This is a genomic window from Petrocella sp., assembly GCF_059865615.1.
The window spans coordinates 1-41,314 of sequence record NZ_JCBCDA010000069.1 but is presented as its reverse complement, the minus strand read 5'-3'; the positions used below and the strand labels follow the sequence as shown (position 1 = coordinate 41,314).

Annotated in this window: 69 protein-coding genes, 15 tRNA genes and 1 other RNA gene; all 85 read left to right on the top strand. The window is 33.5% G+C overall.

The features are described from left to right. The first annotated feature begins 585 nt into the window (after positions 1–585). The 85 genes from AC6F8J_RS08325 (at position 586) to AC6F8J_RS07905 (ending at position 41,189) form a co-directional block, all read left to right on the top strand. Positions 586–810, top strand: a complete 225-nt coding sequence (locus AC6F8J_RS08325; protein WP_500722468.1) for a hypothetical protein — start codon at positions 586–588, stop codon at positions 808–810. Between the two features lie 7 nt (positions 811–817). Beyond that, a complete protein-coding gene (locus AC6F8J_RS08320; RefSeq protein WP_500722466.1) occupies positions 818–985 on the top strand; it encodes a hypothetical protein in 168 nt (55 codons plus the stop codon). A 14-nt stretch (positions 986–999) separates the two neighbouring features. Then, positions 1,000–2,232 carry a PcfJ domain-containing protein gene (locus tag AC6F8J_RS08315; protein ID WP_500722464.1) on the top strand — a complete coding sequence of 411 codons (1,233 nt, stop codon included), beginning with the start codon at positions 1,000–1,002 and terminating at the stop codon, positions 2,230–2,232. Positions 2,233–2,363: 131 nt separating this feature from the next. After that, positions 2,364–2,594, top strand: coding sequence for a hypothetical protein (locus AC6F8J_RS08310; RefSeq protein WP_500722462.1), 231 nt, complete (start codon positions 2,364–2,366; stop codon positions 2,592–2,594). Between the two features lie 82 nt (positions 2,595–2,676). Further along, positions 2,677–2,868 carry a hypothetical protein gene (locus AC6F8J_RS08305; protein ID WP_500722460.1) on the top strand — a complete coding sequence of 64 codons (192 nt, stop codon included), beginning with the start codon at positions 2,677–2,679 and terminating at the stop codon, positions 2,866–2,868. A gap of 68 nt (positions 2,869–2,936) precedes the next feature. Beyond that, a complete protein-coding gene (locus AC6F8J_RS08300) occupies positions 2,937–3,344 on the top strand; it encodes a hypothetical protein (RefSeq protein WP_500722458.1) in 408 nt (135 codons plus the stop codon). Positions 3,345–3,360: 16 nt separating this feature from the next. Further along, positions 3,361–3,519, top strand: coding sequence for a hypothetical protein (locus AC6F8J_RS08295; protein ID WP_500722456.1), 159 nt, complete (start codon positions 3,361–3,363; stop codon positions 3,517–3,519). A gap of 24 nt (positions 3,520–3,543) precedes the next feature. Beyond that, entirely contained in the window at positions 3,544–3,756 is a 213-nt protein-coding gene (locus AC6F8J_RS08290) for a hypothetical protein (protein ID WP_500722454.1), read from the top strand. Further along, positions 3,749–3,967 carry a hypothetical protein gene (locus AC6F8J_RS08285; RefSeq protein WP_500722452.1) on the top strand — a complete coding sequence of 73 codons (219 nt, stop codon included), beginning with the start codon at positions 3,749–3,751 and terminating at the stop codon, positions 3,965–3,967. The genes AC6F8J_RS08290 and AC6F8J_RS08285 overlap by 8 nt, the downstream gene beginning before the upstream one ends. 32 nt (positions 3,968–3,999) lie before the next feature. Then, positions 4,000–4,209 carry a hypothetical protein gene (locus tag AC6F8J_RS08280; protein ID WP_500722450.1) on the top strand — a complete coding sequence of 70 codons (210 nt, stop codon included), beginning with the start codon at positions 4,000–4,002 and terminating at the stop codon, positions 4,207–4,209. Positions 4,210–4,334: 125 nt separating this feature from the next. Continuing rightward, entirely contained in the window at positions 4,335–5,345 is a 1,011-nt protein-coding gene (locus AC6F8J_RS08275; RefSeq protein ID WP_500722448.1) for an SLOG family protein, read from the top strand. 151 nt (positions 5,346–5,496) lie between these two features. Further along, on the top strand, positions 5,497–8,745 hold the full coding sequence (locus AC6F8J_RS08270) for a hypothetical protein (RefSeq protein WP_500722446.1): 3,249 nt from the start codon (positions 5,497–5,499) through the stop codon (positions 8,743–8,745). A gap of 396 nt (positions 8,746–9,141) precedes the next feature. Then, on the top strand, positions 9,142–9,579 hold the full coding sequence (locus AC6F8J_RS08265; protein WP_500722444.1) for a hypothetical protein: 438 nt from the start codon (positions 9,142–9,144) through the stop codon (positions 9,577–9,579). A 151-nt stretch (positions 9,580–9,730) separates the two neighbouring features. After that, complete coding sequence (locus AC6F8J_RS08260; RefSeq protein WP_500722442.1) at positions 9,731–10,051, top strand: hypothetical protein; 321 nt, start codon at positions 9,731–9,733, stop codon at positions 10,049–10,051. A 21-nt stretch (positions 10,052–10,072) separates the two neighbouring features. Further along, positions 10,073–10,384 (top strand): hypothetical protein, encoded by a 312-nt coding sequence (locus AC6F8J_RS08255; protein WP_500722440.1) that lies wholly within the window; start codon positions 10,073–10,075, stop codon positions 10,382–10,384. A gap of 186 nt (positions 10,385–10,570) precedes the next feature. Beyond that, a complete protein-coding gene (locus AC6F8J_RS08250; RefSeq protein WP_500722438.1) occupies positions 10,571–11,002 on the top strand; it encodes a hypothetical protein in 432 nt (143 codons plus the stop codon). Positions 11,003–11,084: 82 nt separating this feature from the next. Continuing rightward, positions 11,085–11,420, top strand: coding sequence for a hypothetical protein (locus AC6F8J_RS08245; protein ID WP_500722436.1), 336 nt, complete (start codon positions 11,085–11,087; stop codon positions 11,418–11,420). A 2-nt stretch (positions 11,421–11,422) separates the two neighbouring features. Further along, positions 11,423–11,629 carry a hypothetical protein gene (locus AC6F8J_RS08240; RefSeq protein WP_500722434.1) on the top strand — a complete coding sequence of 69 codons (207 nt, stop codon included), beginning with the start codon at positions 11,423–11,425 and terminating at the stop codon, positions 11,627–11,629. Between the two features lie 23 nt (positions 11,630–11,652). Then, positions 11,653–12,009, top strand: coding sequence for a hypothetical protein (locus tag AC6F8J_RS08235; protein ID WP_500722433.1), 357 nt, complete (start codon positions 11,653–11,655; stop codon positions 12,007–12,009). A gap of 60 nt (positions 12,010–12,069) precedes the next feature. Next, positions 12,070–12,462 carry a hypothetical protein gene (locus tag AC6F8J_RS08230; RefSeq protein ID WP_500722431.1) on the top strand — a complete coding sequence of 131 codons (393 nt, stop codon included), beginning with the start codon at positions 12,070–12,072 and terminating at the stop codon, positions 12,460–12,462. 138 nt (positions 12,463–12,600) lie between these two features. After that, the gene (locus tag AC6F8J_RS08225) at positions 12,601–12,780 is read left to right on the top strand and encodes a hypothetical protein (protein WP_500722429.1); all 180 of its coding nucleotides are present in this window, start codon (positions 12,601–12,603) and stop codon (positions 12,778–12,780) included. Positions 12,781–12,809: 29 nt separating this feature from the next. Further along, positions 12,810–13,055 (top strand): hypothetical protein, encoded by a 246-nt coding sequence (locus AC6F8J_RS08220; RefSeq protein ID WP_500722428.1) that lies wholly within the window; start codon positions 12,810–12,812, stop codon positions 13,053–13,055. A 319-nt stretch (positions 13,056–13,374) separates the two neighbouring features. Continuing rightward, positions 13,375–14,910: a hypothetical protein gene (locus AC6F8J_RS08215; protein ID WP_500722426.1), complete on the top strand. Its 1,536-nt coding sequence runs from the start codon at positions 13,375–13,377 to the stop codon at positions 14,908–14,910. Positions 14,911–14,914: 4 nt separating this feature from the next. Beyond that, the gene (locus AC6F8J_RS08210; protein WP_500722425.1) at positions 14,915–15,244 is read left to right on the top strand and encodes a hypothetical protein; all 330 of its coding nucleotides are present in this window, start codon (positions 14,915–14,917) and stop codon (positions 15,242–15,244) included. Positions 15,245–15,253: 9 nt separating this feature from the next. Then, positions 15,254–15,484: a hypothetical protein gene (locus AC6F8J_RS08205; RefSeq protein ID WP_500722423.1), complete on the top strand. Its 231-nt coding sequence runs from the start codon at positions 15,254–15,256 to the stop codon at positions 15,482–15,484. A 108-nt stretch (positions 15,485–15,592) separates the two neighbouring features. Continuing rightward, on the top strand, positions 15,593–15,808 hold the full coding sequence (locus tag AC6F8J_RS08200) for a hypothetical protein (RefSeq protein ID WP_500722421.1): 216 nt from the start codon (positions 15,593–15,595) through the stop codon (positions 15,806–15,808). A 15-nt stretch (positions 15,809–15,823) separates the two neighbouring features. Then, a complete protein-coding gene (locus tag AC6F8J_RS08195; RefSeq protein ID WP_500722419.1) occupies positions 15,824–16,282 on the top strand; it encodes a macro domain-containing protein in 459 nt (152 codons plus the stop codon). A 278-nt stretch (positions 16,283–16,560) separates the two neighbouring features. Beyond that, entirely contained in the window at positions 16,561–16,770 is a 210-nt protein-coding gene (locus AC6F8J_RS08190; protein ID WP_500722417.1) for a hypothetical protein, read from the top strand. Positions 16,771–17,060: 290 nt separating this feature from the next. Continuing rightward, positions 17,061–17,417 (top strand): hypothetical protein, encoded by a 357-nt coding sequence (locus AC6F8J_RS08185; protein WP_500722415.1) that lies wholly within the window; start codon positions 17,061–17,063, stop codon positions 17,415–17,417. Then, complete coding sequence (locus AC6F8J_RS08180) at positions 17,414–17,608, top strand: hypothetical protein (protein ID WP_500722413.1); 195 nt, start codon at positions 17,414–17,416, stop codon at positions 17,606–17,608. The genes AC6F8J_RS08185 and AC6F8J_RS08180 overlap by 4 nt, the downstream gene beginning before the upstream one ends. Beyond that, positions 17,605–18,081 carry a hypothetical protein gene (locus AC6F8J_RS08175; RefSeq protein WP_500722411.1) on the top strand — a complete coding sequence of 159 codons (477 nt, stop codon included), beginning with the start codon at positions 17,605–17,607 and terminating at the stop codon, positions 18,079–18,081. Before AC6F8J_RS08180 ends, AC6F8J_RS08175 begins: the two co-directional genes overlap by 4 nt. Beyond that, positions 18,078–18,773, top strand: coding sequence for a metallophosphoesterase (locus tag AC6F8J_RS08170; RefSeq protein ID WP_500722409.1), 696 nt, complete (start codon positions 18,078–18,080; stop codon positions 18,771–18,773). The genes AC6F8J_RS08175 and AC6F8J_RS08170 overlap by 4 nt, the downstream gene beginning before the upstream one ends. Before the next feature lie 106 nt (positions 18,774–18,879). Further along, entirely contained in the window at positions 18,880–19,176 is a 297-nt protein-coding gene (locus tag AC6F8J_RS08165; protein ID WP_500722407.1) for a hypothetical protein, read from the top strand. Then, on the top strand, positions 19,176–19,730 hold the full coding sequence (locus AC6F8J_RS08160; protein ID WP_500722405.1) for a metallophosphoesterase: 555 nt from the start codon (positions 19,176–19,178) through the stop codon (positions 19,728–19,730). Before AC6F8J_RS08165 ends, AC6F8J_RS08160 begins: the two co-directional genes overlap by 1 nt. Before the next feature lie 11 nt (positions 19,731–19,741). Beyond that, a tRNA-Ile gene (locus AC6F8J_RS08155) sits at positions 19,742–19,818 on the top strand. Positions 19,819–19,843: 25 nt separating this feature from the next. Beyond that, on the top strand, positions 19,844–20,056 hold the full coding sequence (locus tag AC6F8J_RS08150; protein ID WP_500722403.1) for a hypothetical protein: 213 nt from the start codon (positions 19,844–19,846) through the stop codon (positions 20,054–20,056). 392 nt (positions 20,057–20,448) lie between these two features. Continuing rightward, positions 20,449–20,861, top strand: a transfer-messenger RNA (tmRNA) gene (ssrA, locus tag AC6F8J_RS08145). A gap of 24 nt (positions 20,862–20,885) precedes the next feature. After that, the gene (locus tag AC6F8J_RS08140; RefSeq protein ID WP_500722401.1) at positions 20,886–21,203 is read left to right on the top strand and encodes a hypothetical protein; all 318 of its coding nucleotides are present in this window, start codon (positions 20,886–20,888) and stop codon (positions 21,201–21,203) included. A 213-nt stretch (positions 21,204–21,416) separates the two neighbouring features. Continuing rightward, a tRNA-Leu gene (locus AC6F8J_RS08135) sits at positions 21,417–21,494 on the top strand. 108 nt (positions 21,495–21,602) lie between these two features. Next, positions 21,603–22,721, top strand: a complete 1,119-nt coding sequence (locus AC6F8J_RS08130; protein ID WP_500722399.1) for an SPASM domain-containing protein — start codon at positions 21,603–21,605, stop codon at positions 22,719–22,721. 57 nt (positions 22,722–22,778) lie between these two features. Continuing rightward, the gene (locus tag AC6F8J_RS08125) at positions 22,779–23,300 is read left to right on the top strand and encodes a hypothetical protein (protein WP_500722397.1); all 522 of its coding nucleotides are present in this window, start codon (positions 22,779–22,781) and stop codon (positions 23,298–23,300) included. Between the two features lie 1,231 nt (positions 23,301–24,531). Then, the gene (locus AC6F8J_RS08120; RefSeq protein ID WP_500722395.1) at positions 24,532–25,092 is read left to right on the top strand and encodes a hypothetical protein; all 561 of its coding nucleotides are present in this window, start codon (positions 24,532–24,534) and stop codon (positions 25,090–25,092) included. A gap of 78 nt (positions 25,093–25,170) precedes the next feature. Continuing rightward, positions 25,171–25,416: a hypothetical protein gene (locus AC6F8J_RS08115; protein ID WP_500722393.1), complete on the top strand. Its 246-nt coding sequence runs from the start codon at positions 25,171–25,173 to the stop codon at positions 25,414–25,416. Next, positions 25,416–25,847: a hypothetical protein gene (locus tag AC6F8J_RS08110; RefSeq protein WP_500722391.1), complete on the top strand. Its 432-nt coding sequence runs from the start codon at positions 25,416–25,418 to the stop codon at positions 25,845–25,847. The genes AC6F8J_RS08115 and AC6F8J_RS08110 overlap by 1 nt, the downstream gene beginning before the upstream one ends. 146 nt (positions 25,848–25,993) lie before the next feature. Further along, on the top strand, positions 25,994–27,043 hold the full coding sequence (locus AC6F8J_RS08105) for a DNA polymerase beta superfamily protein (RefSeq protein WP_500722389.1): 1,050 nt from the start codon (positions 25,994–25,996) through the stop codon (positions 27,041–27,043). Positions 27,044–27,535: 492 nt separating this feature from the next. Further along, positions 27,536–27,609: transfer RNA gene (locus tag AC6F8J_RS08100), tRNA-Pro, on the top strand. 63 nt (positions 27,610–27,672) lie between these two features. Next, positions 27,673–27,993: a hypothetical protein gene (locus AC6F8J_RS08095; RefSeq protein WP_500722387.1), complete on the top strand. Its 321-nt coding sequence runs from the start codon at positions 27,673–27,675 to the stop codon at positions 27,991–27,993. A 200-nt stretch (positions 27,994–28,193) separates the two neighbouring features. Next, entirely contained in the window at positions 28,194–28,571 is a 378-nt protein-coding gene (locus tag AC6F8J_RS08090) for a hypothetical protein (protein ID WP_500722385.1), read from the top strand. A gap of 9 nt (positions 28,572–28,580) precedes the next feature. Continuing rightward, positions 28,581–28,656, top strand: a tRNA-Asn gene (locus AC6F8J_RS08085). 291 nt (positions 28,657–28,947) lie between these two features. Further along, positions 28,948–29,023 (top strand) — tRNA-Ile (locus AC6F8J_RS08080). Between the two features lie 224 nt (positions 29,024–29,247). Beyond that, positions 29,248–29,322, top strand: a tRNA-Thr gene (locus tag AC6F8J_RS08075). 8 nt (positions 29,323–29,330) lie between these two features. After that, a tRNA-Glu gene (locus tag AC6F8J_RS08070) sits at positions 29,331–29,403 on the top strand. A 7-nt stretch (positions 29,404–29,410) separates the two neighbouring features. After that, positions 29,411–29,486 (top strand) — tRNA-Met (locus AC6F8J_RS08065). Between the two features lie 153 nt (positions 29,487–29,639). Next, positions 29,640–29,804 carry a hypothetical protein gene (locus AC6F8J_RS08060; protein WP_500722383.1) on the top strand — a complete coding sequence of 55 codons (165 nt, stop codon included), beginning with the start codon at positions 29,640–29,642 and terminating at the stop codon, positions 29,802–29,804. An 8-nt stretch (positions 29,805–29,812) separates the two neighbouring features. After that, the gene (locus AC6F8J_RS08055) at positions 29,813–30,076 is read left to right on the top strand and encodes a hypothetical protein (RefSeq protein ID WP_500722381.1); all 264 of its coding nucleotides are present in this window, start codon (positions 29,813–29,815) and stop codon (positions 30,074–30,076) included. Between the two features lie 42 nt (positions 30,077–30,118). Further along, a tRNA-Ser gene (locus tag AC6F8J_RS08050) sits at positions 30,119–30,208 on the top strand. An 11-nt stretch (positions 30,209–30,219) separates the two neighbouring features. After that, positions 30,220–30,307 (top strand) — tRNA-Ser (locus AC6F8J_RS08045). 309 nt (positions 30,308–30,616) lie between these two features. Beyond that, positions 30,617–31,081, top strand: a complete 465-nt coding sequence (locus AC6F8J_RS08040; protein ID WP_500722379.1) for a hypothetical protein — start codon at positions 30,617–30,619, stop codon at positions 31,079–31,081. Positions 31,082–31,105: 24 nt separating this feature from the next. Then, the gene (locus AC6F8J_RS08035; RefSeq protein ID WP_500722377.1) at positions 31,106–31,345 is read left to right on the top strand and encodes a hypothetical protein; all 240 of its coding nucleotides are present in this window, start codon (positions 31,106–31,108) and stop codon (positions 31,343–31,345) included. A gap of 50 nt (positions 31,346–31,395) precedes the next feature. Then, positions 31,396–31,481: transfer RNA gene (locus tag AC6F8J_RS08030), tRNA-Gln, on the top strand. 161 nt (positions 31,482–31,642) lie between these two features. Beyond that, positions 31,643–31,891 carry a hypothetical protein gene (locus AC6F8J_RS08025; protein WP_500722375.1) on the top strand — a complete coding sequence of 83 codons (249 nt, stop codon included), beginning with the start codon at positions 31,643–31,645 and terminating at the stop codon, positions 31,889–31,891. Next, positions 31,892–31,968, top strand: a tRNA-Cys gene (locus AC6F8J_RS08020). 52 nt (positions 31,969–32,020) lie between these two features. After that, positions 32,021–32,299 carry a hypothetical protein gene (locus tag AC6F8J_RS08015; protein WP_500722373.1) on the top strand — a complete coding sequence of 93 codons (279 nt, stop codon included), beginning with the start codon at positions 32,021–32,023 and terminating at the stop codon, positions 32,297–32,299. A 17-nt stretch (positions 32,300–32,316) separates the two neighbouring features. Next, a tRNA-Ile gene (locus tag AC6F8J_RS08010) sits at positions 32,317–32,392 on the top strand. 303 nt (positions 32,393–32,695) lie between these two features. Beyond that, entirely contained in the window at positions 32,696–33,067 is a 372-nt protein-coding gene (locus tag AC6F8J_RS08005; RefSeq protein ID WP_500722371.1) for a DUF1937 family protein, read from the top strand. A 226-nt stretch (positions 33,068–33,293) separates the two neighbouring features. Further along, positions 33,294–33,734: a GatB/YqeY domain-containing protein gene (locus AC6F8J_RS08000; protein ID WP_500722369.1), complete on the top strand. Its 441-nt coding sequence runs from the start codon at positions 33,294–33,296 to the stop codon at positions 33,732–33,734. 238 nt (positions 33,735–33,972) lie between these two features. Next, positions 33,973–34,046 (top strand) — tRNA-Gly (locus AC6F8J_RS07995). A gap of 53 nt (positions 34,047–34,099) precedes the next feature. Next, a complete protein-coding gene (locus AC6F8J_RS07990) occupies positions 34,100–34,453 on the top strand; it encodes a response regulator (protein ID WP_500722367.1) in 354 nt (117 codons plus the stop codon). After that, the gene (locus AC6F8J_RS07985; RefSeq protein ID WP_500722365.1) at positions 34,453–34,764 is read left to right on the top strand and encodes a hypothetical protein; all 312 of its coding nucleotides are present in this window, start codon (positions 34,453–34,455) and stop codon (positions 34,762–34,764) included. Before AC6F8J_RS07990 ends, AC6F8J_RS07985 begins: the two co-directional genes overlap by 1 nt. Positions 34,765–34,862: 98 nt before the next feature. Next, positions 34,863–34,947, top strand: a tRNA-Leu gene (locus AC6F8J_RS07980). Positions 34,948–34,973: 26 nt separating this feature from the next. Next, positions 34,974–35,195, top strand: coding sequence for a hypothetical protein (locus AC6F8J_RS07975; protein ID WP_500722363.1), 222 nt, complete (start codon positions 34,974–34,976; stop codon positions 35,193–35,195). A gap of 103 nt (positions 35,196–35,298) precedes the next feature. Then, complete coding sequence (locus AC6F8J_RS07970) at positions 35,299–35,496, top strand: hypothetical protein (protein WP_500722361.1); 198 nt, start codon at positions 35,299–35,301, stop codon at positions 35,494–35,496. Between the two features lie 58 nt (positions 35,497–35,554). Next, complete coding sequence (locus tag AC6F8J_RS07965) at positions 35,555–36,073, top strand: HD domain-containing protein (RefSeq protein WP_500722359.1); 519 nt, start codon at positions 35,555–35,557, stop codon at positions 36,071–36,073. Positions 36,074–36,366: 293 nt separating this feature from the next. After that, a complete protein-coding gene (locus AC6F8J_RS07960) occupies positions 36,367–37,014 on the top strand; it encodes a hypothetical protein (protein ID WP_500722357.1) in 648 nt (215 codons plus the stop codon). 80 nt (positions 37,015–37,094) lie between these two features. Further along, on the top strand, positions 37,095–37,316 hold the full coding sequence (locus AC6F8J_RS07955; protein ID WP_500722355.1) for a hypothetical protein: 222 nt from the start codon (positions 37,095–37,097) through the stop codon (positions 37,314–37,316). Next, complete coding sequence (locus AC6F8J_RS07950; protein ID WP_500722353.1) at positions 37,297–37,692, top strand: hypothetical protein; 396 nt, start codon at positions 37,297–37,299, stop codon at positions 37,690–37,692. The genes AC6F8J_RS07955 and AC6F8J_RS07950 overlap by 20 nt, the downstream gene beginning before the upstream one ends. Positions 37,693–37,696: 4 nt before the next feature. Beyond that, a complete protein-coding gene (locus AC6F8J_RS07945; RefSeq protein ID WP_500722351.1) occupies positions 37,697–37,969 on the top strand; it encodes a hypothetical protein in 273 nt (90 codons plus the stop codon). Positions 37,970–38,117: 148 nt separating this feature from the next. After that, positions 38,118–38,642 carry a hypothetical protein gene (locus tag AC6F8J_RS07940; protein WP_500722349.1) on the top strand — a complete coding sequence of 175 codons (525 nt, stop codon included), beginning with the start codon at positions 38,118–38,120 and terminating at the stop codon, positions 38,640–38,642. Positions 38,643–38,682: 40 nt separating this feature from the next. Then, positions 38,683–38,979 carry a hypothetical protein gene (locus AC6F8J_RS07935; protein ID WP_500722347.1) on the top strand — a complete coding sequence of 99 codons (297 nt, stop codon included), beginning with the start codon at positions 38,683–38,685 and terminating at the stop codon, positions 38,977–38,979. A gap of 3 nt (positions 38,980–38,982) precedes the next feature. Continuing rightward, entirely contained in the window at positions 38,983–39,252 is a 270-nt protein-coding gene (locus AC6F8J_RS07930; RefSeq protein ID WP_500722345.1) for a hypothetical protein, read from the top strand. Then, complete coding sequence (locus AC6F8J_RS07925) at positions 39,252–39,452, top strand: hypothetical protein (protein ID WP_500722344.1); 201 nt, start codon at positions 39,252–39,254, stop codon at positions 39,450–39,452. Before AC6F8J_RS07930 ends, AC6F8J_RS07925 begins: the two co-directional genes overlap by 1 nt. Positions 39,453–39,711: 259 nt before the next feature. Continuing rightward, a complete protein-coding gene (locus tag AC6F8J_RS07920) occupies positions 39,712–40,245 on the top strand; it encodes a 3D domain-containing protein (protein ID WP_500722342.1) in 534 nt (177 codons plus the stop codon). 26 nt (positions 40,246–40,271) lie between these two features. Continuing rightward, positions 40,272–40,469, top strand: coding sequence for a hypothetical protein (locus tag AC6F8J_RS07915; protein WP_500722340.1), 198 nt, complete (start codon positions 40,272–40,274; stop codon positions 40,467–40,469). Then, positions 40,462–40,731 (top strand): hypothetical protein, encoded by a 270-nt coding sequence (locus tag AC6F8J_RS07910; RefSeq protein WP_500722338.1) that lies wholly within the window; start codon positions 40,462–40,464, stop codon positions 40,729–40,731. Before AC6F8J_RS07915 ends, AC6F8J_RS07910 begins: the two co-directional genes overlap by 8 nt. Before the next feature lie 53 nt (positions 40,732–40,784). Then, positions 40,785–41,189, top strand: a complete 405-nt coding sequence (locus AC6F8J_RS07905; RefSeq protein WP_500722336.1) for a hypothetical protein — start codon at positions 40,785–40,787, stop codon at positions 41,187–41,189. Positions 41,190–41,314: the final 125 nt, after the last annotated feature.

Here is a 41,314-nt window from a genome sequence, read left to right as displayed (position 1 = left end):
CGATAATTGCGAGGGAAGGGAGGATGTGTTTTCCCCTGATACGGGGGAGACTGCGATAAGGGATGAGAAAGGGAGGGTGGTTCGTGCCACCAGACTCATAGCTTGCAAGCAGTGATTATGAGGTGCTAAAGGATTTCTCCTTATCCTTATTGGTGGGGTTATCGCCCTTCTAGGTGAAGGCCTTCATTGGGTCTGCACTGGTGGAGAAGCATAACTAACCACTAATACCCCTCTCTGTCTAGTCACGCTGTGCTAGATAGGTCATAGGGTTAACCAACAGCTGGAGGTATATATTATGTCTATTAAACAGAATGTTCCAAGCTGGGCTAGTGCAATTGCATTTAGTATTGGGCGTGATTCTTATGAGCGGAAGCAGCTCGCTAAGAATCTCGTCCAACTGTTCAAAGAGAAGTATTCGTTTCAGGAACAGTGTTCCTGTTGCGGAAGACATCTAGTTGTATATGGTAGCATGAAGATCGGCATGGGTCCAGTTTGCTCTGGCAACAAGTGTCAGTGCAAAGTGAAGCGTCTCTGGACTAGATCAGAGATCCTTGAGTTACTTTCTAACGGTTAGGAGGTATCAAAATGATTATGAGACACACTGTTATGAGAGTTCTTAAGCAAAAGCTTAAGAGCTCTACGAGGTTAAATGTTCTGTTCGAAGATGGGTCTAGAGTTCAAATGTTCCCTTCTGATCCAGAGTATAAGAAATTTGAACAATGTAGGATAGGCATGCATGTCTATCTTGAGAGCGATTATATCTATACCGTCAAACAGTATAGATTTCATCGTAACCCTAAACTAAAGTGAGGGCAACATGAAAGTATCCTTAAACAATCTATCGACAAGTTCAGAGGCTAGAATTATTGGGGTGTTAAGTGGTATTTATTATCACGCACTAAAGGAAGTTGAGAATACTGGTCCTGTTAAGATATGGACCAAAGAAGAGATCGCAGAGTTAAACAAACAACGTATTAATAATTAAGAGGAGAGAGAGTTATGACACCAATTGATGTAGTAGGCGGTAAAGTTGTTGTTAATCAGTCAACTGTGGTTGAGTATGACTATTATACTCCACTTAGTGTGGCTTTTTACTTCGGAGGACTTAATATTAGCAACATGTACAAGTCCAAAGAGATCATAGCTGCATGGAAAGCAGTTGGTGATAAATTGGGATGTAGTGCAAAAGTATTTTCAAGAATGCTCAATGGAGCCTGTTACAGGGCATATATTGAGCCTAATCAGAAAATTATTGATAGGCTTGGTAGATTTTATTCAGGTAATAATGAGAAACGTCTTATAAGGAGGATTGTTGCTAATGCCCATCTGTTCCGTGAGTATGATGCTGATAGAATAACTAATGTCTCTGCTTTTGCATTATTTAGTCTGTCATCTCAGGATGCTAGACGGGTTCTCGGCAGTGCTCTATGGAAGAGTATTTGTAAGAACTCAAGATCTAGGAATGATAGAATTGTTAAGTTAGTTGCGTATGCCGCCTATTCGACTGGGCATAATTTTGACATTAGTGAATGGAAAGAAAAGTTTCGATACTTCGTATCTAAACTTCAGGAGATTCCTTCGACTCTACTGGGCCATATAAGTACGATAAAGGCCATTTTCTCTATTTATGGCCTTCGTGATAATAGTAAGAACATTGTAACTGAGCTTATTAAGGGGAAGCCCTTGAATAAGTATGACTTTGAGGCACTTAAAAATGCTCCTAGTGATATCTGTGATACAAAGAATATGCTTAAACAGCTAGGGCTTGAGTTTAATCCTAAGTGGAGCTATAGGAAGATCAAAGAAGAGCATGACAGAGCGTCCAGACTGCTCTTAGCTCGTAGGTATGGACCTAGTCCTTTTCCATATGTCAAGGAAATCTCTGATATAGAGAAGGATGGATTCATAGCAAGATTAGTTCAATCTCCTGCGGATCTGCATGAGGTTGGTAGCAGAGAGAGACATTGTGTGCATATGTATACTGATCTCTGCTTAAGGGGTATTTATGTCGTCTTTGACATAATCAAAGATGGTATACATTCGACGTTGGGCTTTGGGCCTAATCACCATACGCAGCATATGTATGCATTTAATAAGGTGGTTAGTGATGATCGTAAGGTATTTGGTGAGGAGGTGGTAGAGCTCGTACGGAAGAGCTATGAATTTAAAGCTAAGGGCTCTGTTGCGATGCTAGCACCACTATTTGTACAAGATATAGAAACCCCATTCTAATTGCAAGCTGTGAATCAGCAAAGGAGAACATCATGAAAGGCTATTTTACAGTTATTGATGGTAAGCTTGTTTACATCATTAAGTAATAACATTAATATCTTGCAAGCTGTGAATCAGCAAAGGAGAGTATCATGAGGGTAGTTACCATTGAAGAAGTTCAATTGATTGAGGTTATGGGAGTCAAGGAAGTAGCACTCCTTGGCACTGATGGAACGGTTCTCCTCTTTATTGAGGATGTCCGTCTTGCAGAGAGGGTCGTCGCTGGTGACGCAATCACTATAGTTGGTGAATGCTTCATCAATGGGACTGAGTTAGTTTATATTGATCCTCGTATTACGAATTACCTTGCCAAATTCTACTAAGTAGTGACAAAGAAAAGCCCTTGTTGTTTGAGGGCTTTTTTTTGTCACAATAGTGTGACCATTAACTTAGGAGGTAATTGTTATGTTTAAGCCATTTGCACAGGTACTCAAAGGTGTTCCTGCTTATAACGGGAACGAGCGCACTCTTGCACAGCGTCAGGCAATTCGTCAAGAGCGTACCAAGCATGTCATCGAGACTGCTGGTACAAAGAAAGTCGAGCCTGTCCTGACTGAATGGGAGACTGAACTCAAACGATTGGGTTTCAATGCCTAATCGTACTAGAGATATGATGACTCTATGATAAACAATTCATCTATAACAACTAACCAAGGAGTATAATTATGATTAAGGTAAGTTTCTTTGATTTTGATATGCTGGAAGAGGGATATTCTTGGTCAGAGTATGAGGCCTCACTAAGGGAAATGAGAGGATTCCTTTATTGCTACGTCGAGATGAGTGAAAGGTTTGAGTTAGATTATCATAGGGACTTTGCTGATCTTCTTGGAGAGAAAGGATTGATTAATGAATTAATCAACACAATTGCAGTTGAGTCTGAGGATAAAGAAGTTGGCGATTGGATGGAGATAAATAGTCTTGTATCATGGGTTGTTACACTTAGCGTGTATGTAAATATTGCGAAGAGTGTGGACAGAGATATTGATACAAGATCAATTGAGCGAATAATTAAATTCTTTAGAGATGCAATAATTAATTATACAAATAAACTTGAAGAACAAATTAACAACTAACCAAGGAGTACAAATCATGAATGCAGAAATTATCAAAGCCAAGTCTTCCAAAATCGTGATGATGGCTAACATGCTTCGCTCTACAGCTCTTCCTATGACAGCATGGGAGCGTGATGAGACTATTAGGTTGATCGTCAAAGAGGCGACTCTTATTCATGAAGAGTCTAGTAAGTAACTATTAACCAAAAGGAGAACTACGATGAAAGTAAAAATCTTTAAAGGAATGAACCCTGAAGCAGTTTCATCTGAGGCAGAAGAATTCATCAACAATCATATGCCTTGCAATGTAATAAATATCAACACTTGCGTTGCTCCGTATAGCAGCAGTTCGAATATTTATGTTATTACTGTTGTATTGGAAGAATGTGAAGCATGGTGTTTGTCTAAGGGAAAGGAGATCGATCATGGCTAAGGTCTATCGTGACGGAACACCACTCATTGAGATTATAAAGGATGGGTGGGCAAGAGGATTTGAAGTAGCTCAGACTCTTGATGAGGCTGCTGAGATGGGTTACAATACTAATAGAAAGGAGGTTCTTATTGAGTGGCGGAAGATGGACGATGAGTTCGATGAGTATTGTAAGAAGCAATTCTTAACTAAGGAAGGAAAAGGTAATGACTAAATTCGAATGCTCAGTATGTAATTATTGGTTTTATGAAAAAGCGGATGATGCTTCTGATGACTGCTGTCCAAAATGTGGAAAAGAAACTCTTTTTGCATATCCTAAGAATGGAGAGTGCATTCTCAGATCTGAGTCTGATCCAATCCACCAGCATAAAGATGGAACATGGTGGTTTTATGATGAAACATGGACTTGTGAGAGTGGTCCATATAATACTGAGGAATATTGTAATAATGCATTAAGATTCTATCGTGATTTCTGATTTTTATTCAGTCTTTTCCATAATTGACTTAGTATAATGTTGGAATGCCAAAGTCAATCTATCTGAATCAATCTTACGGAAAAATTAAGAAAAGGATTAAATCAAATGTCTACTAAAGTAATCAGTATAAAGGACTCTCCTAGCGGTTTCAAGAAAGTCGATGGTATACAATTTGATAGTTATGTATACATTGGGAGACCATGTTATTTTGGTAATCCGATACATATCAGTGGTAAATATGGTGATTATCGTTGCCCTATTTGCAAACAGCATCATTATGATGCCGGCTCTACGTTGCCTTGTTATGAAGAATGGCTCATAAAAGAAATGACAAGTAGTTCTGAATTTAAGAAGAATGTGCTTGCCATTAAAGGTATGAATCTTGTGTGTTTCTGTAAGCCCAGCCCATGTCATGGTGACATAATGGCTAAAGTAATCGACAACTATGTGGAGGAAGAGATGGCTTTATTCAAGTGTAAGAAATGTGGTAATAAGTTTGAAGAGCAGACTCATTTAGTGACTGATGACAGTTGCCCTAAATGTGGGAAAGCTGAAGTAAGAGTTATGAAGGATTGGGAGATTGAAGGACCGTATGCAGTTATCTGCAATAGTGGATGTAATAATGGAGATAGATTGTATCTGACACATGATCAGTATATGGATCATATATCTAGCTCTGATGCATTCTGGAAATGTCCTATCTGTGGAGGTCATGCTGAATGGGATAATACTGTCTTTAATAAGAGCACAAGAGGGTTTCGTGTGATTATTGCTGGTGGTAGAAACTTCGATAACTATAATCTGCTAAAGGAGAAATGTGATGCAATACTTACCACTAAGGTTCCTGATATTACTATCGTCTCTGGTTGCGCTAGTGGTGCCGATACATTAGCCATTAGATATGCTGAAGAGAAAGGGTATCAGTTAATTAAGATGCCTGCTGATTGGAAGCAACACGGGAAGAGAGCTGGCTACCTTCGTAATACTGAGATGGCTGAATGCTCTGATGGACTCATTGCATTTTGGGATGGTGAATCCAAGGGCACAGGACACATGATTGATATTGCAAAGAAGAAAGGATTAATAGTTAGAGTAGTAAGATATACGGCTGGATAGAATGTCGATGACTTGATTGTAATGTAACATGTATTACGAAAAGCTAGGTGCTCATTGCCTAGCTTTTTTTTATGTGTGTTCTAATGCACTCTAATGTCCGTAATTCCGAAGTGTGGGACAGGAGTAAAACATTAGGACTTTGGAGGTAGTTATGTCTGGTATCAAGAGTTGTGAGCGTCTCGTCCGTAACATTCTGTTGAAGAACTCGAACAATGCGTCTCTTGCCTCGAAGGAGATCAAGGAGAAGATTGCCGAGGCCACACAAGGGGAGGACACCAAGAAAATGGAGCTGTATATGAATGCTCTGAAGACCCTTCTCGAAATTACACTTGAGGAGGCACCAGTCACTGCACCGGTTCCAGTTCCGGAAACTGGGGACACTAACAAGGAGGAAAAGAAAATGAGGTATGGAGGATCACCGATGGTCTCCCACGTACTCGTCCAGAAGACGGGTAAGACGCTGGCGCAGCATCAGGCCAGTAACCCCAAGCTCCGCAATGGTTACAAGCTCGACATTTGCGGATTCGATTTCGAGATGGTTGATGGTCTCCCCATGATCCAGAATGAGATCGATGATCGTGTCAAGGATGGGCATCTTTGCTTCGACATCAGACAGTTCAGGACGTATCTTGAGGCTATCAAGGGGATTGAGTGGACTCTCGTTCACGATGATGAAGGGAATGTTCATGCTAAATGGAGGGAGCATACTGTTGAGGTGAATCCTAATACGTACTTCTATCAGAAGTTCATTATGGATCCTCGCTTCAAAGTTCACTTCTGCCAAGGAGATGATCTCACCAAGCAGACGATTTATAATTACCTTATTGATGCTTATGGGAAGAAAGGCTGTATTATCCTTGGCAAGACAAAGACGGAGAAGGCTCCGATGGTTCTCCTTCAAGGCAAACAGGAGGATTTTGAGGATGTCCTTAAACATAAATTTGGATCTGATCCATTTAAGGAATTGACTCCTTCTTATTCTCCATCTAATTATACGGTTGTTTATGCGTATAAAAAGGATGAGGGAGATAAGAGAATTGGTGTTTCTGCGGTTAAAGTGAAGTATGTTGAAAGGCTAAAGATTAAAGATATCATTACTAAAGCTAAGAAGCTTTACCCTGAATTAGCGGATGTTAATGAGTCTAATGCTTGGGGCATTGATGTTCTTGACGGGCCGGCATTCATGAATGGATATGTTTTCTATGAATCGCTTAAGGCTCGCAAGATTGCTACTAAGAAAGGAAAGGCTGCTAAGAAGCAACGTGCGTTTGGCGTTCAAATGCGCACAACAGTTGATGTTCTTGGCGGTGAAAACGTTCATGGTGAAGCCACATCTGGCCCTCTTGAGAAAGCGTTGCTTGTCGCTTCTCCTTACTGGTTTAAGGTTGCTTGTGCTATATATGATATTGATCCAGAGAGCTGTGATATCCTCCAGCCTTTGTACAATATCAAAACTCAGAAATCTGATTGGGAGCATGGTAATTATGCTATTCGTTCCCCTGAAGATTTCATGTTCTTATCTGTCCAGCAGCAGGATGGGACTTCATCTATTGGGAAACAGGGTCAGCGTCTTGCTGTAGAGACTACTAAGGCTCTCCTCCGTAATAAGGGCTCCATTATGCGTGCTCGTATCCTCAAAGATGCGATGGATTTTCAATCACATGCCCTCGCTAAGATTCTCCTTGAGGGCAAGCTGAAGGATCATGACGGAAAGAAGGATGATATTATTCTTGAGGAATATAGCAATGATATCTTCAAGTTGCTGTTCAGCTCCCGTGGGGCAGATGGCATTCTTCGTGTCCCTCGTGTGGAGAGTTTCAATAACATCTTTCGCACAATCTGCTATACTTACCTTCAGCAGCATGTGTTTAAGTGCTTGGTAGGTGAGATGTCTTCTTATTCATTGGGGATTCCCGTCGTTGACTTAGTCGAGCTATGGTATGAGAAGCAGACAGGTTGTCCTATGAAGTTCGTTATTGCCCCTCCTACTAACAAGCTGATGGAACACTATAATAATGGTGAAGACCTTGTACTCGATAGAAATCCAGTTGTCGGATCTGGTAACCGTCAAGGAAACTTTATCATTGGGTTCAATGGTACTCGCGACATTATGATACAGTCGCATATCAATCAGCGTGATAAGTTTGGAGACTCTGATGGTGATAAGGATGGCATCTATTTCACCAAGTCAGTCGATGAGTTTTATCTCCCAGGTCATCGTAAGTATAAGCCTGAAACTGAAGGAGATATTCCCGAGTATGATTCCATTTGCTCACTGATTCGTGATCGTATGCATGCGATATTCCAGTCATATCAGGATACTCGTAATGTTGATAATGCCTTACGCACTATTCAGGTCATTCGTTGGATTAAGAATGACCCTATGAGCCAGGAAGAGATTGATGATGGTGGGGATTTCGCCCAAGATAAAATCAATAATATGAAATGGGTCTCTGCTGTTGGAGAGAGTTCAATAACTATTGATGAATTGAAGGAGAAATTCCTTAAGGGATATTTTATGCCTAAGGTTTCTAAGCTTCCTGCTCTCGCTAAAGCTCTTCGTAAGGATGGTGGCATCGAGAAGAAGGATAAAGAAGGGAATGATCTTCCTATTCGTCTTTCTGATATGATGATTGCTATCTGTAGAGCAATCAACAATATTGAGGATACTTATCCTGAGTATAACTGCTTCAGTGAGATCCTCGATGAACTCAAGGGTATTAACTTTGAGACTCATGAGAGTGAAATCATTCCGCTCAAAAAGAAGAGTGGTGAAGCTCTCCGTATTGAGCTTGCAAAGATTCCTCTTGCATTCAGGAATAAGTTTGTTTCTGATCTTGAGGGTTTTACTCGTGTCATCATTAGCGGTGATAGTGAGTCTGAGAAGCCCTTACTCGGCAATATGGGGTATGGCATTGAGGCTCATGATATTGGTGAGCGCTTTGCTGATGATCCAAAGGCTCGTCGTCTTGAGTTCTCTGATCTTGCCAAACGCTACGGTGGTTGGGATGACAAGACTGGGATTCATCATCTTGGCTACATTGAGAAGTTGTGTTACATTCTCACTGTGCGGTACTTTGCCAAGAGAGAAGATCCTGCTTTCGAGAAGGCATTTGATAGTGTTATGTATATGATGCTGTTGAATGTTGGTAAGAAACAGTTTGAGTATCGTGAGATTACTACTCAATCTGGAGAGCATGACACAATCAAGAAAGCTGGTGGGGTCTTCTGGATCTTCAAGAAGTCTCTTATCGTTCGTTTTGCTGAGTTTTACGCTAATGGGGATGAGGAGTTACTCGACCTTATCGATAAGCTGAAGGGGATCAAACCTCCTGCAGAAGAGGAGGATGTAGATGTTGAAATTGCAAATGATGATAATATGGAGGATGTTGATGCCTAACCATTAGGCACTTAGATCAATTATAATACAATTAAAGCCCTCAGAACATCGAGGGCTTTTTTTTGTCTACATACTCTAAGGTGTTGTTTAGCTTAGTGCTTTAAACAGCCTCGTATGTGTGTATGTGGACACCGTCTGTCTTCTTATGGAGAAGTATTTGGCTTAGTGCCTTAGTATTTCTTTGAATGGAAGATGGACAATTGTACGGCCAAGTGACAGAGATAATTGCTGTCAAATTAAGGCTACCAAACAATTGACCACAATCCTAAACCATACCACATTAACTTATTTTATCTATTTTCGGACTAAGTACATATCTATTTATTTACGTTATTGATTGCTATTTATGGATCAAATGATGATCCAAAACTTTAACCCTCATAAGGGAGGAACCAGATGGCTGAAAAATACGCAGCACTATTCGGTTGCCGTATCGTCTTTAAGGGCGGAACGGAAACCAAGAACGGCGTTCTGATGAACGTAACGTTGGACACTGTTTGTGGACGCAAACGCGTAGTCGCAAACAAGGGCACCAAACTGTTTGACATCTTCGATAAGTTGTTTATCGGGGAGATCGTCGATGTTAAATACTCCGGTGAGCGTAACAATCCCTGGACCAAGGAAGATACCACAACCGGTCTTGAAGTAACTCAAGATCAATGGGAGTTAAATGACGTTGAGATTCTCGACGCACATGAAGACTCAGCTATGCCCATACCGTCCATGCTCGAAGGTCGTACCGGCAATACCGTCATTAAAGCTGCCAAGAATAAAACCAGCGCAGCTACAGTAACAGTCGTCTCAGGAGATGAACTTCCCCCAGAAACCATGTAACTCAAAAGAAAAGGGTAGTCCGAATAAGGGCTACCTTTTTCTTTACATTGTCCTAAGACTATAAGAACCCCTGAACACAGTAACCTAAATATATACGGATACTGAACAGCTTCTATTTATGGACCATATCTTCCAAAAAAGGAGCAATATCATGATTCGTACTTGTGAAATTAAACATGGTGATAAAGATGTAACTATAATCTCTGCCACCCCATTCATCGATAGATTTGCTGCAGAACTCAAAATTACACCTGAGTCTCTTTTAGCAATTCTCTCAACTCTTTATCCAATTGCCAAACTAATAATGTATCAAAATGAACTCTTCTTTATTACTGAAGAAGTTCAATTACGTCGTGCTGCTGAACTTTGGGTTGAACACAACATCTTCAAGGTTGCTTGTCCTGATATCGAGAAAGCAATCAGAATACAAAAGATTAACAGTCTCATTGAGACTATGCCAATCCAAGAATAATATTATACAGAGGAAATATCAATGCAATCACTAGGAGAAATACAGAAAGTAGAAAAGTATACTAAGAAAAATGAGATCGAATTTATCAGAAATATTGGTAACCACTCTAAAAGGGGATTAGAACTTAATTCAAAAGTAAATGAATTAATAATTAAAAATCCTACTGCTGCTAAGTTTGCACAGAAAGAATTACTCGATTACAAACATAGGCTAATTTTGGGGTATGAAGAAGCAATCAAGCATCGCAAAGGATACCCTAAAGATTTGATTACTCTCATCACAAATGAAAAGAATCTAGTAATAAAAAAGTTAAACCTTCTTAAGTGCAAATAAGTTCCAGAAAGTCCTGAGACACCTTGGACTAGTTTGATAAGTCAAGGCAGAAGGTATTGAGAGGAGAACCATCTAGTACTAGTCAGATGGTCCGAGACATACAAACCTCCTCTCTACTAAAGAGTATATAATCCCTTATATACTGTTTAATATTATAAAAATTAACCCTAACAGAAGGATACGACAATGAAGATTATTATCCCTTACGCAGAAGCAAAAGGACTCGTTAAGACTCTCAATCGTGTAGAATGCCTTCTTGAATGCTTCACTAATGATGGCAAAGTAAAAAACGTCATCGCAGAAGAACTCAGCAATAAAATCAATAAAGCAATTGCTCAAAATACAACCATCGATATCAGTGCAGACAAATGCGTAACAGTTAAGATTGATTTCTTAGGTAATATTACCATGGAAATTCCTTCTATTCTTATCGCTGAATGTTATGACCTGTACGTCGATGTCATCGGTCTTACCATTCCTCTCATCAAAAATCTCATCGCAACAATTAAAGTAGTTGAAAGTAGACATAATCTCTTCGTAAAATTCGTTACTAACTATTGTAATGAACAAGAAGAAACAACTACTCAAACTAAAGAAACTCCTTCAGAAGAGTCTTAATTAATTACCTCTGCCCATTCCATCTACTCTCCTAGATATAGGAAATGGGCTTTTTTAAATCTATTCTCCGAAAGGAGATTATATGAATAATAATGTAATAATAGCTATCATAGCTGGATTTATTTTATGTGGTATATATTATGCCATATGGATAACTAGCTTAGAGCTAGTAGGAAAACTCTTCCTTAATACTCCTACTAAAATATGGTATATGAGTTGGAAAAGAGCAGTCATAGGTGATGTCTTACTATCAGGTATATTATCTTCATTTCTAGCTAGTTTCGGAGGTGGAGTTCTCGCAATGATGATTGCCATCAGTTGTGCAATATGGTCATTCTTCTTTAGTTGTTGTATTCATTCAAAATACACAATTGAAAATAAATTTAGACAAGTTAAACTTCGAACAAATAGGAGATAGCTATGAACTTCATTAAAAAAAAATGGAGAAATGCTATGATCTTTATTTCCTTAATGAGGATCAAACACTTCATAAAGAGTAATGTCAGTTCCAAACATTACAGTAAAGATATGCAAATAACAATCATCATTAAACATCCAAATGATAGCCTCACCTGTAATCTAAATGTTTCTACTCTTGAAGCAGTTAAGTTCTTCCAACAAATCTAACCCAAAGAAAAGGAGTATCTATCATGCCTAACAAAACTAACCTCGAAACCATGATCAAAATCGACGAAGCTCGTTTCAACAGCGATCCCGCTTATCGTAAGCTAATCACCAAAACTGTTGAACAATTCCAAAACCTCGATAACAGTGAAGCTGCTTCTAATTTCTCTGTTGTTGAACGCGTTGGTTTCGGCTTCAAAGGTCTCTTCGGCACTGCCAAAGATAAGGTTACCGGTATTGGCAATAACCTCCTAGCTCGTGGTCTCGAATCTGATGAGAAATCTCTTGAAGAACTCAAAGAAGAAATTACTCGTCGTGAACAAGAGATCCTTGAACGTGAAGAACGCAAAGAAATTCTTCGTCTCAAAATGCAAGGAAGATAAATAAATTAGGGGAGAGCTTCTATTTTTGAGGTTCTCCCCTTCTTTATAAGGAGATATATAATGAAATTATTTCGAACCATCAGAAGATTCTTATCTAAATACTGGGAACTCATTAAGTGTCCATTCAAATCTAAGGCTGCTGTAAAGATAATGGCTAGTATTGGATTGGGCGCTTTATGGTTACGAAAAGCATTATTAAACCCTACATCATGGATAGTAGAGACTCTTGCTATATCTTCTATCTCATCTATCTTAAACCGTAAATTAAAGCTTCGGGATGATAGTATTCTTGCTGATGTTGGAAACGCATTGATAGGCACCTTACTTGTTGTAGGTGCTGTTATTATGTTTAATACTGTAAGAGAACTGTCAATTATATTCGCAGTTATCTTAATTCCTATCATAATTCATGAAATCGACAAGAAATATACAAAATATTGTTTACGTTACTAGGTCGGTTGTGGTATGATAGGAAAGGGTATTTGTGCCTCTATTTTCTTTGAAAAGAGGCACAAAATGAAGGATTCTCCCATCCTCTTCCATCTCAGATCTTTTCTATCTAGCCTTTCCCTCTATTAAGGAGTACTTATTATGTCTTCTTATTATCCAATTGTAGTCCCCAATGCCATTTGGTCATTTGGTCACTGTAATCAAATTCCTGTTATTGCTGTTCTTTCTATGGGAACTCATAAAGTATCTATAGTTAGGAGACATTCTACAAGGGAATTACTTTCTTATAAAACTGGTTTATACAAATCTCAATATAATTAACTCTTTGTTTATAAAGGATTATTTCATTTATGTCATTATCTAAAAAAGAATCTGATATAGTTTCTATACTTGAAATTATTCAATCAATTTCTGATCCTGATTTAAAGAATTCATTACAAGCAGTTATTAGTTTATACTCTCTTGATCTTTCTCCTCTCTGTTCTAAGACTCTTACTGCTATTCTTATTTCAAGTCGCGATATTGATAATTCTATGGTTAATTCTTTTAATAATCATAGTAACTTTTATGACAATGACTATTCTCCTATCCACTAAGAAGGAGTAATTTATGGATTTATTTAGATTAATATTATTTGGGACTCTTTGTCTTATTAATTTGAGATATTGTTTATATCTTCTTTGTGAGATATCTCATCCTATTAATAATCCTGTTTTGTTGCAGAGGTATTCTAATTTGAGGAATAATGAGTCTATTCAGAAAGCTGTTCTTTTTGATAAAAGGATGAATCAATTACTTTTGATTGTATCTACAGTCTCTACTGCTGTTACGGGAGTTGAGTTTTATCATTTCTTCCCCTAAGTATTAATAAGGTTTATTCTTATTATTGTTTAGCTTTATGAAAGGAGTTTTCTTATGAGTATTATTCGTAAGTCTCTTTTCCTTGTTAGTGCTATTATTATTACTGTATATGAAGAGTTTGGTTCTTCTTTTATAAAGCCTCTTATTATTAGTCGTATTAAGAAGAGGAAGTCTCCTTATTTGTTTTATAGAGAGAAAATGGTTGTCGAGAATGTCGAGAATGTCATCATTGAGGATTATGATAGTGATAGTCCTATTGAGAAGCGTTTTCCTCTTAAGTTAAAAGATATTGATATTAATCCTAATGAATGGATTGATGGAAATTATTATATTGAGGAACATAATTCTAATCATCTTCATAATGATTTTAGTATCATTATTGGTGATAAAGTATATCGAATGGCTAGAACTCCTTCTAAAGGGAATGTTAAGAAAGGTTTCTTAGGACTATTTCCTGCTCCTGATGAAAAGGTTGGATGGATAATTCAACCTAAACATTATGTTCATGAAGTTCCTAATCCTGCTTTTATTAAAGAAGGTTATGGAGCTGGTACTACAAAGGTTCTTTCTAAGGGAAATTGTTTAGTTAATATGTCTCATGGTGGTAATATGCATGTTATATTTGAGGGGGTTGAAGGTACTTATGTGTTTGTTGACACTAAGGACAATAATGCTCTCATGATAAGAAAGTTACATAAGCCAATTAATTTTGGTAAACATAAGATGATTGATAAGAGGAATGTTCAAGATTATTTGAATGATCCTTCTTATTTGATTAGTACTAAAAAAGATGGTGCTGGTGTTGAATGGAAGATTACTGAAAGTAATACTGGACATAAACATTTACAAGTTTTTAGTTGGAGACCTGATGCTAAACTTCGTAAAAAATATGGAGTTGATACTCAGATTGAACATACTCAAAGATTAAAGTTATGTGATAAAGAAGTTAATCCTAATACCCCTCTTGCCGAAGGTAGAGGAGAGATATGGTGTAAAGGAGAAAACGGTCTTATTCATGTAAATAAGATTTTAAATAGTCTACCATTTAGAAGTAGAAAACTTCCTTATAATCCTTACCTTTATATTCATGATTTAGTGAATTATGAAGGGAAAAATGTTGAATCTCTTTCATATGATCAGAAGCTTGTTCTTATGCAAAATATTCATGAAAAAGATATGAGGTTCAAGATTCCTAAATATACCATTAATCCTAAAGCTAAACAAAAGATGTGGAATCATTGTAAGGCTGAATCAGGTATTGATGGTGTTGTTGCTTGGAAGCTTGGTGAAGAGAATACTCGTCCAATTAAATTAAAGTTTAAGCATGATACTGATAATTGGTATTCAGCAACAATTGTAGATATAATTCCTCAGCAGGGAGATAAGAATTATCTTGGTTATCCTGTTTTAGAAAATGAATTTGGCAAACAATTTACATGTAGTGGGGTCGGATTAAATGAGTCTACTAAATCTAATATGCTTAATAATCCTGATAATTGGATTGGTAATGGTGTACGTTATAGTGCTGAAAGACATTTCGAATCTGGTGTACCTTTCCAGCCAATAATTAAACAACTTAATAGTGAGTAATAGTATGAACGATAAAAGAGTTATCTCATGCGTTATTAAGAATGTTTTTTATAGTGAGAGTGAAGCAATATCTCATGCAAAATATATGAAAGATACCTTTTATGTGTATCTAAAACCTTATACTTGTCCAATATGTAGATTCTTTCATTTGACTTCACAATATAAAAAGAGTTTAACCTCTGTTCGTGATGATAATAGAAGAAAAAATATCTTTGATAATGATTTAATTATTGAAGAGAAAATCTTTTCTAAGACTAAACGTAAAGAGAATACAATGTTAAGTTTTAAATGTGATCGTCGTTATAAAGGTAATAGTAAAAATAAATATCAATAGGAGATTATTATGTCTATTGAAGTGCAAAAGATTACGAGAAAAATAATCAATAAAGCATTTAACCAAGATTGGTGTCCTAATTGTGGTAAAAATACTATTATGATTAATATTCCTACTGGAATGCCTGGAATATGTTGTAAAAAGTGCAATGAATGTAAGGGAAATTATCAGATAAACTATCTTGAAGAGGATAATGATTTATTATCTTGTCCTAAGACTTTTACTTTTCCTAAGGAGTAAAAATATGGGAATATTTGAAATAATTAAATATCTTTTTTCTTCATTTTGGATTGATTTGCTTATTATGACTACAGCTATTATATGGTACATAATAAGAAGGAGAAGATAATGGAATCAAATTGTGGAAATTGTGAACATATAAATGAATGTAAGAATGTATATGGTGAAGAATATCAAGCTATTTGTGGCACTCATTTTTGCTTAAAAAGTTGGGAGAATATTAAAAAGCCTTTCCCATCTGGATTACCAAAGCGATCTGAGTGTCATTGTTCTTGTCATTCTGGTGGAATTACTCATATGTCTGCTTGTTGTAGTGGGGATTAATGAAAGGAACAATATATGAGTCTTAAATATAAAAAAGGTAATCTTATCCTTCTTGCAGAACAAGGTGAGTTTGATGTAATAGCTCATGGAACAAATTGCTTCAAAGTTATGGGAGCTGGTATTGCTCTTCAATTAAAGTTAAGATTTCCAAAAGTTTATCAAGCTGATCTTATGTCTAAACATGGACATAAAGAGAAGCTTGGTACAATAACAGTAGCAGATAATGTTATTCCTGGTCTTACTGTTATCAATTGTTATACACAATTTCATTATGGTTATGTTGGAGGAGTATGTCCAGTAGACTATGATGCAATTCGTTCATGTATGAGAATAATAAAGCATGTTTATCATGGTAATAGAATCGGCCTTCCAATGATTGGTTGTGGACTTGCAGGAGGAGAACCTTCAATAGTCTTACAAATAATAGAAGATGAACTTGGAGACGAGAATGTTACTATTGTGACGTTAAACTAATCGCTCCTTGAATCTTAGTGATTCTATTGGTAGAGGATTAATGTGAAAATTAAATTTATGAATTAATTGTAACTTACTTTAATCTCTTTTATAGAAGAAATTTTGGCTATTTTTGGCCAATGTTAAACATTGAATTAATTATTTGATAAAACAGGAGAAAACCCTTCCTATGGTTTTCCTCGATTTATCCGTAACATCTGTAACATCCCTCCTCGTATCAAAATCAAAAAAAGCAAATGAATACTGTTTTTAGTTTATCAAGTCCTTGAAGGAGTATTATGACATCTATTTTATTTGCAACATTAAAAGAAAAAGGTAACAGTCTTGTAGTAATTAAGACAGCTGAGAGCTTTTCAGATAATGAAAAAGATATCTTAGCTAAAGCAAAAAAAGAAGCGGAACTGCATAATTTTACAATTGGTTGTTATTGGAAAGAAACTAACGGAAACAGAATCTTTATGGTAAAACTAAAGGGAGCTAATAATTAAAAAATAAAAAAGACATTTGCATTTATTGTTATTTTATGTATGATTTTTTCTTTAATAGGATGCGGAGACACAAAGGTAATTAACGGAAAGACATACGATACATATGGAATGTTCAACAAGGATGAAAAGAAAAATCCTAATGTTGAATATGAACTTATTGTTGGCAATATTGTTTGGAGTGTTATTCTCTGTGAAACAATTATTGCCCCCCCCCATTTATTTTCTCGGGTTTGACATGTATCAGCCAGTTGGGCCTAAAGTTGGAAATGAACCTGGAGTAATTAAATAATATGACTATTGAACTATTTTTCTTTTTATCTTTATTTATTTTTTTAATTTTATTTTCTTTTTTATTAATGCGAAATACCATTATATCAAATGCCAGAAGTAAGGCAAGTAAAATAACTGGAATGAAGGCATCTGAGTATATTGGCCTTTACTTTGATTTTTCATGCCATTCATTTCGTTCAGAAGAAATGATTGATCTTTGGAGAAAATATTGGGAAAATTATGACTCTTATCCTTCATATGAGAGAATGCTTTTTAGTTTCTCTAAGTGGAGATTTAAGGAATTTTATCCTGGACTTGAAGAATTCATAATTAAAGAACATTTAGAACTTATTAGGAAGAAAGAGGCAAGTCAATGATAACAACTTGGATATTAGTTATTTTCTTCCATGTAGGATCAATGGGATCTGGAAATAGTAATACTTGTGACCATATCGTTGGATTTAAAAGTGCTCAGGAGTGTCAAACTGCAGGTAAATCTCTTAAGCCTCTTGTTAATGGAACCACTAAAGAGGTTAATTTTGTTTGCATTCAGCAGACAAGTCAATGATTATTTCGTCTCAAGCAATATCAAGAGAAAAAATGATTGTTAACTTAGGATTAGTTACTAATCCTGAATATTTATTCATTTCAGTTTGTGGCTCAAAAGATAAACCACTGTTTGATTTAGGAATAAGTGGAAAATATAACAACATTTTATCATTGCAGTTTGATGACATTTGGCCTTCAACAATAATGGTCAATGGTGATAGAATTGATTGTATTCAGCTTCCAACAAACGAACAGTTAATATCAATTATTGATTTTATACTTAAGTATGAAAATATTACAGAGAATAAGTATAATTTATTAGTTAATTGTATGGCTGGAATAAGTCGTAGTGGAGCGATATCTCAATTTATCTATCATATGTGTTCTATTGAAAATGATGCTAAATGGGCACGAGATAATAGACATATTGCGCCGAATGATTGGATATTTCAATCATTATGTAATAAAATTTTGAAAAGAAGAAGATTATGATAAAAATTACTGGTGATATTCACAATTCAATTGATGCGAAAAGACTATCAGGTAAAAATTGGGTAGATGGTCGTACTTTCGAAGGATTTTTAATTATAGCTGGAGACTTTGGTTTTCCATGGGATATGAGCAAAGAAGATGAATATTGGGTAAAATGGTTGTCTGAAAAAAAATGGACAACTCTTTTTGTTGACGGTAATCACGAGAATTTTGATATTCTTGATGCTCTTCCTACTGTTCAAAAATTTGGAGCAGATGTTGGCCAACTTACTAATAAGATCTTTCATTTGCGAAGAGGTCGTGTTTATACAATAGAAGATAAAAAGATATTCACTTTTGGTGGAGGTCTTTCTATTGATAAATATCTTCGTAAACCTGGAGTGTCATGGTGGGAAAGAGAAATGCCTAGTGATGAAGAAATCATTTTGGCATGGGAAAACATTGAAAAACATAAAGAAGTTGATTATGTTATTACTCATGTTCCTCCTGATCATATGATGGCACAATATCTATTAAAATTTAATTTATCCAAGTTAGGTACTGACTTTTTATCTTGTCACCTCAGGGATATGTCAATGTCATTATCCTTTAAAACTTGGTATCATGGTCATCTTCATATTGATGATCAGATTGCTCCAAGGTATGTTTCTTTATTTAAAAAGATTATTAACTTAGGTGATGAACTACGTTAATTTTTTTTTAAAGAAGATAATAACGGGTAACCTAATGGAATTTTTATAATGTTAGCTTATGGGCTAATTTTGGGTTTTAATTTAAAGTAAATAATGGAGAAATATCATGGATCCATCGGTTCCTGCAATGCAAGATACACGAGAATATCTTCAATCTATGGCTCAAGCTGGTGAAAGAATTTTAAATAAGAATGAAGATGCTGATCAAGATACTAAAGATCTTCGTACTCAATTTAATGAACTTTCTTCTGCTGACCAAGAGAAGGTTCTGACTCTTATGAAGCGTAATGTTAAAGCAAAACGTCTTCAATGCCATAAAGAGTTTACTATTGATCAGAAGTTCCATAAGAATAAGAAAAAACGTAAAATTGCAAAAGCATCTAAAAGAGCTAATCGTAAGTAATGCGTTACTTTACTGCTGATACACATTTCTTTCACAAGAATGTTATTAAATATTGTAATCGACCATTTAATGATATTCTTGAAATGAATAAAATAATTATAAATAACTGGAACAATAAAGTAAACGAGACTGATGATGCTTTTATTATTGGTGATTTTGCATTTACAAGTCCTCAAGAAATGAAAGCAATTTTAAAGAAATTAAAGGGAAGAAAGCATTTGATTATTGGAAACCATGATGAAAATTCATGGGGTGATTATATCGAATGTGGATTTTCTTCAGTTTCGAGATATATGTATATTTCAATTCCACCTTTTGGACCAGTTGGCTTAGCTCATGATCCAGCAGTGTGCATTATTGATAGACAACATCCTTGGTTAGTTGGTCATCTTCATCAACAATTTTTACGTATGAATAATGCTATCAATGTCGGAGTCGATGTAAGAGGATTTGCTCCTGTGTCTGAAGAAGAACTTCATGAAGACTTAAAGATCACAATTAGTGGTCATATGAGCCTTCCAAAGGATGTTAAAAAGTATTTTACTCAAATTTAAAAAAAGTATATGCGCCTGTAGCATAGCGATTTAATGCCCACAGCTCATAACTGTGTTATCAAAGGTTTGAATCCTTTCTGGCGCACCAATCCCTATATTTTAAAGAGGTTAATATGAAATCAAAATTATTTATTTCAGAAGCAGTATCTAACAAAGATCATAAATTTGGTGAAACAACTAAATATTTTCCTGTACGCATCAAGATGATCGATGGAAGTACTTGTGATGCATTATTTACTAAATCACAAATTAATGATGCGATAAAAAGAGCTGAAAATAATGAAGAAGATATTCCATCAAAAAGCTTTTTCGAATGGTTGTTTTAATATTATAATTAATAAATACCGTCTGTTTAATCGATAGCAAGTATAAGCATCGGATTATTGTCTTGGCCAGACAAGCAGATAGATGATATCTTAAGAACTCTAGGATATACATGACGGCTTATGTCTCGATGTCCCTTGGGGAGCATCTACTGCTAAGTGTAGATAGTTAGGACCATCTGACTTACTTAATTAAAGGTTAAATCTGCAGGATGGATCCCTGCTTACAAAATATAAATTGTTTCCTTATTTAGAAAAATAAGGTGGTGGAGGACATCAATTAGCTTTGGTGTCCCTAGCAGTAAACATATAACTCATATGTTTGCTGTCTTGAGTATAGATAAAATTTAAGTATTTTAAAAATTAAAATTCTATATTCAAGAGAGCAGACTTATGGGGGCGACAGGAATCGACAGGCAAAGTAACGTATGGATAGCACTCAGGAGTGGGCTGGCTCCTATATCAAGCCTAAAAAAGATAAATGCAAACACAATTGATAAAATCAAAGGGTTCTTTACTGCTGCTTTCGCTCCTGAAGGGGAGATGCTCTTAGCGGCATAATGAACAAATCGTCATAAGTCTACGGATTTATGCGGAGTAAATAGTAGATTCTCTTGGTACCTATTCGCTTGTCAACAGAAGTAAATTAAGAAATCTGTTATTGTCAGTTGAACAGAAACTAACTGAATAGCACAAGGAAATTTTGTCCTTTGATGACCTGAGCGACTAGTGAAAAACGGACTATGAGTGTAGAATTTTATACCTGATATTGTTTGGACCCGGCTCTCGGATGCCGGCGCCTCCACCAAATTTATTTTGAAGGATTCATAAAATGCATAATAATGTTTATATTTTAGGATTTTCAAAAGAAATAAAGAAAAAGATATTAAGAAAGGGCGTGAAGAGCGCTCATTTAGTTGCCGGTGGTTATCTTTATTATATTCCACCTTATGTTATTGCTACTGCGCTTAAACGTCAAGTTGATAATGATCTTAACTCTCTTAATATGTGGGAAAAGGAACATAAAGATTTATTTTTAACTACATTCAAAAAATACATAAACGCTGGTGGATCTATTAAAGAGATCTCTAAAGTTATTGGTATTTGGCCACAGACATTAACCAGTTGGATAGAAAAAAGTAGAAAGTAATTATTTTAATAAAACTATATCTGATAAAAGGTCTGTTCATACGGTAATCATTGAATCCGAATTTCAAATTTATGTATAAATTATTATTTATATTAACAGCATGGCTACTGGCTAGACAATAGTGTTTAGTTGATATATGATTTTCTTAATAGATGAAGTCATGTTATTAATAGAGATTATAAATTGTCATAGAGAGATTCATATTGTGGATATACGAGTATAGCCCAACTGGCAGGAGGCAACAGACTTAAAATCTGTACAGTACGGGTTCGAATCCCGTTATTCGTACCACGGTTACTCCACACATACTAGTTTAGTGTAATTGTTAAGAATTTATGAAAAATACAATATGAGCATTTCTGGCATTCGAAAAATAATAAATAAACAAAGAGGTCAATAGTGATAAGAAAATTCTTAGATCCAAAATATAATTTTATTGAACTTTTTAATACAGAAACTGGTGCTTATATTCGAACTGGAATTATTGAAAACAATAAAGATACAGGTATTGATTCTTTTCTCAGGTCTTATCCATCTTTAATTGACATAGGCATTATGGGAAATTGTGAGCATGGTAAGCTTGGTCTTTGTGTTGCAAGTGGAGTTCAATGTTATCAGCAAGGACTAACAAAAGCTTTACCAAACATGAGTCTAAATAATTTTAAAAGAATTATTGATGAGTCTAAAGATAAAATTTTTCAAGTCGCTTTAGGTGGACGTGGTGATGTTGATTGTCACGAAAACTTTGAAGAGATTCTTGCATATTGTGCTATAAACAATATTGTTCCGAATTTTACAACATCAGGTCTTCGTTTGACTGAAGAAAAATGTAAAATAATTAAAGAATATTGTGGCGCTGTTGCTATATCATGGTATCGTCAATCTCATACAATTAAAGCATTAAAAATGCTTATTGATGCTGGAATTAAAACTAATATTCATTATGTATTAGGAGAATTTAGTGTTGATGAAGCAATTTGGCAATTAGATTCTTTACTTTATCCTGAAAAAATAGATAATTCTAATAAAAACTATGTTCTTTTCCCTAATGGGATTAATGCTGTTCTATTTCTTTCTCATAAACCTGTAGGCCAAGGATCAAAAGCTAATATTTTACTTGCTGAAGATCCAAGAGCAAAAAGATTTTATGAGTTAGTAGATAATATGAAATCATTTCCATTTAAAGTTGGTTTTGATTCATGCTCGATTCCTGGAATATTGAATAATTGTAAAAATGTAAATCTTGATAGTGTTGATTACTGTGAAGGTGCACGCTATAGTATGTATATTTCTGCAGACATGAAAGCTCTTCCATGTTCATTTGATCAAAATGAAAAATGGGCATATGAATTGGGGACTATTCAAGAGGCTTGGGATTCTCAGGATTTCAATAACTTTAGAAAGTTTCTTATGGAGTCATGTCAAACATGCAGAGATCGCGTAATGTGCGGCGGCGGTTGTCCTATTGTTCCTGAGATTACTTTGTGTAATCGTCCTGAAAAGGATCAATTAAAATAATTTGGCTATTTTTGGGATTTATTAATTGAAATTAACTTATAACTTAAGGATAAATGTATGAAAATCATTGAAGGAATTAAGCGGGTCCGTACTATTGAAAAAGAAATTCAGCGTCAGTCTGGTCAAATTACTGAATATTCGAGTAAGCTTTCTAATGAGAAAACCATCTTTTCAACTGATGACGCTCAGAAGAAGGCTATTATAGCGTTGATTCAATCGAATACTGACCTTTGTAAAGAGGCAATTCGCTTGAAACGGCTTATTGATTTAACAAATAACAGTATTAAAGTTTCTATTTCTATTGGGACCTCTATTTTTACTGACACGCTTGCTGGTCATCTTCATATGAAGCGCAAATATGGAGCACTTATGATTCAAACATATCGTGCTTTGAATTCTACTATTGCTGATATGAAAATTAGCAGAGTTACTGTCAATAAAGAAAATCCTGTTATCGTTGAGCGGATGTATGATGAGGTCTTTAAGAATAATAATTTGAAAGAGCTTCATACTTATCTTTCGGAATTCGATCAGCAGCTTGAAGTGATTAATGCTACAACTGATTTAGTTGAAGCATAATATAATTTAATATTAGCTCCGACAGTGTAAAAAGAGAAACAGAAGAGCCTCCCTATCAAGGTTATGATAAGACATTCTGAATATACTTGGAGCCCTCAAAAGGCATATTATGAAGATTCAAGTTTTAAGACTCAAGTCTAAGTCGATCCCTCGACAATAAGAATAGGGATTTAATGACTCAAGTTTCAAGTCTCAAGTCTCATAAAATCCAGTTAAGGTGTTGCTTCTCTTCGGCTACTCTCCACTTCTGGCTGCTGCTAGGAGCTAATAAAATATTTCAGTATATTATCCTTTGGGCTAATTATGCTGTGTCTAAAATCCTATTAGATATAGATACTGGTTTTCTAGTAGGTTCGGAATCTGAACTGTTGGTGTTAAGATTCTTCAATAAGTAGAATTAAATAGATTCAATAAGGCACACCAGTTGTCATGAATTGAACTATCTTTTGACCAAACCAACATCGCCTTAATTAAAGTATTGAGCAGGATATAACTCGTAAGGTCTTGCCATAACAAATACGTTTTATTATGAAATCGAACTCCATAATAAATTAGTTAAGGAATTAATATAGGTGTCCTAGTCTGGACTTAATGCCAGTCACTAAATCAACTGCCTCCTATATCCTCTCCTTTTTAGATTTAGCTCGTTAAAGTCGAACTGCGTGAAATTCGTAGGCTACTGCAAATAAGGTTAATTCCTTATATGATGTAAATTATAATAGCTAAAAGATTGTGTAATTCAATCTACCTAAAATCTAAAATAGCCTAATGTGTAGTAGATTAATTCTGAATGCGTTATATTCTTTAAGAATATAAAAGCATTAATAATATAAATGTCTGCGATAATTAGGTCTTCTTGATTGTAGAGAAATCAAGTGATTAATTTGAATTTTATAAAGAATTTATTCAAGTTAATCAAATATAAAAAAATTCTATAACCCTAACTCTCCCGTTCCTTTTAAGAAATTTTTCTTATTAAGGAACGGGAGACTTGTTAGTAGTTGAAAGATCTCAATAATATACAGACATTCTCCGATAATTTCTCTTTTGGCTTGTTACCCCAAATCGTTATATTATTGAGATCTTTGAGCTACTAAATAGTAGCATAATTAAAAAATGAGGAGTATTAAATCTGATGGACGTAATCATGAGTTGTTCTGAATGTGGTAATCGCCAAAGTACTAATAAGCCATTTATAAAATGTGTTAAATGTAACAGAATTACTTTTATGATGAAAAAATCTGAAAAGTCTCCTCTTATTAAACCTAAACCCTTAAATTTGATTCAACGGATGTGCTTTAATCGTGAAATTATTTCTTCTAAAATTCCATCTTTCAATGAACTTTTATTCATTGATAATATGAAAAATTCAGAATTTAAAGAAGCAATTTTGATGGAAAGTATTGAAAAAATTTGTTCAAAATTTAAACATTATACTATAACAAAAGAAGAATCTATTGTAAATGTTCATGGATTTGAATTAGTTGTTTTACATAATAGAAATTTAGATATTAAACTTTATCAATCAATGATTATTGAATTGATTGAAGGAAAAAGAAAAACTTTTGTTCCTATTAATCTTGATAAAATGATTAAAAATGAAAAAAATACTCGTGAAATATATCCTAAATGTGATATTATGTTCGATCTTGAAAACTTGGTTTTCTTTACCTTTGGTCATAAAAGGCTCAGTAAAATTCAACATTCTTTACGTGAATTTGTTGACCTTATGAATAAATCTATTGCAGAAGAAGCTTCCTTAATTAAACCTAAGGAAAATTTAGCTGCTTAAAGATTTTATGCCAAGAGTTAAAAGAGAGGACAAGTTTCTTTGTCCTCTCTTTTTACCCGATATATTTTGGAGGATTATATGTTAAATATTTTAACTGAATTGCTTTATTATATTTCTGTTCTTATAATTATTACAATTATAATCCCTATGTTACAACTACCATCATATGGACAACTCATATATACTTTAGTTGTTTTTTATCTTGTTTTTGGACGAGATATTTTCTGTGGAAGAATTCAAATTATTATCGAAAAAAGTAGAGCTCTTATGACTAAAGATGATTTGAAAAAAACTATAGATAAAATTAAGAAAGAAGATAAATAATGTCTATTGCATATAAGATTTGTGCTGATACTTCTGGATATGAATTTTTATCTTTAAATGCACTTTTTTTAAATATAGATAGACTTCGTAATATAAAATTAAAAAATTTAATTCTTAAATATGAACTATTCCACACAACTGTTCCAAAGATTAAATCATCTCCTTTGTATGCATTTTCTAATCTAGAAGAAGCATTAATCTTATTCAATTCAGAACCATTAAAGCAATTTCCAAGAGTTTTACTTTCTTGTCATGCGATAGTTGAAGATAAAGTAAGACTTCCTATTAAAAGTTTATCACAAAATAAAATTATTAATTATTGGGTGAATAATAATTTACAAGATATTGAATTCACTAATGTTTCTGGAATTATTTCATGTAAAGAAATTCGACCAAATGGTATATATTCAAAGAAAAAAGCTAATACTTAATCTTTTTTTTATTTTATTATTATGTTTTTTATCTGGTTGTAGTTTTATTTTAGGCGAACCATGCCAATGTCATATCGAAGGTGGATGTGAATATTGTAATCCATATTCAGAATCACAAAAACATCTAGAGGAGGTATGGAGAGATTATGGATTTAAAAGAGATTCCATTTTATTATCGTTTTAAACATTTAAATATTGTTATGTTTTGTGTATTTGGTTCGAATCTTTATGGGACAAATACTGAAAACTCTGATAAAGACTATAAAGGTATTTATATTCCTACAGATAGAGAAATGTTTTTGGGACAAGTCAGACATTCAATTCATTTTAAAACTAAAAAATCGAATATTGAAGGAGATAAAAACTCAAAAGAGGATGTTGATATTGAGTTTCTTTCTTTGCAATATTTTATGGAGCTAGCTTGTCAAGGCGAAACAATGTGTATTGATATGCTTCATGCTCCTGAAGATAAGTTAATTGTTACAAGTGATACTTGGAAAAGAATTTCCGGATTTAAAGAAAGTTTTTATACAAAATCTCTTGATTCATTTATTGGTTATGCTAGAAAACAAGCTGCTAAATATGGAATCAAAGGATCTCGTCTTGATGACATAAAAAAGGTTCTTGATTTTTGTGATAAAATATTTACTGAATATGAATCAGAAAAAATGATTAAACAAAATCCTAGAAAAGATAAAATATCTTTTTATTGGAATTATCTTCCAGAAGGAGAGCATATTCATAAACTTGATCCTCAAACTGATGACAAAAATCGATATCGTATGTATCAAGTTTGTGGACAGAATTTTCAAGAAACAGTTTCTTTGTCTTATATGAAGAAATCTATTTTAATAAAATATAATGAATATGGTGAACGTGCGAGAAAAGCACAAGCAAGTGAAGGAGTTGATTGGAAGGCTATCTCTCATGCAATGAGAGCTGCTTATCAATTAATAAGCATATATAAAAATAACACAATAATCTATCCATTACCTGAAGCTGAATATCTTCGAGATATTAAAGAAGGGAAGTTAGGATATCCAGAAGTTGGACCTATCCTCGAAGGTTTAATGGAAGAAGTTGAATTGCTTTCACAAAAAAGCACATTACCAGAAAAAATAGATGTTGACTTTTTTATGTCATATATTTATAATGAAATCAAGTTGAATTGTTGTAAAAATAATAGTATTTCGTAATCCAAATACGATCTCCTTTATTAACATACATGACAACAAAACTGGAGTGTATCATGCATAGTATTTCCTATAGACAATTTAAGTCATATAAAGGCCAAATTTGGTTTATGGGATCAGTATGTGCGGTTAATGCTAATAATACAACAGATCCATCAGAGGTGCATAGGCTTTAGTTTAATTGAAATTTATTTTCTGTTGAATTAAAGCCATGAATGAACTTCATGGCTTTTTTATTGGCTATTTTTGATGAATTGCTTTCAGCTCATTGATAATTGAATATTATTACGAATTACTTGCCAGACAAGAGAATCGGACACTAGGTTTTGCCTACGTTTGCTCTAATTTTCGAGAGTCTGCAGTCTGTCTCGTCAGACCAAGTAATAAATTTGCTATGTTAAGATAGCATTCGAAAAGGCTCACAAGCTGATAAACCAACATATATCGCAAGATGAATTGAACTTAACTAGGGTTGGTTGCCTTTCGTACAAATTACTATGCGTAGCTGAGTCTGGTTTTAGCACCTGGTTTGGGGCCAGGAGACGCAGGTTCGAGTCCTGCCGCGTAGACTTTGAGATAATTACACAGACCAGTTATTAATACATAAGCAAATTGCTTTTGGAGTTAATAACGTGGAAAAATGTAGTTATGGTTGTGGATTAGATGCTCATTATGAACTAAAGAATGGGAAAAAATGCTGTTCTAAAACTCATAATGGGTGTCAAATCATAAAAGAAAAGAATAGTAAGTCATCTGTAAATAGATATTTTAAAATTCGTGGAGAAGAAAACATAATATCTGTGCATCATTATGATAAAAATCATAAAAATAATGATTATAAAAATCTCATACTATTATGTCCTACTCATCATCAATATATACATAGTAAATTTAAATATTTAATTGAAGATCAAATTACTAAATATATAAAATCTTTATCTTCTGAAGTTTAGGATTAAGTTCCGATTGGTGGGTATGAAATAAGATCCTAAGCAAGAAGATATTTAAAACTATGGAGTCCATGTGCTTCACTCCCTTTATGATATGGTACTCTATGTCATATTAAACAAAAGAGCAACTCTTCGTTGGCCACTTGCTTATCAGACTAAAGACTATGTGGCAAAATAAAAAACTCTAAAAGAAGGAAAAGACAATGCTGAAACAGTATGCTCGTGATGAGAAAAATGGCAAGCGCGGTGTAATGGTTGCATTTCGCGAAGATGGAGAAATCAAAATTGGTTACTCATTTGTGAATCCCATTGAAACCAAAACAGTAACAGTTGAACTGATGGAGAAGATGGCAATTGGTCGTGCAAAGACTGATCGTCGTAATCGCAGAGTTCACTATAACAAAGAAGACATTATTGACTTTGTTGGTCGGGTTGAACGTTATTTCAATAACCCAAATCTTAAAGTAAATAAATTTGGAATTGCTCCTCTACCAGTATGGGCACAAGAGCTTGTTCCTTTAGCAAAAGCTGCTGAAGCAGCTCGTAACGCTTTAAAGGATGCAGAAAATGTTCCTGCATAAATAATTCATTCCAGTATAACTCAGTTGGGAGAGTGTAGTGCTGTTAACACTAAGGTCGGGAGTTCGAACCTCTCTACTGGAGCCAAAAAAATGGAATATCTACTCAACAAGGGCCATCTTAGAGTAGACAAAGCTGACGCCAGATGGCACTTTAATTAGTGATGTGGGGAGAGGTCAGCAGCAATTTATTTTAGCTTGAACAATATGGAAATAAGGTGATAGTAAAAATCGTATATTTTGAAATCTTCCTTATTATACTTTAAGTAAAGCTAAATGCATTATGGAAGGTTAACTTAGTTGAAAGAGCCCCCCCCCCCTGCCTCGCATGCGGGGAGGGGTGGGCAAGAGTTCAAGCTTCTTAACTTCCACTAAACATAGGGATGTAGTTTAGCGGTTAAAACCCACAACTTATAATTGTGTGATCAATGGTTCAATTCCATTCATCCCTACCAATTTATAATGTCGGTCACTAACGAAGAGATACGTTGGAGAAAGGATTATGGTAAATCCTTCATCATGCGAACTAATGAACAATTATAAGTAGTCGCCATAACTAGTTGTAGTTTATTAATTGACTTGATGCGTAGCAAAGCTCTTTACATTGTAAAATATTTTTTACTTATAATTTCAATAATAATATTAAGATCAAACTTTAATTTAAGCTCTGAAAATTAATGCCAGCTTAGTTCAGTGTTAGAACGCCTCACTTGTAATGAGGATGTCAGGGGTTAGAATCCTCTAGTTGGCTCCAAAGTTCATGTACCTGTCGAATAGTGGTTAGTTTATTAGATTTTCATTCTAAAAAACGTGAGTTCAATTCTTATCAGATATATCAATTTTGCGGAATAGAGAAGTGGTCATCTCGTTAGGCCCATAACCTAAAGATCGCTGGTTCAAATCCAGCTTCCGCAACCAGTTTAAATCCTCAGATTTATACGGATATATTAAATTCTTCCTAGATCATGGAAGAGCCGAGGGAAAATTTATAGGGTGATAGTTTAATTTTTAAAACATGGCTATTAAAAGCCAAGATGACAGTGAAAATCTGTTAACCCCTGCCAATTGGATATGAATATGACAGAACAAGAAGAAAAAGAATTATTTGAACAACTATCTATTACACTTAAAGCAATCCCTGATGATAATCTTGAGATAATGTATAAAACGATAATTCAAGAAAGAAATAAAAGGTTAAATGCTGCAGCGTGGAAGAAAATGTATAGAAGAAAGTAAAATTTAATATGAAAATTCCAGATCCTTATTGGTTTGATTTTGATTCATTATGCCAAATGTCAGATGAAATTGATAACAGACATGAAAGAGTTTCTTATAATTATGAATATGGTCTTTCATGGTATGAATTTCTTCAAAAAGATGAAAAAGTATATGGTATGGCTAAAGTCTTTCTTGAAGAAATGGATGAAGATGAGCTAAAAAAAATTATTCTTGATAGAATTGTTGAACTCGAATCAAAAATACATAAGTTGAAAGAATGTCTATCTTGAATATATTTTGTTAAAAAAATATATTGATCATTTTAAATAATTGGAAGAATTCTCCTAACGGTAGGGAAGCAGTTTGCTAAACTGTCAGGACTTTAGTTCTGCGAGTTCGACTCTCTCTCTCTTCTTCCTCCAATAATAGTTAAGGTAGATTGGCTGAGTGGTCGAAAGCGGCGGTCTTGAAAATCGTTGGGCGTAAAAGTTCCGTAGGTTCGAATCCTACATCTACCTCCAAATGTAGCATCGATTAATTAAATATGTGCCCCCATAACACAACGGACTAGTGTACGAACCTTCTAAGTTTGAAATCCCCGTTCGATCCGGGGTGGGGGTACCAATTATCTTTTAGAAATATCTTAGAGTTTTATATTTTCATTGTAAAACTCTTGATGATAACTAGGTTATAAAACTAATATATTATTTTCATGACTTACTTTCGTAAATAGAAATATTTCTTTGATTTGAACTAATATCTACTAATAACTGTATTATTTTAAGTTCAAATCTCTCATAGCATACCAAACTTTAATATAAGGTGAAAAAATGAAGCTCGGAGATATCGCTAAAGATAAAATTTCTGGATTTTCTGGTTTAATTACAGCTAAAGCTACTTATATTTATAATATTGATAGATTTTGTTTAACTCCTATGGAAATTAAAGATAATGAGCCAGCAAAAGGGGTCTGGTTTGATGAAAATCAACTTGAGATAGTTTCAATTGATAAAATGGAAGCCACTCCATTAATCGAGCATTCATTTAAAATGAATGATAAAGTTAAAGATATTCATAGTACTTATACTGGTATTGTAGTCGGGATTGTTACTTTTTTAAATGGGTGTATCCGACTTGAAATAGCTTCTAGTACGATTGAAAAAGGTCTCCCAGTTGATAATGCTTGGATTGATGTGCGTGCAGCGAAGCTTATTTATGAAGCACCTACTGTCCCTGAATTTAAGAAAACTGGTGGACCAATGAGAGACTTTAAGTCTCCTAAGAATCCAAGATAAAAAAAGTATAAAGGATTAAATAAGATGACATTTCGTAGCTTGTTTTGTGATATAGATGAGAATGGAGATTTAGATAAATCAAAGATTTCTCTTGGTAGAGTAATGCTTTGGATTGCATTTGGATATGCGACTCATTTTTGGTTTTTTCATCCTATTGCTGAGTTTCCAGAAACTTTGTATTGGTTCATAAGTATTATGATAGGCTATAATTTTTTTAAAAAAGGAATGCCTATTTTTGAAAGATTTTTAACAATTAAAAAATAGTTATTAGGTATTTCCTAGTAGCATGAAAAAAGTCTTGGATAAAAATTAATAGCCCTATAGTCTAATTGGTAAGGCAGCACCCTTTGAAGGTGCCATACTAAGGTATTTATTGGTTCGAGTCCAATTAGGGCTTCCATAGTTTAACTTTAATTTTAAAAAAAAATCTCGTGGCCTATCCTATAGTCTAGTAGCCTTTGACGCAAAGCATTATAGTGAAGCAAAAAATATGACCTGAATTAACAGGTATCGCTAGTGAGACTCTGCTAGAATGAGAAAAATATTTTAAAGGATAAATACATGAGACAAGTATGGATGTGTAATTTTTGTAGAGCTTCATTTGATGATCCGAATAATACAATTATTCATGAAAAATCTTGTGTATTTAATCCAGAAATGAAAAAATGTTATACATGTGCTTTTTATAAAGATATGGGATTTAAATTGTTAGACTATGCATGTGATAATGATTTAGTTTCATTCGATGAGTATTTTAAGATAAATGAAGATAATCTTGAATGTAATAAGTGGATTATAGAAAAGAAATAAGTCTTGTTATCCGAGTTGGTTTCAGGAGACAGTCTGCAAAACTGTAAACGTGGGTTCAAGTCCCTCACAAGACTCCAATAATAATAATAATAATAATAATAATAATCTGTTTAATAAAGGATATTAAAGATGGCTATTGGACCAGAAGTAGCAAAAGAAAAATTTCAAAAACATTTGGTTAATGAAGCAAATGCTATTGAACTTATCCTTGATGAAGCTCTTATAAAAGATAATGAAATTAAAAATCAAAATACTGTTGAAATTACTTTAAGCAGAGAGATTCCTTTATATCTTAAAAAGATAATCAAAGATAAATATATTTTAACTGGATGGAAAAAAGTAGAAATAACAAATAGTTCTGAAAATAATGAAAAAGCTGGACTATGCTTAATTAAACTAACTTTTTAAAAATTAATAAAAAATATAGGGATATAGTTCAGTTGAAAGAACGCAGCTCTGATAAAGCTGAGGTCGTTGGTTTAATTCCAACTATCCCTACCAAAATCTTGTATCGTCTAAGAATTGGCAGGCTCTCTTAGTTATAACTTAGATTCAAAAGATATTGTAGATTCGACAATATTATATCTGTAGATGTATCTAAACTTTTAAAGATAAACAGTGGACCGTCATTGAAAGTTGGAAAGCTGATAGGATAATGTGCATACCTGTAAAAGATATTCTTAGTAAGCAAATCTCTTCTGAAAGATGTGAAAAGATAATGCAAGAATTTCTTTCTGAAGGATATAGTGTTAGAAAATTTGATCCAGTGGGGCAAGATGATATTGGTGCAGGATGTGGTCAACTATGGTTCACGCAAGAGTGGATGAAAGCAGGAAAATGAAAAGAGTATTTATTAGTTTACCATTTAAGCATATTGATAAGAACTTTGCTCTTGCAAGACTTCAAAACGCTGAATATTATTTTATAAAGCTTTTACATAACGGAATATGTCCAGTTTCTCCAATCGTAGCAGGAATCCATCTTTCTGAAAAATATGGTGTTTCTGCAAAGTTTGAATATTGGGATGACTATTGTGTTGAAGAGTTAAAAACATGTGATGAAGTTCATGTTTTAATGTTATATGGATGGGAAACATCAGTAGAAGTAAAAAAGGAATTGGAATTAGCAAGAGATCGCAATATCCCAATAGCTTATATTCCACTTGAAGAAATATAATAATAGATAGGAAGCAAAAGATCCTTGTTATGGAATCTATTTTTCTATAGATGAATTAATTTCTGGAGATTAATATGGACTGTTTTATATGCTCAAAGTGTAAGGAATATACAATGTTGGTTGAGGGGGAAGAAGATTTAAGCTTATGTTGCAATGAAAGAATTCTTACCCCATCTAATATAGCAAATCAAATTGAATTTCTAATAGAAAATGAAAGAGATAGTTTATGTTTGAAACTATAAAAAAAGATTGGTTTGCTGCTCGTAAATTAGCAGCTGGAGATTATGAATTTGTTCGTAAGGCAAATATTCTTGGTCTTTTAAAGTCTGATATTGAACGCATTGTTAAAGATGATGGTCAGAGGTCTATTACCGATGAAGATTGCATTACTGCAATTAAGAAACTTCTTAAAGGTATTAATGTTACAATTGAAGCTCTTGAAAGTCAAAGAAAAGATGCCTCAATTCAATATCTTGAAAAAACTATTCTTGAAGATTTTCTTCCTAAGCAATTGACTAAAAAAGAAATTCTTGCTATTTGTACTATTGCTAAAGTTTATGGGGCAAAGACGATGGGTGATTATATGAAATATTTCAAAGAGAACTTTTCTGGGCAATATGATGGAAAGTTAGCTTCAGGAGTTATTAAAGAATGGATCAACCAGTAAAAAACTATGGGACAAATAGTGATCGTGCATGGACTGATGAATGCAGTAAAAACCTATATGGGAATAGGCATCATATATGGAATGCCTCTCCAAGAACTGTAAAGTCTATTACCGATTATACTTGTTTCCTTTGTGGAGCAAAGACAAGTTGTGATTCCTCAGATTGATAACTATATTAAAGAATGCAGGTATAACTTAGAGCTAGAGTTTTATAAGAAGTTATGTTATAAAAATTAATGCGAGATTGGTATATGGTTTGTGCCTTAGCCTTCCAAGCTAAAGAAAAGGGTTAGAGTCCCTTATCTCGCTCCAAATTTTATCTCTTTATTAACATATCTAGATACTTTCTAGAGGAGAGGTAAAATATGAAAAAAAATATAATAATTATTGATGATTCAATTACAATAAGAGTAATGTTAATAGATACGTTAAAAAAAGATTATAATGTTTTTGATTTTGAAAATGGTCAAGATGCATTAATCTTTTTAAAAACTAATCGTGTTGATTTAGTTATAACTGATTTGCATATGCCTAAGATTGATGGATATACTTTAATTAAAGAAATAAAAAAATTACATAAATTTATACCTTGCATTCTTCTTACAAGTGACGGTGGAGCTGAAGCAATTCAACAATCAAAACTTGCTGGAGCTGCTACATTCTTAACAAAACCATTTAAAGAAGATCAATTAAGAAAAATTTTAAGGATGATAATCTAATGGCAATTTGGGCATCTAAAACAATTAATGAGCTTCCTGAGATTGAACTAGTTCGATGGACTATTATTGAGGTTGATAAAGAAGGTGGAAATCGTCATTTTATAGGATGGAATCAAACTGAATTTGGCGGTAGAGTTAGTTCTAAGATTGTTGAATTTGATAAAGATACAATGACTGGAAAGACTAACTCAGGTAGAATCTATAAGCTAATTGGGAGAAATGGAAATGACCATGATGCTGCTTATGTATTAAGCTTCTGGCTTGCACGTAATAATATTCAATACTTTAAGGATATCTCTTTAGATATCTAGTAGCTAATTATGAGTTGGATTAAAGACATTTATGAAGTTTCAAAGGATTCAGAACTGGCAGAGAAAAATGGGCCTTCTTTAAAAAATAGATAAAATATGCGCTCGTGGCGTAATTGGCAGCCGCGTCAGACTTAGGATCTGGTGCTGAAAAGCATGGGAGTTCGAATCTCCCCGAGCGTACCAATCCTTAATGAGAAAGGAAAGATTATATGTGTTTCTTTAAAGATGCAATAAAAGTAGAAAAAGTTTTAAGATCTTGTACTACAACTCATCATTATATGGCTGCAACTAAAATGCTAGAGCTTTTTAAAGAAAAATATAAAAAAGAAATTTATAAAGAAAAGAAAACTAATAAACATAATATGTATTTGGCCCTATTAGAAGTTGAGAAAGAGATATTTAAATCTTTCTGCTTATCCTCATCCATATAAACTTCATTCCTTGCTACATTACATCCAGATAAAGGATTTATTTGCTAAGAATTAAAGAAATTGTCCATTTAGTTAAAGCCCCTATATATGGAGATAAAAAATTATGGCTGGAACATGTAAAGCAAATGGTCGTCAAAGTAGCAAAACTAAGGCGAATAATAAAAATGGAAAAACACTTGAAAAGACTCGCACAACCCGTAAGCACAAAGTTAATAAAATTAAACGTCATCTTAAGCGCTATGGCGCTACTGGCAACGATAAAGTTGCATTGGCTGCACTTGATAGACAAGAAAAGTCTTAAGTAGCTCTTTCGATGAAAGAAACTAAGGCTTCTTCCATCTGGAGATAAATTAAAGATTATGGAAATATATACAAGAAGACATAGTAGTGATGATGTAGCATTTGCTGCTTTATTTGCTAAGGCTGCTCATAAAGGGCAAATGTATGGAGAAACAAAAGAGTATTATTATCACTGTGACAGAGTATATAGAACATTGATTTTATTTTTCTGTTGGGATGATGATATTTTAGCTGCTGGATATTTACATGACGTTCTTGAAGATACAAAAGTTGATAAAGATACTTTTCGTTTGCTTTTTCCACAAAATGTTGTTGAATTAGTTGAATTAGTTACCAATAAGGAAGGAAAGAATAGAGCTGAAAGACATGCTCTAACTTATCCTGGAATTAGAGCTAATGAAAAAGCAATTACTTTAAAACTTGCCGATAGGATAGCTAATGTTTGCTATTCTCGGAAAATGAATCAACCTATCTTAGGAATGTATCGTAAGGAGCAATCTTCCTTTAGAGACTTTTTATGGTATCCTGAATTCCCAAGACAAGATATGTGGGAAGAATTAGATAGACTTTTAAAATAAAACTTTAATATTTTTAACTAATAGCTTAAGCTGTAGAGCATGAATTTTATGATTATATTATTAGACCACTAAACATAATCAGAACATATCGTAAAACCCTATCCCTTGATTTTTTATTTAAAGAGCTGATATTTGATTATTTTAATTAAGTATTGGCTCTTTTTTTATTTTAAATGGAATAAATATGTACAGTTGTGATTTAGACGTATTTACTACATAGTTTCCAAAAACTGCAGAAAAAATTAAAGAAGAATTGAATCGACTTTCTTAATTAAAGTCTATGGAGAAATATTATGAAATATCGTAGTGACTTTGTGACAAATTCAAGCTCTTCAAGTTTTATTGTTGGATGCACTTTAATTCCTGGCAATGTTGAAGAAGCTGCCGAAATATGGTTTAGAGAACAAAAGGATTTTATTGCACCTATAATTGTTCAAGGCCTATTTGATAGGCTGAAGGAATTCCCAATTGATTTCGATTTATTGCTTATAAAGGCAGAAAATGTTTCTTTCTGTCATAAATGCTTAGATAACAATAAAGAAGAATCAAATGAAGATATAATTCTTGATGAATTATTGTCTGAATTTAGATATCATGAAGAATATGGAGACTGGAATAATAAAACTAAGTTTGAAAAATATAAGGAATCCTTTATTAAGAGCGCTAAAGCTAAAAATCCAGAAATTAGAAATGAATATGATATTCCTATTGAAGAAAGATTATGCATTAAAAATGAATGGTATCAAAAACCAGAAGTAAAAGAAAGATTTACAAATGAAGTCAGAACCTTTATTTGTAATATGAAAGGTTATGGGAATAATAAGCCAACTGTATTTATGCAAGGTGAGTTTTCTGATGGAGATGGTCATCTAGGATGTGAATTAGAGCATGGAAGTCATTGGGAAAAATTTTTATCATATATTAGATTCAGCCATCATTGATTATATTTCTATTAGAAAATTTATATTTATACTAGATAAGGAAAGATTAAATGTTTATATTCATTTGTGTTTTATGTTTTGTGTTTATTGGCTATATTTTTGGTAAGATTGATAAAGAGAAAGAATATTATAAAGGTCTTACAGAAGGACAATCTTTAAGGTTACATTATTATAATGCTTATGAAGAACAAAGAAGAATTTTTGAAAAAAAATTTCAAATTCGAGAAAAAGATGATCAATTAACATGTAAAAGATGTGGGGCAGTTCATTTCTGTAGCGAAAGTGGAAAAAATGAAAAATGAATTACAACAACTTTTATTCAATACATTTCCTATTATTTTCCCTGAAGAAATTCGAGTAAATAGAAAATATCCCATTTCATATGGTTTAGAAATTCCTGATGCATGGCTTGGCATTGTTTATCACTTATGTGATGAGATTATGACTTATTGTACGGAGCAAAACCTCACAATTCCTTGTGTTCTTCAAGCTAAAGAAAAGTTTGGCTATTTGCGCATTTATTTTAATTCACATTCAGATAATAGAATTGCTTCTTTTATTGCTGAAGCTGAATCTGACAGTATCAAGATCTGTAAAAAGTGTGGATCTGAAGAAAACATTATTTGTACAACTGGATGGGTATCTTATATTTGCAAGGATTGCTCAGAGAAGAGTTAATTATATGCCAATCATAGGGATAGAATTATTGAAATGCAATAATCCAATTGATTGTCCTTTTCTGGTAACAGAAAGAACAGTCAATGCTGGATTTGCATATGATATGTACTGTTTGATTAATAAGCAGAAAATTGCTGGATATGTTGAATGGTCTCGTGATGTTCCAGAAGTTCCAGAATGGTGTCCAAAAAAAATAAAGAAAGATAATGAAAAAATTCCATGTGGGGCTATTGAAGAGTTTGATTCTATCAAAGCGGTATCCCCCCTGGAGGGATAATAAATTTTTTGCAATTAATCTAAAAGGCCATGGCAGTTTAATACTAGCAAATAAAGCTGAAAAAATAGCGATTGCCTTAAATGCTTTTATTTCGAGAACTACTCCAGAACATAAGAAATTGGTGCTATAATGAAAAAATGGGTTAGAAATGAATAAAAGAGCTCAAGAGCTATATCTTATATTTAATGAAATAATTGAATTGCCATCAAGAGAATATGATATTATAGAGGAAACTATAATTGAATATTATCCTTCTTTTAAGTCAATTTGTGATGAGCTATTTCTTGAAAAGAAAGAGTTAGTATCGCATATTTTATTTGCTAAATTAAAGCCAAAAATGAAAAATGAAATCTTATATGATTATTTAAATGTTGATAAAGTATCATTATCTATATGTGTAGATCAGCATGACTTAATGAATTTTTCTACAATTCTTATTTCATTTGAAGCTCTCTATGTAGTATATACCACAATCAGTGCATTGTTAAATATTAATATGAAAATGTTTTTATTATTATGGATTCATTATTCTACAACAAAAAGTTATGATCTTTATAGAATAATATTAAATAGTGATATTATAAAAAGCAATATAGATGAAAGTGATCTTGAGGTTATGCTTTATCAATATAATCAGCATGTTGCAATGAGTAAGATTTTTATAGGCAAATAATATAAATTTAATTAGACAAAACTATAAAGGCTTGTTAGTAATGAAAATTAGAACAGATAGTTGGTACATTAGTGAAGGATGGCAAAGCTTTGATATTAGTTATGATGAAGCCATTAAGCTAAAAAAAGAAAATATAGAACCAGTAGATGCGATTGGTTGGTTTGATAATGACTTTGAGGTTGATGATATTATAAAATATATGAGTCTTAAAGATGAAAATATTTATCTATTAAGGCCCACTCAAGTCAGAGATTGGTTAGACATCGGAGCTTCTATTGATGAAATTATTTCATTCTTAGGAGAGAATAAAACAATTGAAGATTATCTTACGAGGTGAATTATGTCTAGTGATTTAGAAATTAATCAATTAAAAAAAACAATTAAAGAACTTCAAAAGACTGTTAATCTTTTAAATACAAAAATTGATGGAGCAAGATTAGCTTTTGAAGAATTAAATGATGATTTAATTTATGAAACTGCAAGGTCTGAGATTATTCAAGAAAAGGTAATTCTAGCGTGCGAATTACACATTGAAGAATTTCTCGATGAGGTAGATGATCGCTATGATGAGCTAATTGATGCTGATAATGATGAAGAGGATGTAGATTAATGAAAGATTTTAATGCTGCATGTAGAACGTGTAATAATCTTATAAATGATAATAAAAAAATTTGTACTATTTTCATTGAAAATGGTAAAGACCCATGTTATTTATGTTTTGGATATAATGCTCCTAAATATTTAAAAAGAACAGATCAAAATAATGATAGAATAATTGAGACTAATGAGAATGTATTAGCTCAAATATAATGAATAATCAAGTAATATTATGTCCACAATGTGGATCAAAAAAAGAAGTTGAGATAGAATCAGATGATGGATGGAATAAACCAGCGCATTATCATTGTAAAAAATGTAATTATACTTGGAATGATAAAATATATTCCAAACTTAGTGAATAGTTTACAATATTTGCCAATTATGTTTAATTAATTTGTAAAAAACTATTTTGCATTAACACCTATTGGAGATAGATAATTAGTTTTTAAATTAATTGTCTTATTTTATAATGAAATATAAAAGAAGAACCATAGACAAGAAAAAATGTCAAATAGTAACAATTGTAATTATATTATTTTCTTTACTTTCTAATTTATTGATATTAGGTTATTTTAAATCTGAAGAAGCTTCACTTTATGGTAAGCATAAAAAATTAGAAGAAGACAATAGAGCTCTCCAGCAAATGAATAATAAGTATAAGAAAATTATTTGTAGTGCTTTTAATGTTGAAGATTTCAAAGAAGTTAAAACTATGACAGTAACAGCAACCGCATATTCTGCTTCAGTTGATGAATGTGATGCTACTCCTGAGGTTACTGCTTCTGGTCAGCCATCTAGGCCAGGAGAAATTGCATTATCAAGGGATGTTGAAAAAGCAATTGGTGGTTTAAATAAAATGGTAGTGATAAATGGGTATGGAATTACAAGAGCACCAGATAGAATGAATCAAAGATGGTCAAAGAGAATCGATATCATGCATGCAAATAAGAAAGCAGCAAAATTATTTGGTTTAAGGACTATTGAAATATCATGGCTGGAATAAAAATTGAGATTACTTTAAAAAGTGATATGAAAAAAATAAATGATTTTTCTTTTTTCTTTAAAGGTCTTTTAATTTTAAAGATTATCGAAATTAATGAAGTTACTTTTGATAAAAAAACTATTAGCCTAATCTTAAATAAAGAGAAAGATTTTAATAAGCTTATCTCGGAAATAAAAGATTATAACTTCCTCATGGAAAACATAGAAAGCATAGAGCATGTCTGAAATTGAAATTGATAACTTTGATATAAATAAAGAAATGTTTTCAGGTAAAAGTAAAACAAATGTACTTGGTTTTATTAGAAAACTACCTTCAACGCCTGCATTAGCCCTTATAAAGGACAATCTTAAGAAAAGTGGACAAGAGTATCATTTACTATTATGTAAGGAAAATAAGCCTTATATTGTTTATCATAATGCTTTTGAGTATTGTGGATATTGCGTACGAGAACATAATGCAATGATTAAAACAATTAATAAAAAGTAATTAATAGAATGTTATATTTTTTTTGTATGAGCCCATTAAAGGAATGAATTGAAATGAAAAGCTATGAGAAATTACAGGAAGAGAACGCTCGCTTAACGGCAGCGATTAAGTGGGAACTTGAGTGGCTAAAGTTAAGACTTTACCCTTCAAGATTCAAAGAACTCCGCACCCGCGCCTTTCCGCCGCAGGAAGAAGAGTTTGAAGAAGTGGAAATAACACGTTGGTGGTGTGATGATTGCGGTACCAAATCTAAAGTAAACGCCTACGATTCTATAGGTAAATGCATATGCTGCGGAGGAGACAGAGTCGTTGAACTGAAGGGAATCACTCGCACCCCCAAGCCACGCACCGTGTTTCGCAGGGAAGAAATAACAGATATGGACGAGTTGGCAAAGTGGGCCAAGTACGGGCTGTTTGGGAGTAAGATCTTCCGCGAATGGACGGAGGTGCAGGGATGAACAACCTCGATCAACTGGCCATGCCAGAGCGTACATTCTCACAGTGCCAAGCTACCGGAGTGGGCAAGGTATACGAATCTCAAGGAGGCTTCACCAAGCGTGAACAAGCCGCCATCACCCTTCGT

Coding starts and splice junctions, on each gene's coding strand:
- AC6F8J_RS08325 (WP_500722468.1), top strand. CDS start 586: ATGATTATGAGACACACTGTTATGAGAGTTCTTAAGCAAAAGCTTAAG.
- AC6F8J_RS08320 (WP_500722466.1), top strand. CDS start 818: ATGAAAGTATCCTTAAACAATCTATCGACAAGTTCAGAGGCTAGAATT.
- AC6F8J_RS08315 (WP_500722464.1), top strand. CDS start 1,000: ATGACACCAATTGATGTAGTAGGCGGTAAAGTTGTTGTTAATCAGTCA.
- AC6F8J_RS08310 (WP_500722462.1), top strand. CDS start 2,364: ATGAGGGTAGTTACCATTGAAGAAGTTCAATTGATTGAGGTTATGGGA.
- AC6F8J_RS08305 (WP_500722460.1), top strand. CDS start 2,677: ATGTTTAAGCCATTTGCACAGGTACTCAAAGGTGTTCCTGCTTATAAC.
- AC6F8J_RS08300 (WP_500722458.1), top strand. CDS start 2,937: ATGATTAAGGTAAGTTTCTTTGATTTTGATATGCTGGAAGAGGGATAT.
- AC6F8J_RS08295 (WP_500722456.1), top strand. CDS start 3,361: ATGAATGCAGAAATTATCAAAGCCAAGTCTTCCAAAATCGTGATGATG.
- AC6F8J_RS08290 (WP_500722454.1), top strand. CDS start 3,544: ATGAAAGTAAAAATCTTTAAAGGAATGAACCCTGAAGCAGTTTCATCT.
- AC6F8J_RS08285 (WP_500722452.1), top strand. CDS start 3,749: ATGGCTAAGGTCTATCGTGACGGAACACCACTCATTGAGATTATAAAG.
- AC6F8J_RS08280 (WP_500722450.1), top strand. CDS start 4,000: ATGAAAAAGCGGATGATGCTTCTGATGACTGCTGTCCAAAATGTGGAA.
- AC6F8J_RS08275 (WP_500722448.1), top strand. CDS start 4,335: ATGTCTACTAAAGTAATCAGTATAAAGGACTCTCCTAGCGGTTTCAAG.
- AC6F8J_RS08270 (WP_500722446.1), top strand. CDS start 5,497: ATGTCTGGTATCAAGAGTTGTGAGCGTCTCGTCCGTAACATTCTGTTG.
- AC6F8J_RS08265 (WP_500722444.1), top strand. CDS start 9,142: ATGGCTGAAAAATACGCAGCACTATTCGGTTGCCGTATCGTCTTTAAG.
- AC6F8J_RS08260 (WP_500722442.1), top strand. CDS start 9,731: ATGATTCGTACTTGTGAAATTAAACATGGTGATAAAGATGTAACTATA.
- AC6F8J_RS08255 (WP_500722440.1), top strand. CDS start 10,073: ATGCAATCACTAGGAGAAATACAGAAAGTAGAAAAGTATACTAAGAAA.
- AC6F8J_RS08250 (WP_500722438.1), top strand. CDS start 10,571: ATGAAGATTATTATCCCTTACGCAGAAGCAAAAGGACTCGTTAAGACT.
- AC6F8J_RS08245 (WP_500722436.1), top strand. CDS start 11,085: ATGAATAATAATGTAATAATAGCTATCATAGCTGGATTTATTTTATGT.
- AC6F8J_RS08240 (WP_500722434.1), top strand. CDS start 11,423: ATGAACTTCATTAAAAAAAAATGGAGAAATGCTATGATCTTTATTTCC.
- AC6F8J_RS08235 (WP_500722433.1), top strand. CDS start 11,653: ATGCCTAACAAAACTAACCTCGAAACCATGATCAAAATCGACGAAGCT.
- AC6F8J_RS08230 (WP_500722431.1), top strand. CDS start 12,070: ATGAAATTATTTCGAACCATCAGAAGATTCTTATCTAAATACTGGGAA.
- AC6F8J_RS08225 (WP_500722429.1), top strand. CDS start 12,601: ATGTCTTCTTATTATCCAATTGTAGTCCCCAATGCCATTTGGTCATTT.
- AC6F8J_RS08220 (WP_500722428.1), top strand. CDS start 12,810: ATGTCATTATCTAAAAAAGAATCTGATATAGTTTCTATACTTGAAATT.
- AC6F8J_RS08215 (WP_500722426.1), top strand. CDS start 13,375: ATGAGTATTATTCGTAAGTCTCTTTTCCTTGTTAGTGCTATTATTATT.
- AC6F8J_RS08210 (WP_500722425.1), top strand. CDS start 14,915: ATGAACGATAAAAGAGTTATCTCATGCGTTATTAAGAATGTTTTTTAT.
- AC6F8J_RS08205 (WP_500722423.1), top strand. CDS start 15,254: ATGTCTATTGAAGTGCAAAAGATTACGAGAAAAATAATCAATAAAGCA.
- AC6F8J_RS08200 (WP_500722421.1), top strand. CDS start 15,593: ATGGAATCAAATTGTGGAAATTGTGAACATATAAATGAATGTAAGAAT.
- AC6F8J_RS08195 (WP_500722419.1), top strand. CDS start 15,824: ATGAGTCTTAAATATAAAAAAGGTAATCTTATCCTTCTTGCAGAACAA.
- AC6F8J_RS08190 (WP_500722417.1), top strand. CDS start 16,561: ATGACATCTATTTTATTTGCAACATTAAAAGAAAAAGGTAACAGTCTT.
- AC6F8J_RS08185 (WP_500722415.1), top strand. CDS start 17,061: ATGACTATTGAACTATTTTTCTTTTTATCTTTATTTATTTTTTTAATT.
- AC6F8J_RS08180 (WP_500722413.1), top strand. CDS start 17,414: ATGATAACAACTTGGATATTAGTTATTTTCTTCCATGTAGGATCAATG.
- AC6F8J_RS08175 (WP_500722411.1), top strand. CDS start 17,605: ATGATTATTTCGTCTCAAGCAATATCAAGAGAAAAAATGATTGTTAAC.
- AC6F8J_RS08170 (WP_500722409.1), top strand. CDS start 18,078: ATGATAAAAATTACTGGTGATATTCACAATTCAATTGATGCGAAAAGA.
- AC6F8J_RS08165 (WP_500722407.1), top strand. CDS start 18,880: ATGGATCCATCGGTTCCTGCAATGCAAGATACACGAGAATATCTTCAA.
- AC6F8J_RS08160 (WP_500722405.1), top strand. CDS start 19,176: ATGCGTTACTTTACTGCTGATACACATTTCTTTCACAAGAATGTTATT.
- AC6F8J_RS08150 (WP_500722403.1), top strand. CDS start 19,844: ATGAAATCAAAATTATTTATTTCAGAAGCAGTATCTAACAAAGATCAT.
- AC6F8J_RS08140 (WP_500722401.1), top strand. CDS start 20,886: ATGCATAATAATGTTTATATTTTAGGATTTTCAAAAGAAATAAAGAAA.
- AC6F8J_RS08125 (WP_500722397.1), top strand. CDS start 22,779: ATGAAAATCATTGAAGGAATTAAGCGGGTCCGTACTATTGAAAAAGAA.
- AC6F8J_RS08120 (WP_500722395.1), top strand. CDS start 24,532: ATGAAAAAATCTGAAAAGTCTCCTCTTATTAAACCTAAACCCTTAAAT.
- AC6F8J_RS08115 (WP_500722393.1), top strand. CDS start 25,171: ATGTTAAATATTTTAACTGAATTGCTTTATTATATTTCTGTTCTTATA.
- AC6F8J_RS08110 (WP_500722391.1), top strand. CDS start 25,416: ATGTCTATTGCATATAAGATTTGTGCTGATACTTCTGGATATGAATTT.
- AC6F8J_RS08105 (WP_500722389.1), top strand. CDS start 25,994: ATGGATTTAAAAGAGATTCCATTTTATTATCGTTTTAAACATTTAAAT.
- AC6F8J_RS08090 (WP_500722385.1), top strand. CDS start 28,194: ATGCTGAAACAGTATGCTCGTGATGAGAAAAATGGCAAGCGCGGTGTA.
- AC6F8J_RS08060 (WP_500722383.1), top strand. CDS start 29,640: ATGAATATGACAGAACAAGAAGAAAAAGAATTATTTGAACAACTATCT.
- AC6F8J_RS08055 (WP_500722381.1), top strand. CDS start 29,813: ATGAAAATTCCAGATCCTTATTGGTTTGATTTTGATTCATTATGCCAA.
- AC6F8J_RS08040 (WP_500722379.1), top strand. CDS start 30,617: ATGAAGCTCGGAGATATCGCTAAAGATAAAATTTCTGGATTTTCTGGT.
- AC6F8J_RS08035 (WP_500722377.1), top strand. CDS start 31,106: ATGACATTTCGTAGCTTGTTTTGTGATATAGATGAGAATGGAGATTTA.
- AC6F8J_RS08025 (WP_500722375.1), top strand. CDS start 31,643: ATGAGACAAGTATGGATGTGTAATTTTTGTAGAGCTTCATTTGATGAT.
- AC6F8J_RS08015 (WP_500722373.1), top strand. CDS start 32,021: ATGGCTATTGGACCAGAAGTAGCAAAAGAAAAATTTCAAAAACATTTG.
- AC6F8J_RS08005 (WP_500722371.1), top strand. CDS start 32,696: ATGGTTCACGCAAGAGTGGATGAAAGCAGGAAAATGAAAAGAGTATTT.
- AC6F8J_RS08000 (WP_500722369.1), top strand. CDS start 33,294: ATGTTTGAAACTATAAAAAAAGATTGGTTTGCTGCTCGTAAATTAGCA.
- AC6F8J_RS07990 (WP_500722367.1), top strand. CDS start 34,100: ATGAAAAAAAATATAATAATTATTGATGATTCAATTACAATAAGAGTA.
- AC6F8J_RS07985 (WP_500722365.1), top strand. CDS start 34,453: ATGGCAATTTGGGCATCTAAAACAATTAATGAGCTTCCTGAGATTGAA.
- AC6F8J_RS07975 (WP_500722363.1), top strand. CDS start 34,974: ATGTGTTTCTTTAAAGATGCAATAAAAGTAGAAAAAGTTTTAAGATCT.
- AC6F8J_RS07970 (WP_500722361.1), top strand. CDS start 35,299: ATGGCTGGAACATGTAAAGCAAATGGTCGTCAAAGTAGCAAAACTAAG.
- AC6F8J_RS07965 (WP_500722359.1), top strand. CDS start 35,555: ATGGAAATATATACAAGAAGACATAGTAGTGATGATGTAGCATTTGCT.
- AC6F8J_RS07960 (WP_500722357.1), top strand. CDS start 36,367: ATGAAATATCGTAGTGACTTTGTGACAAATTCAAGCTCTTCAAGTTTT.
- AC6F8J_RS07945 (WP_500722351.1), top strand. CDS start 37,697: ATGCCAATCATAGGGATAGAATTATTGAAATGCAATAATCCAATTGAT.
- AC6F8J_RS07940 (WP_500722349.1), top strand. CDS start 38,118: ATGAATAAAAGAGCTCAAGAGCTATATCTTATATTTAATGAAATAATT.
- AC6F8J_RS07935 (WP_500722347.1), top strand. CDS start 38,683: ATGAAAATTAGAACAGATAGTTGGTACATTAGTGAAGGATGGCAAAGC.
- AC6F8J_RS07930 (WP_500722345.1), top strand. CDS start 38,983: ATGTCTAGTGATTTAGAAATTAATCAATTAAAAAAAACAATTAAAGAA.
- AC6F8J_RS07925 (WP_500722344.1), top strand. CDS start 39,252: ATGAAAGATTTTAATGCTGCATGTAGAACGTGTAATAATCTTATAAAT.
- AC6F8J_RS07920 (WP_500722342.1), top strand. CDS start 39,712: ATGAAATATAAAAGAAGAACCATAGACAAGAAAAAATGTCAAATAGTA.
- AC6F8J_RS07915 (WP_500722340.1), top strand. CDS start 40,272: ATGAAAAAAATAAATGATTTTTCTTTTTTCTTTAAAGGTCTTTTAATT.
- AC6F8J_RS07910 (WP_500722338.1), top strand. CDS start 40,462: ATGTCTGAAATTGAAATTGATAACTTTGATATAAATAAAGAAATGTTT.
- AC6F8J_RS07905 (WP_500722336.1), top strand. CDS start 40,785: ATGAAAAGCTATGAGAAATTACAGGAAGAGAACGCTCGCTTAACGGCA.